The sequence below is a fragment of the Brooklawnia sp. genome, from assembly GCF_032229645.1.
GTDB lineage: Bacteria > Actinomycetota > Actinomycetes > Propionibacteriales > Propionibacteriaceae > Brooklawnia.
This window is the reverse complement of record NZ_JAVTWX010000040.1, coordinates 7,804-65,246: the sequence shown is the minus strand read 5'-3', so window position 1 is coordinate 65,246 and position 57,443 is coordinate 7,804. Positions and strand designations below refer to the sequence as shown.

Sequence of the window (57,443 nt, the reverse complement as noted above, 5' to 3'; positions counted from 1 at the left end):
CTTCTCACCGCGCATCAGCTCGGCCGGCATGCGGTAGCCGGCCACGTAGCGTGCCGGAATACCGGCCCAGTGCAGCGCCGTCATCGCCTCATGCACCAGCTTGTCGCCGCTACCGCCGACCAGCTCGCGATGGACGAGTTCCTGAACGAACTCGGCCGGTGAGATCGCCTCGGCCCGCCATTGCCGCCATTGCTCAGGTACTTCCAGGTCGTCGGGCAGCTGCAGGTGGTCGCACAACAAGTCGGTCACCGACCGATCCTGTAGGGCCTCCCAGCCGGCACCGCGTCCGCTGGGGGCCACGGGCGCCGAATAGTCGAGTTCGGTGATCGCGGTGACACGCATCCGCCGAGGCGCCTCCGCCACGTTGAACGTGACGACCGAGGTTCCCCAGTAGTCGAAGTACTCGTGCCGCCAAGCCGACGGGGTGATGGACACCACCGGGTGCAGCAGCGACTGATTCGGCAGATAACAAGGAGTCATCCGGGCTTCGCCGTGCCACGCGTGAGTCGGCCGATCCGCCTCGACCAGCACCGTGTGAACGAGTTTCAGTCGCATGCCATGACCTCCCAATGCCAGATCGATGCCTCGGTGCTCGCGAAGTAGCGCTGCGTGAGTTCGGCACTGACCTGGGCGCAGGCAATCTGCACCTGCTCCATCCGGGCGGTCAGCCCCTGAACCAACTCGGGGGTATCCAGGTACTCCATGCGGCTGCGCGTGCGCCCTACCAGCCGGGCCGTCGGATCCTGCCTGGCCTTGACGTTGATCGGGTCGAGTTCGCCGAGCGAATCCTGGACGGCCTGCAATCCGTAGACCAGCGAGTGCGGGAAACGCCGGTCCACGATCAGGAAGCGGGTCGCGTCCAGATAGTCGCCTTCTCCGAAATATGTCCTGGTGAACGCATGATAGCCGCCGACTGCCCGCAGCGCTCTGGTCCAGGCGACCAGATTATTGCCCTCCACCGCCACGGTGCTGATCAGCCGGGAGGTCATGTCAACGCGTTCCAGCGACTGACCGAGCGAGAAGAAGTGGTAGGCCTCGTCATGCACCATCGTCTGACTGGCGAGCCCGGCGATCTGGACGCATCGAAGCCGTACCAGCTGCAAGGACGCAATCGGGCGGATCGCGGTAAACGAGGACGAGAAGATCTCGTTGAAGGTGGTGTTGATCGCCTCCCAGAGCTCCGGTGAGATAGTCTCGCGGATCCGGCGGGCCGACTGCCGCATCGCCGCAATCATCGCACGCACCGAGCTATCGCTGTCCGGGTCGTACCACAGGTACCGCATCACGGCGCTGCCGTCGATGAGTTCGTCCGTGTGTTCGCCGAGTTCCAGCCCCATCGCGCCCAACAGGCTGGCCGAGGCGGCCTGCTCGTCCACCGTCGGATCTTCGGTGAACTGCTGCAGCTTCACTTCGAGGATGCGGCTGATGTTCTCGGCGCGTTCCAGGTAGCGCCCGATCCAGAACAGCGAACCGGCAATACGGCTGAGCATCAGGCCTCCTGAATCTGGGTAGCGAGGGTTGTGGCATCGGGTGTTTCCGGGTCGTCGCTCGGCTGGGACGAGCCCCAGAACTGTGCTCGAACAGGACCACCGGTCCCTTCGTCCATCAGCACCCAGGTGTCCTTCGAGCCGCCGCCCTGCGAGGAGTTGACGATCAGCTGGCCCTCACCCAACGCGACTCGGGTCAGCCCGCCAGGCAGCACCTTGACGCCTTCACCATCGTTGACCGCGAACGGACGCAGGTCGACGTGCCGGGGACTCAGTTCTCCTTTGATCACCGTCGGCACCGTCGACAGCTGGACGACCGGTTGTGCGATCCAGTTGCGGGGCTCGTCCAGGATCGCCGCACGCAGCCGGTCCAGTTCGGCCGGGCTCGCGGCAGGGCAGATCACCACGCCCTTGCCTCCCGAACCATCGACCGGTTTGACCACCATCTCTGCCAACCGGTCCAGCACCTCGACCCGGTCACCTGGATTCTCCAGCCGCCAGGTGTCGACTCCGGCCAGGACCGGTTCGGCGTTCAGATAGTAGCGGATGAGATCCGGCACATAGGTGCAGATCAGCTTGTCGTCGGCTACGCCGTTACCCACCGCGTTCGCGATGGTCACTCCCCCTGCCGCGGCGACCGCGAGGACTCCGGCGACACCAAGAACCGAGTCGGACCGGAAGTACAGCGGGTCGAGGAAGTCGTCGTCCACCCGGCGATAGATCACGTGCACCGGCTGCGCGCCGGTGGTGGTACGCGCCTTGACCTGGCCACCCTCGCAGAACAGATCGGGCCCTTCGACCAGTTCGACGCCCATCATGCGGGCCAGCAGAGCATGTTCAAAGTAGGCGGAGTTGTGGACGCCCGGCGTCAGGACAACCACGTTGGGCTCGCTGATGCCTTCAGGAGCCGCAGCTCGCAGTGCGTTCAGCAGCAGCTGCGGATAGCCGTGCACGGGCCGCACCTGATAGCGGCCCATCCACTCGGGAAAAGCGGCCGACATCGCGCGACGGTTCGTCATCACATAGCTGACGCCGCTCGGAATGCGGACATTGTCCTCGAGCACCCGGAAGACTCCGAAGGCGTCGCGCACCAGGTCGGTGCCCGAGACATGGATACGCACCCCGTTCGACGGCCGGATGCCGTGTGCGACTCGGTGATAGTGAGTCGAGGTCGCGACCAGGCGCCGGGGCACCACACCATCGGCGAAGACCTTGCCAGGACCGTAGACATCGGCCAGGAACGCTTCGAGTGCAGTGACCCGCTGCTGGACGCCGACCTCGATCTGGGTCCAATCGGCCGCCGTGATGATGCGCGGCACCACGTCCAGCGGGAACGGACGCTCGACACCGCCCACGTCGAAGGTGATGCCCTGATCCAGGTAGCTGCTGCGGACGTAATCGGCGCGCTCCACGAATTCGCTGTCAGGCATCTCGGCCAGCAGTTCGCGGGAGATCCGGTACGACGAGCGAACATCACCCTGACCGAACATCTCGTCATAGACGCCGTCCGGGGGATGATATCGGCCAACGAGACTCTCCATGCGGGCAGTTTAAAGACGCCATGTTTCCGCCATGTTGCAGTTGGTCGACAAGCGCGTTCGCCTTGCTGCGGACCAGCTGTGCCGGGGAATACTGACCGTGTGATCGGCGTTGGGTATCTTGATTGGTCGAACACATATAGGAGGCGGTGACGATGCTCGATCCTGCTGAACTCTTCAATCTGGAACCACATCTGGATGCTGACGAGTGCCCGGCGACCGACGGCGAGCGCCCGACCCTGCTGATCACGCTGGGCGGGTATGGGGATGCCGGTGAGGCTCAGGAGCTGATCGGCACCCAGCTGTCGGATCGGCTGGCCAACCACAAGGTGGGCACGTTTGATATCGATCAGCTCTATGACTACGCCGGCCATCGTCCGCCGATTATCTTCGACCGCGATCATTTCACCGACTATCAGATGCCGGAGATCGCCCTGCGCAAGGTGACCGACGATGCCGGGGCGGGGTTCTTCTGGCTATCCGGGCCCGAGCCAGCTCTGCAATGGGAGCGGATGATCACCTCGATCGAGCACGTGATGGACGGCTTCGAGATGGGACGCGTGCTGATTCTGCAGTCGGTTCCCGCGCCCACGCCGCACACTCGTCCGGTTCACATCTCCGGCTTTGCCTCCGATCCGCGGTTGCTCGGCGATCGCACCGGTCTGCCCGGTACCTTCCAAATGAGTTCGCCGTTCATCGGTCTCCTCACTTTGAGGCTGGGTGAGCACGGCAAGGACGTGATCGGCCTGGCCGCGCACGTGCCGTACTACGTCGCCGAGGCCGCCTATCCGGAAGCCGCTATCGCCCTGCTGCAGCAGGCCAGCTCGGTCAGTGGCCTGGCATTGCCCAGCGATGGCGCGCTCACTCAATCGTCCCAGGCCGTGCGCCAGACCATCGAGCAGCAGGTTGCGGCGTCCATCGAGGCGCAGCAGGTCGTCTCGAAGCTGGAGGGTCAGTACGAGGAATACATGAGTCACCGCGAGATCACCTCGAGGTCCAATGTGCCCAGTGCCGAAGAGATCGGAGCCGAGGTCGAAGAGTTCCTCAAGGGCCTGGACGACGGGCCCGATCAGGGCGCAGCAACCTGAGGAACGGCTACCGAGAACCACAGCAGCTACCGGCAATGCGCCAGCCGCTGCTATTTGCGGTAGCCACTGTCGGGCAGCGTGCGCATTTCCGCAGCACATGTCACTTACAGCGACCAGGCACGCACTCCCCCGGCGATGGCCGCCGCGTTGGGGACGATGACCACGTCGTCACCCAATAGGGCCAGCGCGCCCGGTGTAATGCAGCGGGAGTTGCCGCCGCCCAGATAGACACGGTCCCAGACGAAGACCGGACGAAGAGTGTCCACCACGCGGCGAACCCGGCGCGACCACATCGCGTTGCCGAGCCGACGGCGTTCCGGCTCACCGATGTACTCGTCGTAGGTCGACATGCGGATCGGCCCGCGCGAGAGCTCGAGATGGGGCGCCAGCCGCCCGCCATCGAACTGGGCCGACCCGAGGCCGGTGCCGAAGGTCAGCACCAACTCCACTCCTGCCCCCGTGATGACGCCCGCGCCATGCACTTCGGCGTCGTTGAGTACTTTCGCCGGTATGCCCAGCGCAAACGAGACCACCGACTGAAAGTCCAATCCGTCCCATTGGGCCACCAGTTGCGGCAGGACGCGAGTGCGAGGGCCGCGTTCGGTCACGTAGTGCGGGGTACTGATGACCACGCCGTGCCGCAGCATGCCCGGCATGCCGACGGTGATCCGTTGCGCGGGAGGCAGTTGCGCGGCCAAGTCCCGGAAACAGTCGATGAGGCGCTCGGGAGGCAGCGGATATGGCGTTGGCATACGAATGACGGGGGCTCTCATCGTCCCGGCCTCGTCCAGGACCGAGGCCTTGAGTCCTGATCCCCCGCAGTCGACGGTCAACGTATTGATCTGCACGGGCCAACTGTAGGCTTCCCCCGTGATCGGCCGTTCATCTGCTTCCCCCCGGCGTGCCCGCGTCGGGGTATCCCTGAACTTCATGACGAACGGCTTGATGCTGACCTTGACGCCTCGGTTGCCCGAGATCAAGCAGGCGTTCGAACTCAGTGACGGCTTCTACGGCATCGTCGTGGCAGCCATGGGGGCCGGAGCCCTGATCGTCGGCCCGGTGCCTGCCCGTTTCATTGCCCGCCTCGGCGCATTGAAGGTCTCGTTGGTAGCCACCATCGGGGCGGCGATCATGCTGGCCGTGGCCGCTGGCGCGACCCATCCGGCGGTCTTCGCCCTCGCCTTCTTTGTCATGGGCATGCTGGACGCCCATATCGACGCGGCTCAGAACACCCAGGGGGTGGCCGTCCAGGCGTGGGCCGGGCGCACCATCATGAATTCTCTGCACGCGACCTGGAGCATCGGCGCCACTGTGGCCACACTCGCGGGGTCGATTGCTGCCGGCCTGGGTGTGCCATTGGCGGCGCATGGAGCGGCGATTGCGGTGCTGATCGTCCTTCTGGCGCTGGTCTGCTACCGGATGGGAACCATCCCGGACGACGTGCAACTCGCCCAGCAGCACAGCAAGCAGCGAGCAGATCAGAAGGCGCCCGCCAATTGGCGGCGGCTGCTTCCGGTCGTTCCACTCGCCCTGCTGGGCGTGGTTGGAGTCATCCCCGAGGACGCCACCAGCAACTGGGCTGCGCTCTACCTGATCGATCGTTTCGATCTCGGCTTCTCCCTGGCCGGTGCGGCCGTCACGGTGATGCTGGTCGCTCAGGTCATCGGCCGGCTGCTCAGCGACCCACTGGCCGACCGCTTCACCCAGGAAACCGTGGCCGGTGTCGGTGGTGGCCTGGTAGCCGCAGGAGCGCTGCTGGTGATCATCACCCCGGTAGCGCCGTTGGTCTACCTCGGGCTGGTGCTGATGGGCATCGGATGCGCGCCTATCGTCCCGGCGGCCTTCAGCGCTGCCGGACGACTGCCCGGGCTCGCATCCGGCACCGGCATCACGCTGGTCGGCTTCGCGATGCGTCTCGCCCTGACCCTCAACTCTCCGCTGATGGGCGGCGTGGCGGAGGCGACCAGCGTCCGGACCGCTTTCAGCCTGGTCGTTGGTGCCGGCGTTGTCGCCTGCCTGATCGCCCGGCGGTACCGCGAACACCCCGGATCCGATCGACCCATCCGAACACATTGACCCGATACTGTGGCGTAAAGAGCATGAGCGTAACCATCGAGTGAAAGAGATGAGATGAAGGTTCTGGTACTGGGCGGCGATGGCTTCTGTGGGTGGCCCGCATCCTTGCACCTGTCGGCCCGCGGCGACGATGTGGTCATCGTGGACAATTTCTCCAGGCGGCGGATCGACGAAGAATTGGGCGTCGAGTCGCTCACCCCCATCCGGACGATGGTGGAGCGGCGCGCGGCGTGGAAGCAGATCAGCGGTCGCGATATCTCGGTCGTCGAACTCGATGTCGCTCAGGATTACCGGGGGCTGCTGGACCTGTTTCGCGACGAGCGTCCGGACGCCATCATCCACTACGCCGAACAGCGTGCCGCCCCCTATTCGATGAAATCGGGCAAACACAAGCGCTTTACCATCGATAACAATGTCAACGCCACCCACAATGTGCTCTGCGCGATCGTCGAATCCGGGCAGGATATTCACCTGGTGCATCTGGGGACGATGGGTGTCTACGGGTACGGCACGGCCGGCATGGCGATTCCGGAGGGCTACCTCGGTATCCAGGTGCCCGATGGCGACCGGGTCATCGAGACCGAGATCCTCTATCCCACCAACCCGGGGTCGATCTACCACATGACCAAGGTGCTCGACCAGACGATGTTCGCCTACTACGCGAAGAACGATGACCTGCGCATCACCGATCTGCACCAGGGCATCATCTGGGGCACCAACACGATCCAGACGAAGCTGGACGAACGGCTCATCAATCGCTTCGACTACGACGGCGACTACGGCACCGTGCTGAACCGTTTCCTAATGCAGGCCGCGATCGGCTATCCGCTCACCGTGCACGGCACCGGTGGTCAGACCCGCGCCTTCATCCACATTCAGGACATGGTGCGATGTATCGAGATCGCGCTCAACAACCCGCCCGCCGCCGGTGACCGGGTGAAGATCTTCAACCAGATGACCGAGACCCACCGGGTGCGCGATCTGGCGGCGCTGGTCGCCGAGCTGACCGGGGCCGAGGTCGAGACGGTTCCCGATCCGCGTAAGGAGGCCGCCGAGAACGAGTTGGTCGTTCGCAATGACGGCTTCCTCGCGCTCGGCCTGGATCCGATCACCCTCGACAAGGGATTGCTGATGGAGATCAATGAAACCGCGGGACGCTATGCCGACCGCGCCGATCTCAGCCGGATCCCCGCCACCTCGCTGTGGACCAAGAATCAGCAGGCCGGAGTGCCGGCCTCACGAGCTGACGGGCAGTAGGGGCACGCTCGCCGATGCGCATCGCGATGTTCACCGAGGTCTTCTTGCCGAAGATCGATGGTGTGGTCACCCGGGTCCTGCGCACCTTGGACGAGTTGTCGGCCATGGGTCATCAGGTTCTCGTCTTCGCTCCCGGGTCGCCGCCGCCGGTCTATGCCGGATTCGAGATCGTCAAGGTGCGCTCGGTCGGCTTCCGTCCGTGGTACCCCGAGGTCAAGATCGGACTGCCGACTCCGAAGATCGCCGAACAGATGATCGCCTTCCGCCCCGAAGTGGTGCATGCTGTCAGCCCTGCCTGGCTGGCCGCCTATGGCGTGCTGTCGGCCGAGCGACGCGATATCCCGCTGCTCGCGTCCTACCACACTCAGCTGGCCAGCTACACCAAGGACCTGCACCTGTCCTGGCTGACCAGCACGGCAGACCGCTGGACCACTGCCCTGCACAACCGTGCCGAGGTCAATCTGTGTACCTCGCCACAGATGGTGGCGGCAGCGACTGCGCACGGGGTCACTGACGTCAGGCTATGGCCGAAGGCTGTCGACACGGTGACCTATCACCCGGGTGCGCGCACCAAGCGGATGCGCCGCAGACTGACCGACAATCATCCGGACAAGCCACTGGCGATCTACGTGGGGCGCCTGTCGAACGAGAAGAACCTGGACGATCTGCTCCCGGTGGTACACCAGCTGCCCGATGTCAGGTTCGCACTCGTCGGTTCCGGTCCGGCCAGGGCTCAGCTGGAGAGCCGCTTCGCGGGGACCAACACCGTCTTCACCGGATACCTGCGTGGCCACGAACTGGCGGAGGCCTATGCCACTGCCGACGCCTTTCTCTTTCCGTCCACGACCGAGACACTCGGGTTCGCTGGTCTGGAGGCGATGGCATCCGGGGTACCGGTGATCGGCGCGAACGCCGGCGGTATCCCGCATCTCTTCGAGGATCAGGTGCAGGGGTTCTTGGTTACCCCGCACGGTTCGGATGAGATCGTGGAGCGGCTACGACTGTTGGTTGCCGATTCGCAGCTGCGTGCCCAGATGGGTCGCGCCGCCCGCACCGAGGCTGAGCGTTTCAGTTGGCGGGCCTCCACCGAAGCACTCGTGGGCTATTACGATCTGGCAATTGAACGGCATCGCAGGCCGCACAAGAAATCCTGAGTCCATCTCCCTGCCGAACACCTGATTACGCTGGCCACAAGCGCTTTGACGAGAATATTCTTCTTGATCAGTGGACTGGCCCGGAGTCAGGCGAGGACCGATTGACCGCGTTGACGATGCGCACGTCAGGACAAATGGAAACCACGGCAACAGGCTCGGCGAGATCCCGGGCAGCCATGCTACGTTTGGCCAAGCATCGGTTACCGGTGCCGACTACCTGTGACAGCGAGGTGACAATGACCGACACCGTGAGACCAGAGCAGTCGTCCGCAGATGATCATCTGTCGATTCTGCGAGACATGCGAGAAAAGGCACTGCAGGGGGGCGGGCAAAAGCGCATAGCAGCGCAACATGCCAAGGGCAAGATGACGGCGCGCGAGCGATTGTCAATTCTGCTCGATGAGGGCTCCTTTCAAGAACTGGGCGCCTTGGCCACTCATAATCTGAACGATTTCGGAATGGCCGACAAGCGTTATCCGGGCGACGGAGTCATTACCGGCTTTGGAAAGATCAACGGTCGTCGTGTTGCGGTCTATGCGCAGGACTTCACCGTATTGGGCGGATCTTTCAGCCAGGTGCAGGCGCAGAAGATCAACAAGATCCAAGATCTCGCGCTTGAGAGCGGGATCCCGATCGTCGGATTGAACGATTCGGGCGGCGCCCGCGTGCAGGAGGGCGTGCGTAGTCTCGCGGCCTACGGCGAGGTCTTCCAGCGAAACGTCGCGGCCTCGGGGGTGATTCCCCAGATCAGCCTGATCATGGGGCCGTGCGCCGGCGGTGCGGTCTACTCCCCCGCGCTGACCGACTTCACGATCATGGTCGATCAGACTTCGAATATGTTCCTCACCGGCCCCGAGATCGTGGCATCGGTGACCGGAGAGCAGGTCACTGCCGATGAGCTCGGCGGTGCCGCGGTTCATGCCGGACGAAGCGGCGTAGCCCAGTTCGAGGCCAAATCGGAGACCGAAGCGCTCGAGATGACCAAGCTGCTGCTCAGTTACCTTCCGGCCAACACCTCCGAGGATGCACCGATCCTGATCAGCGACGACAATCCCGATCGCATGGACGAATCGCTCAACACGATCGTCTCCGAGGACGAGCGCAAGGGCTATGACATGCGCACGGTGCTCGACCAGATCTTCGACACCGATTCGATCCTCGAAGTGCATGAGGCATTCGCGCCGAACGCGATTTGTGCCTTCGCTCGTCTGGATGGACGCCCGGTCGGCATCGTCGCCAATCAACCGCTGGTGATGTCAGGGGTGCTGGACATCGATTCGTCCGACAAAATCAGCAGGTTCATCCGGATCTGCGATGTCTACTCGATTCCGGTGATCACCTTCGTCGACTGCCCCGGGTATCTGCCGGGCGTCGAGCAGGAGTACAACGGCGTCATCCGGCATGGCGCGAAGATCATCTACGCCTACTGCCAGGCGACGGTCCCGAAGATCTCGATCGTCACCCGCAAAGCGATCGGCGGTTCGTACGTCGCGCTGAGCTCCAAGCAGATGGGTTCGGACGTGGCGTTCGCCTGGCCGACGGCCCAGATCGCCGTGATGGGACCCGAGGGTGCGGCCCGGCTGCTGCACGGCAGGCAGATCAAGGAATCCGAAGATCCCGCTGCCACCGAGGCCCAGTTCATCGCGGAGTACCGGGAGAGGTTCTTCAATCCTTACCGGGCTGCCGACCTCGGCCAGATCGATGAGGTCATCGAGCCCAAGGAAACCCGGCCGCGCCTGGTGCGTGCCCTCGAGGTTCTGCAAACCAAAGTCGCTCCGACCGTCGCCAAACGGCACGGTCTGTTCCCGGTGTAATCCGATGGCTGACCTTGGATGGGGCTTGACGATGATGCTGCTGGGCATGGGGTCGGTGTTCCTCATGCTCATCGTGCTCATGGCCGTGTTGATGCTTCTAGGCCGCTCGACTAAGCAACCGGCCCCGGCTGCCGTTGAAGAAGTATCTCCTGAACTCGAACCGACCTCGATGGAACCAGCCGACGAGAATCTTTGGATGACGATCGCAGATGACAGCGGTCTGACTCCCGAGCAGATCGCTGCCGTTTCGGTCGCGGTTGCCGTGCATGCGGACGTGCGCCGCAAGCAGGGCGCTCCTGCCAATCGCGTCTATGCTCCCGGTTCGCGCCTGTGGGCGAGCCGCTGGGTAGCCATGGGGCGCAGTTCCCAGATGACTAACCAGAGGAGATGACAGTGCGTCGCTATCAACTCACCGTCAACAACAATCAATACGACATCGATGTCGAGGAGAACTCGGCGACCGATTTCACCGTCTCCATTGACGGCCAGACGGTGAACGTGAGCCTCAACTCGCAGGCCGACCTGGCTGATGCCGCGATCACTCCGCAGATCGAGGCCCGCTCCGCGGCCATCGCCGCTGCCGCTCAGTCAGGAGTTCCGGTTGCACCCAAGGTGCCCGCGACGATGCGCGCTGCCAAGCCACGCACACCATCCCCGGCTGTGGCAGGTGGCGCAGATCTGGCCTACTCCATGAGTGCACCCATGCCGGGTGTCATCGTCGAGATCAATGTGGCTGCGGGCGCCACCGTCAACAAGGGCGATGTTGTCATGGTCCTTGAGGCCATGAAGATGAAGAACGATCTGCACGCCAGCCGGGACGGTGTCGTCGAGTCGGTGGATGTCGCGCAGACAGACCAGGTCAAGTACGGCCAGGTTCTGCTGCGGTTCGCAAAGGACTGATATGGACGCATCCACTATCCAGAGCCTGCTTACCGGGTTTTACAACCTGAGTTGGCAGGGCGTGGTGATGATTGCGGTCGGCATTCTGCTGATCTGGCTTGCCGTCGCCAAGGAATACGAACCGCTCTTGCTGCTACCGATCGGAGCCGGCTGCGTGCTGGCCAACATGCCGATCTCCATGATGCTCGGCACTGCTGAAGAGCCTGGCATGCTTCAGGTGCTCTACAACGTCGGTGTCGGCAACGAGTTGTTCCCGCTGCTGATCTTCATCGGCATCGGGGCGATGACCGACTTCGGCCCGCTGCTGGAGAACCCGAAGATGGTGCTGTTGGGTGCGGCCGGACAGTTCGGCATCTTTCTGACGCTCATCCTGGCCCTCGTGCTCGGCTTCACCCAACCGGAGGCCGCCTCGATCGGCATCATCGGCGCCATCGACGGCCCCACCTCGATCTACGTCTCCGCGCAGCTCGCTCCGCATCTGCTGGGCCCGATCACCGTCGCCGCATACAGCTATATGTCGCTGGTTCCGATTATCATGCCACCGGTCATGCGGCTGTTGACCACCAAGAAGGAACGCTCGATCCGGATGCCATACTCGGTCCGCGAGATCAGCCAGCGGACCCGCATCATGTTCCCCATCGTGGTGACGATCATCGTGGGCCTGCTGGTGCCGTTCGCCCTGCCGCTGATCGGCACCTTGATGCTGGGCAACCTGCTTCGCGAGTCGAAGGTCGTGGAACGTCTGTCGGGTGCTGCGCAGAACGAACTGAACAACATCGTGACCCTCTTCTTGGGCCTGGCGATCGGTTCGACCATGGTCGGCACGAACTTCATCAAGCCGCAGACACTGTTCATCCTGGTGCTCGGCCTGCTGGCCTTCTGCCTCGACACCGCGGCCGGCGTGCTCTTCGGCAAGCTGATGAACCTCTTCAGCGGCGGCAAGTTCAATCCGCTGATCGGTGCCGCAGGCATCTCGGCCTTCCCGATGGCCGCCCGTGTGGTGCAGAAGGAAGCCAGCCGCGAAGACGACAGCAACTTCGTTCTCATGCATGCCATGGGTGCGAACGCGGCCGGTCAGGTCGCGTCGGCGATGGCCGGTGGCGTGCTGCTGGCACTGATGGCGGGCGTCGTCTAGCAAGCAGAAACATCCCGGTCTGGTGGGGGCTATGCCGAGAAGGCGTGGCCCCCACAGCCGTTCCTTCCCCGGGATTCGCCCACCAAGGGTGCTCGGGATCTCCAGGGTCCTAAGCACATCTGCCCCGGCCGTGGCCAACCGTCCTAACGGCGCGGCACTCACCGGTTGTTGGGCGCGGCCGGGTTAGGCTTGTCCATATGCACTTGGGCATCGATTTTGGCACTACCCGCACCGTGGTCGCGTATACCGACCGTGGAAACTACCCAGTTGTGGCGTTCACGGACGACGATGGCGATGCCCACGAGTACCTTCCGTCCCTGATAGGGGTGGCCGACCAAGACCTCGTCTTCGGCTTCGAAGCCGCACGAGCACAGGCCGACGGACACCCGGTTCTCCGCTCTGTCAAGCGCGAGCTGGCCTCGGCCGCGGTCTCGACCTCGACCCGGATCACCATCGGCGACCTGCACCCGCTACTGCTGGACGTTTTGACCGGGTACCTCACTCAGCTGCGCAGCAAGCTGGAGACCTCGTCCACGATCGCTCAGATTCTGAAATCCGACCCGATCACCAGCGTGGTCGTCGCAGTACCGGCACACGCCAACAGCGCCCAGCGTTTCCTCACACTCGAAGCCTTCCGGCGCGCCGGCTTCGCGGTGACTGCGATGCTGAACGAGCCGTCGGCGGCGGGTTTCGAGTACACCCACCGGCTGGCCAACTCCCCCAGCGCCCGCCGCAGCCGGCTGGTCGTCTACGATCTGGGCGGTGGCACCTTCGACGCCTCCTTGGTCGCGATCCACGATCGCAGTCACGCGGTGCTCGGCTCCGTCGGCATCAACCGGCTCGGTGGCGACGATTTCGATGCCGTGCTGGCCGATCTCGCCTGCCAGCAAGCAGCTGTGAGCCCCGACGATCTCGGCGTTGAGGCCTACTTCTGGCTCCTGGGCGACGCTCAGGCTGCCAAGGAGCAACTCGCACCGCAGACTCGCCGCATCGTGCTCGACGTGCAGGACAAGACTGTCATCGTCCCGGTGGCCGACTATTACCAGGCCTGCGCGGCGCTTGTCGAGCAGTCCATCACCGCCATGGGGCCGCTCGTCGATGGCCTGGACGCCGGCGAGCCGGATCTGTCGACCATCGCCGGCCTCTACCTCGTCGGCGGCGCGAGCTCGCTGCCGTTGGTACCCCGATCGCTGCGCGAGCGCTTCGGACGCCGGGTCTACCGCTCGCCGTATCCGGCCGCATCCACCGCGATCGGACTGGCCATCGCCTCGGATCCCGATTCCGGGTACACGCTGTCTGACCGGCTGTCCCGCGGTTTCGGGGTCTTCCGGGAGGCCGACGGCGGTCAGCGCCTGCAGTTCGACTCCATCTTCGACCGCAATCAGACGATGGTCGCCGGCAGCGATCTCACGGTGCAGCGCCGCTATCGGGCGGCCCACAATCTCGGCTGGTACCGCTTCGTCGAATACGCGGGCCTCGCCGACGGCCAGCCAGCGGGCGACATCGTCCCTTACCCCGACGTCATCTTCCCATTCGATCCGGCTCTCCAGAACGAAGCCCCGGTCTCGAGCGAGGTCGAGGTCCGACGCACCGGCGAAGGCCACCTGATTGAGGAGTCCTATCGGCTCGATCAGCACGGTATTGTCTCGGTGACCATCACCGATCTGGATTCCGACTACCGGCAAACCCACCAGCTGGGGCTGGGCTGACACGCCAGCTAAGCTGGCCCGATGGCAGCAAACCAGCCTGAACCCGGCTCCGAGTGGCCCGACTTCGTTCCCCCAGATTTCGAACAGTCGATTCCACAGGCGCCCAAGGAGCCGACCGCTGGCGGCGCTGTCCCGCCGTTCAGCGGGCCGGTGCTGCCGCCGCAAAGCAACACTTACCGGCCCGACACCGGGCCGAGCGGGCGCCCCGGCCGCCAATCCGATGACCGCTGGTTCAGTCGTCCGGCCGGCAACGGGGGCGCCGCCTTCGGGCCGCGCGCGGCCGGCCGTACACCGGTCACCAATGCTCTGATCGGCATCTGCGTGGTCGTCTGGATGCTGCAGAATCTCTCGTACACGTTCAACGACCTGGTCATGCTCATCCCGTCGGTCGCGAACACCGAGCCGTGGCGTTTCCTCACCTCGGCCTTCGCGCACGCCCCGCGCTCGCTCACCCACATCGGCTTCAACATGCTGACGCTGTGGCTGATGGGACGCTATCTCGAGCCGATTCTGCGCGGACGACTCTTTCTGGCGGTCTACCTGATCTCGGCGCTCGGCGGCGGCACCCTGTTTGTCTTGTTGGCCTTCCCACCCGGGAGCGGGCCTGGTGGCACCGGATCGAACTGGAACAGCGCGGTCGTGGGGGCTTCAGGCGCGATCTTCGGGCTGTTCGGCGCCTACCTGGTGCTGGCGTGGACGATGAAACGCTCCGTGACGCCGATGCTGGTCTTGCTGGGTCTCAACCTGGTGATGATCGTGCTCTTCCCCGGCATCGCCTGGAGCGCGCATGTCGGCGGTTTCCTCACCGGCGCTGCGGCGAGCGCGGTTGTCTTCTGGAACAGGCGCCGATCTGCGGCCGCCGGCGGCTCGCAGCCGTGGTGGCGACTGGCGATGGTGGTCGGAATCCTCGTTGCGGCGCTGGTGATCAAGTATCTGACGATCTAGCCGAGATGGTCAGATACTTGAGCGGCCGACGCTGTGGCAAAAGTCTCGACTCTCAACCTGACCGACTTGGCAGGGACGGCCGCGTTACCGATATCGTCGAACGGTGCCTTCCACACGCGTCTACCACCTCTGGGCCGGCGCACGCTCCGATGTGGGACCGCGACGCAGCGACAACCAGGATTCCGGTTACGCCGACGACCGGATGCTGCTGGTCGCCGATGGCGTTGGCGGCGCCCCGGCCGGGCATCTCGCATCAGCCTTGACCGTGAGATCGCTGGCGGCCGCGCTCGAGGCGCTCGATCGTCCCGATGCCGCACAGGTTCGCGATGAGGTCATCCGGACAAACGCCGTGCTCGCCAGGACCGCGCGAGAGAATCCCGGCGTTCGCGGTATGGCGACCACCTTGACCGGCTTGGTGATCGCCGGCGATATCGGCTATCTCATTCATGTCGGCGATTCACGGGCCTACCGTTACCGCGACGGCGTCCTCGAGCAGATGACCGTCGATCAATCCTGGGTGCAGATGCTGATGGACGAAGGCATGCTCACTCCGGAGGAGGCGGCCATTCACCCGATGCGAAACACCTTGATACATTCGCTGTCCGGTGCGCTGCGCGATCCGGAGGCAGTGCGTGTCACCCCGATCGAGCTGCAACTCGGCGACCGCTGGCTGCTGGCCTCCGACGGGTTGACCAGCTATCTGCCGCTGGAGATCATCGCCTCGCAGGTCTCGTCGATCGCCGATACCCAGGACCTCGCGGAGGTGTTGGTCGACCTGTGCTGGCCTCGTAGTCTCGACAACATCTCGGTGGTCATCGGAGACATCACCGACCTACTACCCGAACGACCCGCTCAGTTCATCGGCGCAGCACAGCGACGCTCGTTTCCTCAGCCGCAGGCCGGTTAGGGCCTGCGTCGCGATCAGGGCAGGAAGAGCTCCGGATCGCCGCCGCCTTGGCGCAGGATCTGCGGTTCGTCACCGGTCAGGTCCACCACGGTGGTCGGTGTCAGCCCGGCATCGCCCGAATCAAAGACCGCATCAATCAGATTCCCGATCTCCTCGTTGATCTGCCAGCCATCTGTCATCGGATCCTCGGCGTCCGGCAGGATCAACGTGGACGAGAGCAGCGGCTCACCGACCCGGTCGAGCAGCGCGAGTGCCGCCCGGTGCTCGGGAACCCGGACCCCGATGGTCTTCTTCTTCGGATGCTGCATGGCGCGCGGCACCTCGCGGGTGGCCGGCAAGATGAACGTATAGGGGCCGGGTGTGGCGGCCTTGATCGCGCGAAAGACCCAGTTGTCCATCTGGACGTAGCGGCCCAGCTGACTGAACTCACTGACCACCACTGTCATGTGATGACGATCGTCCAGGTGACGGATCTCCCGGATGCGATCGGCACCGGAATGGTTGCCCAGCAGCGTACCGAGCGCGAAACCGGAATCTGTCGCATAGGCGATGACTCCGGAGTCCTCAAGAATCCTCGCGACCTGGTCGAGGGCGCGAGGTTGCGGGTTATCGGGATGCACGTCGAAATACCTGGCCATTGAACAAGTCTAGGCAGCTACGCCCCGAGGCTCAGCGCATCCGCAACTCGACCGCGGCGAAACCTCGTCCGGTCAGCCGGTCGATGCCGGCCAGCGAGAGGAAGATCGTCGGGACCGTGCTCGAGGTGGTGACCTCTAGCGTCATCGCGTCGCCGACGCTCACCGAGCCTTCGATGTCCGGGTGCGATGCGAGCACCTCCTGAGCACCGCTGATCGCGAGCTGGCTCGCCGTGGCAGGCGGCAGTCCCGAAACCAGGGCCGGGGCGGCGCCGTCCATCCCCGCCCGCGCAGCCTGTGCGGCGACCGCTTCGGCGCTGCGATCGGCTGCTGCCTTTGCCGCCCCATCCACCGCCAGTCCGATACAGACAAGCATGGTGGGGATGAGTAGGCAGACCAGCACAGAGACACTGAAGCCGCGTTGACCGCGGTCACGGGCTGCCGTGCACACGGCGAAATCCGCTGTGACGGGCCCGAATCCGGCTGGGATGGCAGCATTCATCTGAACTCCTGGGGTGAAATGGAGGATCTGGGGTAAGTCTGCCATGGATGGCATCGCCTCGGCGGGTCGTCACCACTAGGCTGGGGACAATCGCCTGGCCGAAGAAGAAAGGTTCTCCCACGATGGTCAACAAGGTTGGATTGCTTACTGCCGGTGGCTTCGCCCCGTGCCTGTCATCGGCGGTGGCCGGCCTCATCAAGCGCTACACCGAAATCGCCCCCGAAATCGAGATCATCGCCTACCGCCATGGCTACGAAGGCCTGCTCAAGGGTGATTCGATCGTGGTGACGCCCGAGGTGCGTGCGCATGCCGAGCGCCTCTACGCGTTCGGTGGCTCCCCCATCGGCAACTCACGCGTCAAACTCACCAACGCCGCCGATCTCGTCAAGCGGGGGCTGGTCGCCGAGGGACAGAATCCGCTCGAGGTCGCAGCCAACCAGTTGGTGGCCGATGGCGTCGATGTCTTGCACACCATCGGTGGTGACGACACCAACACCACCGCCGCCGACCTGGCCGCGTTCCTCGCCGCGAACGATTTCGGTCTCACCGTGGTCGGGCTGCCGAAGACCATCGACAACGACATCGTGCCGATCCGTCAGTCGCTGGGCGCCTGGACCGCCGCCGACCAGGCCGCCGACTATGCCAAGAACATCATTGCCGAGCACAATGCCGCGCCCCGCGAGCTGATCATCCACGAGATCATGGGCCGCAACTGCGGATACCTGGCCGCGGAGACCACCAAGCGCTACCAGGCCTGGCTCGACGAGCAGGAGTGGCTGCCCGAGATCGGCCTGTCGAAGCAGGCGTGGGCCGTCCATGCGGTTTATCTTCCCGAGGCGGCCGTCGATCTGGACGCCGAGGCCGAGCGTCTGTCGAAGATCATGGACGAGGTGGGCAACGTCAACATCTTCTTGTCAGAGGGTGCCGGTGTCGCCGAGATCGTCGAGCAGATGGAGAAGAACGGCGAACAGGTGCCCAAGGATGCATTCGGCCACGTCCAGATCGACAAGATCAATCCGGGCGCCTGGTTCGGCAAGCAGTTCAGCAAGCGGATCGGCGCCCAGAAGACCATGGTGCAAAAGTCCGGGTACTTCAGCCGTTCGGCCGCGTCGAACGACGAGGACCTCGAGCTGATCGGGCGCACCTGCCTGATGGCGGTGGACGCGGCTTTGGCCGGTACGCCCGGTGTGGTCGGCCTGGACGAGGAGCACGGCGACCAACTCTCGGTCATCGATTTCCCACGCATCGCCGGCCACAAGCCATTCGACATCACTCAGCCATGGTTCGTCGAACTCTGCGAGAAGATCGGGATGCCTGCACCGCGCGCCGAGTGATCGACCGCTGATCGCAACGCTTCACCGCTGATCGTCACGACGCCCCACCGGGCTGGCTCCGCGCCGAACGCGGGCCACGGTGGGGCGTCGCTTGTTCAGATGCGGCAGGCGCACGCCAGGGTGGGATGCGGAGCGATCGGCTTCGAGCTGGGCCTCGACCTGGGCGTCTGCAACCCTCCAGTGGTCGGTCACCGTTTGGACGTTCTCCCGGTTGCGCAGGATCTCGTCACCCGGAGAATGCCGCCTGGCGACGGCCGGCTGATTCGAGGTGGCGATCCACGCGGCCCAGAACAAGATCAGATTCGCGAAGAAGTTGATGAACAGCATCGCGACGATCACAGGCCCGAAAAGCTGGGTCGCGCGTCCCAGGCTGAGTAGTCCGGTGATCCAACTGGCGGCCGTCTGCAGCACGACGAAACAGACGGCGGCGCCCACCGATCCGCGTCGCAGGGCAACCGAGGGCGGTCGCTCGTCGGGCAGGAAACGGTACATCAGCCAGAAGAGCAGCGTGGCTCCGGCCAGCGAGAAGGACAACGAGATCAAGCGCAGCATGCCGCTCGAGATGTCCACCTCGAGGCTGCTCACGTGCAGCCAGCCGACGATCGTACCGGCCAGCTGGGTGCCGACCACGGTCGCCGCGAATGTCGTCGCCACCAGCACCAAGATGACCAGCAGCAGTCCCATATTGATCAGGGGCTCCTGCCACGGTCTGCGGACTTGCATCATGTCGAAACTGGGCCGGCCCATTCCCCGGATGACGCCTTTGAGGTTCGCCACCCAACTGGTACCGACCACCAACGCGACAACGGTCGCCAGAATGCTGACCCTGCGCCAGTTGAGCAGGTACTGACCCAGCAGAATCAGGATCTGATCTTGCACCGGGCCTGCGGAGAGATTGTCGACGATGAAGATCTGTACCGCGCCGAGCAGATCCGGGCGCAGCACTGTCAGAGTGAATCCCACTGCGGCGAAGGCGAACATCAGCACCGGCACCAGGGCGAGAACTGTGAAGAACGCCATAGCCGCCGAAAGTTGGTTGCCCAGCCGGTTCAGGTACCGGAAGAAGCTGCGCAGCAGGTGCGATCCTACCGGACTGGCCTGCAGCCACTCCACCAGTGAACGCACGAACGACATGGCCCTATCATCTCAGGTCCTCAGTCGGCGTAGTCAGCGACCGGCGGGCAGCTGCAGATCAGGTGACGGTCACCGAAGGCGTTGTCGATGCGCGCCGAAGCCGGCCAGTACTTCTCCGAGTCGCTCGCGCCCAACTGCCCGGCGATGCGTCCGGCCGGGTAGCCGGCGAGCTGACGCGAGTACGGATGCGTCCACTCGTCGGCGGTGCAGCGCGCCAGCGTGTGCGGGGCATTGACCAGCGGATTGTCGTCGTGCGGCCATTCGCCGGCAATCAGCCGATCGATCTCGGCACGGATGGCGATCATCGCGTCGCAGAAACGATCGAGTTCGCGCAGATCCTCGCTCTCGGTCGGCTCGATCATCAGGGTGCCGGGCACCGGGAAACTCATGGTCGGTGCGTGGAAACCGAAGTCGACCAGCCGCTTTGCGATGTCGTCGATGCTCAGTCCGGCCTGTTTGCAGATCACGCGGGGGTCGATGATGCACTCGTGGGCCACCAGACCGTCATGGCCGGCGTAGAGCACCGGAAAGGCGTCCTGCAGCCGCTTGGCGACATAGTTCGCGTTCAGCAGCGCAACCTGGCTGGCCTCGCGCAGACCATCGGTACCCATCATCGCGATATACGCGTAGGTGATGGGGAGCACGCCTGCCGATCCGAACGGCGCGCCGGCCACCGGATACTGCTCGTCCGGGAGGAAACCGGCAAGGTGGGAGCGAACCGCGACCGGCCCAACTCCCGGACCGCCACCACCATGCGGGATCGCGAAGGTCTTGTGCAGATTCAGGTGACTGACATCGGCGCCGAACTTGCCGGGCCTGGCCAGGCCGACCAGCGCGTTCATATTCGCGCCATCCACGTAGACCTGGCCGCCGGCACCGTGGACGAGCTCACAGGCCGTGCTGATGGTGTCCTCGAAGACGCCGTGAGTGGAGGGATAGGTGATCATGACCGCGGCCAGCCGGTCGGCGTTGGCGGCCACCTTGGCGCGCAGGTCCTCCAGGTCGATCGAGCCGTCCTCGCACGCCTTGACCACGACCACCTTCAATCCCGCCATCGCAGCGGACGCCGCGTTCGTGCCGTGCGCGGACGACGGGATCAAGCAGATCGTGCGCTGATGGTCGCCGCGAGCCTGATAGTAACGACGGATCGCCAGCAGCCCCGCGAATTCGCCTTGCGCGCCCGAGTTCGGCTGCAGCGAAACCTTGTCATAGCCACTGATCTCGGCCAGCCAGCCGCTGAGTTCGTCGATGAGTTCGCGCATACCTTCGGCGTCCGCAGCCGGTACGAACGGATGCAGGCCGGCGAAACCCGGGTAGCTGATCGGCTCCAGCTCAGCAGCAGAGTTCAGCTTCATTGTGCAACTGCCCAGCGGGATCATGCCTCGATCGAGCGCGAAATCCCGGTCGGCCAGCGCCCGCAGGTAGCGCATCATGCTGGTCTCGCAGTGATGGCTGGTGAAGACCGGATGAGTCAGGAACTCACTGATGCGGGCATCGGCTCCGAGCGACCCGAGGCGCTGGTCTCCGGGTTCGGCGGCGCTGAAAACCATCGCGGCCATTCGAAGATCCCTGGCCGTGGCGTCCTCCCCCACCGAAATACCGATGTGGGTGTCGTCCACCAGCCGAAGGTGCACACCCACCGCCCGCGCGTGCTCCACAACGCGCCGGGCGGCCGGCGTGCGCACCAGCAAGGTGTCGAAGAAACTGTGATGGACGACCTCGGCGCTGCCGGTGGCATCAATGACTGCCGCGAGTCTCCTGGTGTTGTCATGGATCGTCGCCGCGATCTCCCGCAACCCGTCGGGCCCGTGGTAGATCGCGTAGGCGGCCGCAGTGATGGCGAGCAGCACCTGGGCCGTACAGATATTCGAGGTCGCCTTTTCGCGCCGGATGTGCTGCTCGCGGGTCTGCAAGGCCAGCCGCAACGCGGGCGCCCCGTCCGCATCGGTCGAGACGCCGACCAGTCTGCCGGGGAGGCGTCGCTCGGCGCCCGATCGGACTGCGATATAACCGGCATGCGGGCCGCCATAGAACAGCGGGACGCCGAATCTCTGCGTGCTGCCGACGGCGATATCTGCGCCCCATTCCCCCGGTGGCGTCACCTGAGTCAATGCCAATAGATCGGCGGCAGCGACCACCTGGGCACCGACACCGTGAGCCGCATCGGCCACTGCCCGCAACTCGGCGGTGGACTGCAGCCGTCCGTCCGCGGTGGGTGTCTGCACTACCACGCAGAACGCGCGGGAGAGATTCTCGTCGGTCGCCAGATCGTCCCCGCCCACGATGACATCGATGCCCAGCGAACTCATCCGGGTCCGCAGCACCGCCAGCGAAGCCGGTAACAGCCCAGAATCGACCAGTACCACTTGTCCGGCGCGGACTGCACGGCGGGCCATCGCCACCGCTTCGGCCACCGCGGTTGCTTCATCCAGCAGGCTGGCACCGGCCAGCGGCAACCCGGTCAGGTCGGCGACCATCGTCTGGAAATTCAGCAGCATCTCGAGGCGGCCCTGGCTGATCTCGGGCTGGTACGGCGTGTAGGCGGTGTACCAGGCCGGGTTCTCCAAGATGTTACGGCGAATGACCGCCGGAGTGATCGTCCCGTAGTAGCCGAGGCCGATCATTGCCCGGCCGGGGTTGTTACGGGCCGCCAGCGATCGCAGCCGCTCCAGCGCGGCCGCCTCGTCGAGTCCGGGTGGCAGTTCGAATTCACTGTCTGCTCTGATCGCCGCAGGCATCGCCCGATCGACCAGTTCGTCGAGGCTGGAGATGCCCAGATAGTTCAAGATCTGGTTCTGCTGGGCGGGGCCCGGACCGATATGACGGTGGACGAACGAAGACATGATGGCCTCCTGGCTGACGATGCACCCTCAGAGTATCGATCTGGCGCGCGTCGGTTCTGCCGGGGCCTGAATTCCGAGCAGCTCAGGGCTTGACGACGAGCGTCCTCAGTTCGCCAACCGCTGCTGACGGCGGCGGGAGAGTTCGTCGTCCATCGATGCCGGCTGGTCCACAGCGGTGCGTTCGCCCGGCAGTGCCAGCAGCGTGCCCTCGATATCGCGCCAGACACCGCCCAGCGCGATGGCGAACATGCCCTGACCACCCCGCAGCAGGTCGATCACTTCGCTGTCGGTCGTGCATTCGTACACCGAGATGCCATCGCTCATCAATGTGACCTGGGAGAGGTCCTGGACACCGCGTTCCAGCAGATGACCGATGGCGGTGCGGATCTGTTGAAGCGAGATGCCTGCGTCCAGCAGTCGCTTGACGACCTTGAGCATCAAGATGTCGCGGAAAGAATAGAGCCGTTGGGTGCCCGAGCCGCCCGCGTCGCGGATTTCGGGAGTGACCAGACCGGTGCGGGCCCAGTAATCGAGCTGACGGTAGCTGATGCCCGCAACATTGCAGGCGACCGGTCCGCGAAACGCGAGATCGTCGGGCAGCGGACCGAAATCGCCGTCGAACAACGCCTCCTGCGCCACGGAGACGATCAGGCTGTTCTGGGGACTGCTCACGGTAGTTCTCCTCATGTGCCCTCAAACCTGAACTCTTCGCTACCGACTCGCAGCGCTGGGCTCTGGTCGCTACGTTTCAAACGGTAGGCGTCAGCGATGCCGGGAGCAATCACCTCAGCCTCAACGCGTGTCGGCGTGTCCCGCTGTCGTTGACCACCCGACAGCCTCTCAAACACGCTATGACTTGCTATTTCAGTTCTCGAAATCGTCCGGGGTGATCTGATCGAGAAACTCCCGGAACTTTTCCACCTCGTCCTCGGCGGGCTCGAAAAGCTCAACCCCTACTTGATCGAGCAACTCGGCGGGGCAGCTGATCGTGAACCCCGAGCGCAGCGCCAAAGCGACCACATCGGATGGCCGGGCGCTGATCGCGTGGCCATCGACCCATAGCTCGGCATAGAAGCTGCCGTCGACCACTGTCGTGATGCGCCCCTGAAGATCGACATGCCCCAGCTGTGAGAGCAGATCTGCCATCAGGTCGTGGGTCATCGGGCGAGGGGGCACGATTCCTTCGAGGGCGTTGACGATCGCCGAGGCTTCGGCCGCACCGATCCAGATGGGCAGATACCGCACGCCACCGGACTCTTTGAGCAGCAGCATCGGCGCATTGGAGGGGACTTCAACGCGCACTCCCATGATGTCGAGCTGTATCACGAAGTCGAGTCTATCGGCGTGGGTCAATCAGCCTTCCAACAGGGTGTAGATCATCGCCGCATGCGCGTGCACCACCAGCTGGCTGACATCGTGCAATGTCTTGGCCGGTTTGGGACTGGTCGTCAGATAGGGACGCACCGCCTGCTCGATCAGGCCCGCCTCGCGTTCGGCGGCCTGCTTGATCGCGCGCATGTGTCGGCTGTCCATGCCGAATTCCTGCAACCTGCGGGCGACCACACAAACGGTGAGGGCCTCACGTCCGTAGTAGATCGACCCGCGCCGGGGCACCACCATCTGCTGACGCTCCAACTCGATCAGCGTTGCCTCCGACAGGCCGCTCACCTGCAGCAGTTCGCGACGAGTCAACTTCATCGACCGCTCGGGCTTCGGCCGCGAGGCGGCGATCGGGTCGGGCAGAATCGGGTCGACGGCTGCCGGCGTTGCGGCGGACCCATTGGGAGCATCGGCGCTCGGCGGCTCGATGCCGCGGTCCATCATTTCAAGGTTCTGACGGATGACCTTCAGGGGAAGGTAGAGGTCGCGCTGCATCCTCAGGATGTAGCGCAAACGCTCGATATCGGCATCGGCATAGCGACGGTATCCTGACGGCGCACGCTCCGGAGAGACCAAACCCTCGCTCTCCAGGAATCGGATCTTCGAGATCGAGATATCCGGAAACTCGTTCTTGAGCAGCGGAAGGACCTGGCCGATGCTTCGCTTGGCCGCCGGCGGCATCAGCGCAGTCCGTGCTCGCTAACGAAGAACAGCATCCGGAACTTGCCGATCTGCACCTCGTCTCCCGGACGCAGCACGGCCTCTTGGTCGACCAGCGTCCGATTGACGTAGGTGCCGTTGAGACTGCCCTTATCCACCAGACTGACCTGCTCGTCGCGCATGACGAATTCGGCGTGATCGCGTGAGACTGTGATGTCGTCGAGGAAGATATCGGAATTCGGACTGCGCCCGGCGGTCACGACATCCTTGTCGAGCAGGTATCGTGCTCCGACATCCGGGCCGCGGGTGACGATCAGCAACGCGTTGCCGGCGGGCAGGGTGCTGAGTGCATCGGCGTCCTCGGCACTGATCTCAAGAGTGCGGGGGTCCTCTTCGGGCACCGCGATCACGCGCGTCGTCTCGGACAATGAAGCAGCCGGCGTCAAAGCGTTGCCGCACTTGGAGCAGAAATTGCTCCCGGCCGGATTCGAGTGACCGCACTTACTGCAATCGATCATTATCGGAGGCTTTCTTGTCTACGTGCCATCGGAGCCGATGGATGGTTGGTGACAGTTTAGACGAGCAAACTGAGACTGCGGGGGCAAACTTCTACTCGCCGATCTGTTCAGCGTATGCGTCTGCATCGAGCAGGTCACCCAACTCGTCCTGGTTGGCCAGTTCGATGTCGAAAAGCCAGCCCTCGCCGTAGGGGTCCTGACCGACCAGTTCCGGTTCCTCGGCGACTGCCTCATTGATGCTGACCACCACGCCGGAGACCGGAGCGAAGATATCGGAGACAGACTTCGTCGATTCCAGCTCCCCACAGCTGTCCCCCGCCACCACCGACGTACCGACGGTCGGCAGCGACGCGTAAACGATATCGCCCAGCTCGCCCGCCGCGTAGGCGGTAATGCCGATGCGCGCGGACGTCGAATCGTCGACACGCACCCACTCGTGCTCCGTGCTGAACAGCAGGTCCTCGGGCAACTCGGTCATGGGTTCCTCCTCAAGGTCATTGTCTTGCCGAGGCTCACGCTATCGTCCCCGTCGAAAGACACACTATGCGGGCTCAGCGAATTCGGGCGCCGGCGGATCGACCAGGCTGGTCACTTCCACGTCATCGAGCTCTTCGATCGCCACCGAACCGCCGATTCGGCTGCTCTCAACCTGACTGACCAAGCCACCGCGGAATCGGGCACCCTCCGCCAATGCATGCGGGTCACCGATCGCATCGATCACGATCGGAAGGCTGATCTGGCGACCATCGCTCACCAGCCCCTGTCCGGTCTCCCCCACCCAACTCTGAGCCACCAACCGGATACTGTCGTTGATTTCCATCGCCTCGGCACCGGCATCCCGCAGCTCCTGGATGGCCTCCAGCATGACATCTGTGGTGAGGGCACCGGGCGGCGCCGAAATGGTGATTCGTACCCCGGGCCCGGTCGCGGCCACGGTGCCGGCAAGGATGCCTAGGGTGTCGGCGCGCCGCTGAGCCTCGGCAGCGGCCACCTCCTGGGCATCGGCGCCAGACCGCAGGGCATCGCGGGTGCGTTCGAGTTCGGCGACCTCGGCCGTCAGCTGGTCGGTCTCGGTCGTCAACCCGTCGAGCAACTGGACCAGATCGTCGCGCCGCAGCCCGGCATAGCGATCACCCTCGTTGGACGAACGCACCTGGACGACAATGGCTGCCGCGACCACGCACAACGCCATGGCCCAGACCAGCTGCTTGCGGCTCGGCCGCAACCAGGTGAGCACGGCGCCGCGCACCCCATCACCCTGCGCCTGCGGGGCGGCAACACCGGCATCGGACGACCGTTGGGACGACGCGTCAGGCATGCAGCACCCGCCTGCGGATCACGGCCGAGTTCGTGAAGATGCGGATCCCCAAGACCACCAAGACGGCGGTCGACAGCTGCGAGCCGACTCCGATCAGATCACCGATCCACACGATCAACGCTGCGATCGCCACGTTCGAGATGAATGAGACGGCGAAGACCTTGTCCGAGAAGGTGTGCTCGAGCCCGGCGCGAGCGGCACCCACCAGCGCGTCCAAGGCCGCGACGATCATGATGGGCAGATAGGGCTGCAACCAGGTCGGCATGTCCGGGCGCCACACGATTGCCAGCACCACTCCGGCGATCAATCCGATGATGGCAAGCATCATTGCCTCCTTCTCTTCGCTGTCTTGCCCTGAGCGGGGCTGTGGCCGATCCCGAATCCGTCACCCGCGAGTGTTTTGCCGGTCACCGTACACCAGCCTTGTCGACGTCAAGCCCGGCGTCGGCGGCCAGGGTGAGCTCGCGGCGTGATTCCGTCGTCCAGTCCACGCCATGGTTGCGCTTGAGGAAGTTCAGCCAGACGGCTCCGGGACCGGAGCCAAACCTGCTGGTCAGTGCGTCCGGATCACCGACGGCTTCGATGCGGTAGGGCGCAGTCAACGAGCGGTAGTCGACGGTGATGGCGCTGCCTGCCTGTCGGATCGCCGTGCGTGCACTGAGCCGGTATCCGTTGACCGAGATTGCCTCGGCTCCTGCGAGCCACAGCCCGTTCACCACCTGACGGATGTCCTGGTCGACCACGATGCCGCTTTCGTCGCGCGGGTTGTCGGTGATCGTCAGCACTATTCCCGGACCTTTCACCGCCTTGATACCCGACCAGATCACAGCGGATTGGTCGAGTGGAACCTGGCGTCCGAGTTGCGCGGTCTCCAGTTGTTGCACCTCGGCGGCGAGGTCGTCGGCCTGAGCGCGCAACTCCGCATTGTGTTGTTCGGCCTGCTTGGCCTGAGCGATCAGATCAGCGCGTTCGCTGGCGATGTCGTCATTGCCGTGCCCACCGCCCATGGACGAAACCGCGAACATCAGACCGGCCAGGAAACCGATCGCCAGCACCAGCCATCCCGAACGCGAACGGCTGGGCTTGCGTTCGGCGTAGTGCGCGCCGTACTCGGGTTCGATGGTGTCGCGTTGAATGGCGGTGAGCAGCTCCATCGAGGCGTCCGGAGGCCGCCGCTTGGGTGGGGGCTGCTTGCTGCTCATGACTCAGCCGGCCCGCTTGCTCACCGGCGGCAGGGTCTTGACGACCTGACGAGTCTGTCCGACATACATCAGGCCGGCCCACCAATACAGGAAAGCTCCCCAGATCGCGAATGCCCAACCGACGATCTGGGCGGCGGGCGAGATAATCCAGGGTCCGGCTCCCAGCAGGATCAGCGGCAGCGCATAGAGCAGGCAGAAGGTTGCAGCCTTGCCGATGAAGTTGACCGGCAGGCTGGTGAATCCGCGGGCCCGCAGGGCAGGCAGCAGCGCCGCCATCATCAGATCGCGGCAGACCAGCACCGCCAGCAGCCACCACGGGATGATGCCCCGCACGGTCAGACCGAGCACGGTCGCGAAGATGTAGAGCCGGTCAGCGGCCGGGTCGAGCATCTCCCCGAGTTTGGACATCTGGTTGAAGCGCCGGGCGATCCGCCCGTCCAGCAGGTCGGTGAGGCTGGCCACCGCCAGCAGTACGACCGCGGCGACATCGTGACGCAGCAGGATCAGCGCGAGGAAGAACGGCACGCCGATCAGGCGAGCGAAGCTGAGCACATTCGGGATCGTCCAGATGCGGTCGCTCGGCACCGGCCTGGCAGCCGTAACCGAAACCTCATCCGAGTTCGAGCCGTTCAATGGCACAACTCCAATCTATGCGATGCGGCGGCGCGCGCGTCCCTTGCCCTCGTCGACGGCCAAGTATCGGTTCTCGATGGCAACCTCGTACATTGCTACCACCTGGGGTCCGATCACCGACCAGTCAAAACTAGCGGCTTGCTCGCGCCCGCGCTGTAACCGCAAGTCGCGTGGCTCGGTCAAGCTGACGATGATGGCCTCGGCCAGGGCGTGCGAATTGCCCACCTTGAAGGTGTGACCGATCACGCCATCGCGATCGGAGAGCACCTCGACGAATGCCCCGAGGTTTGATGCGACGACCGGCGCTCCGCAGGCCATCGCCTCGATCAACACGATGCCGAAGCTCTCGCGTCCGGTCTGAGGCGCCACATAGACGTCACTGGCTCCCAGCCAGCGGTTACGCTCAGCGTCGCAGACACCGCCGACGAACGTCACACCTTCGATCGACATCTCGGGACCGTGCCCGATGACGATCACCTCGAGATCGGGAAAATGCTCGCGGACCAGCGGAAGACAAGCCGTGAGCACATTGAATCCCTTGCGCGGCTCGCTGTAGCGACCCAGGAAGGTGATCCGGGGATGGTCGCCACCACGCCAGCGCCCACCGACCGGTTCGATCTCGTAATCGTCAATCGCCAACCCGTTGCCGATCACCACCGGCACCACCCCGGTGTGTCCTTTCGCCACCCTTGCGGCCACCGATGAGACCGCGATGGTGGCGTCCAGCCGCCGCACCGCGCCCGGCAGCATCTCATTGATACGCTTCCAGCTCTTGAAGATCGGCGAGTTGCTGTGAAAAGTCGCCGTCACCGCACGGTCGGTCAGCCACAGCGTGAGCAGACAGAGATTCGGTGCGATCGGCTCATGCAGATGGACGACATCGAAATCTCCGGCGTCCAGCCAGGCTTTCGCCTTGCGGGCCGGCCCGAAGCCGAAGTTGATGCGCGCCACCGATTCGTTGACCTTCAGCGGCAGCGCCTTGCCTCCGGTGGTGAATTCCGCCCCGGCCAGGCCGTAATCGGCCAGCATGCCGTGCGGCGGATAGCCCGGCGCCAGCACCGAAACCTGGTGCCCCTTGGATTTCAGCCACCCGGCCAAACCCAGTACATGGTTTTGCACACCACCGGGTCGATTGAACGAATACGGGCAAACCAGTCCGACCTTCATGCCATCTCTCCTGGGAAGAACCGCTGCATCATGTGCCAGTCGGTCACATGATCGGCGATCTGGGTTGCGAAGAAGTCAACCATCTGCTGAGCCATTTCGCCAGCACCTTGGACGCCGCGCCGTGCCGGGATCGGTTCCCCGAAGGTGATGCGCAGGAGTCCGGCGTCGGACCAGACCCCTGCCGGTATCAGATCGGCTCCGGTCTGTTGAGCAATCAGTGCCGGCCCCGGCGGGACGCTGAGTTCGCGTCCGCCGTCGGGAGTGGGCCAGATCACCGTCAGCCCGTGGCGGCTGAAGTCGCGATCGGCGACCAGGCAGACCGCGCGCCCACGACGTACGTCATCGGCCAGGAGTGTGACCAGACCGAGCTGATCATAGGGATAGATCTCAAAGCCGAGCTTCGCCCGCAAGGCGCTGAAGTACTCGTACTGGCCTGCCGGCAGCCGCTCCGCGACCGAGGTGACCGGCAGCCCCGCCAGGCAACCGAATGCTCCCGCCTGATCCCAGCTGCCCATGTGCGGGAGCGCGATGACCACACCGCGTTCGGCGTGTGAGGCCAGCACCGCGTCGAGTTCGCCCTGGTCGACCACTACGGTGCGACGGATCCGTTCGGGGCTGAAGCGTCCGAGCTGCAGCGAGCCGACGGTGTTGCGGAACCACGACAGCTGGGCGCGGTAGCGGTCGCCGAAGCCGGGTTCGCCGCCGGTGACCACGCGGGCGTTGATCGCCCATTGCCGTAGCGGCTTGGGCGGACGAGCCGCCAACAGCAGACTCGCCAGTCCTGCTGCGGGCAACCAGATCGCCTTCGGTATGTGCGCTGCGGCCCGCAAGGCCACCAGTTGGGCTCGTCCGCCCGACTGATCGCTCATGCGTGTTCTTCCGCAGCCCGCTGCTCGGCGACAATCGCCTTGCGTACGATCCACATCCGCTGGCCGACGGTGAACGCCCCGGCCAGGCACAGGTAGCTCAGCGCGACCGGGAGCGCCCAGACGACCCCCAGGCCGGTCAGCAGCGTGCCCAACAGGCCGAGCAGCAGCCGGTCGGCGCGTCCAGCGAGCCCGGCATGCACTTCGATACCCACCGATTCGCCGCGAGCCTTGCTGTACGAGGTGACCTCGGCGAAAACCAAGGCCCCGATCGCTATGGCGCACCACAGCAACGAATCGGGCTGGGCGGCATAGTAGAGCGCCAGCCCACCGAAGATCGCACCATCGGCCAGCCGGTCGAGGGTGGAGTCCAGGAAGGCCCCCCACTTGGAGCTACGACCCGATTCTCGGGCCATGGTGCCGTCCAGCGAATCGGAAAATATGAACAACACCATCACGAGCGTGCCCTGCCACAGCCAACCCTGCGGGAAGCAGACCAGCGCGATGACGATCGTCGCGATGGTGCCGGCCCAGGTGACCATGTCGGGAGTGATGCCCAGCTTCAGCAGGCCCAGTGCCAGTGGACGAATGATCTTCGTCCACTGGGCTCGGATCTTCTCAAGCATGGTTTCCTTCCGGAGTGGGTTGAGCACCGAAGAGGTCGGTCCAGCCGTCCGCGAAGAGCTGACGGGTGTCGGCGAGGAACTGCGGCAGCGCCTTGGTACGTCCGATCACCGGCAGGAAGTTCGCATCGCCCTGCCAGCGCGGCACGATGTGCTGGTGCAGATGAGCGGCGATCCCTGCCCCGGCGATCTCCCCCTGATTCATGCCAATGTTGAAACCGGCCGGTGCCGAGACGTGCTGAATCACCCGGATGGCCTGCTGAGTCAGCTCGGCCACCTCCTGGGTCTCCTGCCGGTCGAGGTCGACATACGAGGAAACATGCCGATAGGTGCAGACCAGCACGTGACCGGGGTTGTACGGATAGAGGTTGCAGATCACGAAGGCACTGCGCCCACGATGCACGATCAGCGATTCGGAATCCGAACGCTGCGGCGCCCGGCAGAAAGGACACTGGCCCGCACCGTCGTCGGCCGGCTTGGACTCCCCTTGGATGTAGACCATCCGGTAGGGAGTCCAGAGCCGCTGCAGTGCATCCGGTTCGCCGGGCAGCTCGCCCGGTTCGATGACCTCGCAGGGCTGCTCGCTATTCACCGTCCGCCTCGGACTTCGGATCGTCATTGCGACGCGATTCGGCCCAATTCCGAATGAAGGCCACAGCCTCGGCGATCGGCACGCCGTTACGCTGCGAACCATTGCGGAAGCGGAAGGAAACCGAACCTGCCTCAGCGTCGGTCTCGCCGGCGATCAGCATGAACGGGATCTTCTGCTTCTGCGCGTTGCGAATCTTCTTCTGCATCCGATCATCGGAGGCATCCAGTTCGGTGCGGATACCGACCGCCGCCAGCGTGTCCAGCACCTCGGCGAGATAGTCGTTGAAGCTGGACGCGACCGGGATACCGACGACCTGGACCGGCGCCAGCCAGACCGGGAAGGCACCCGCGTAGTGCTCGATCAGTACGCCCATGAACCGCTCGATCGAGCCGAACTTGGCGGAGTGGATCATCACGGGCTGCTGGTGGCTGCCGTCGGGGGCGACAAATTCCAGGCCGAAGCGCTCCGGCTGGTTGAAGTCGTATTGAATGGTAGACATCTGCCAGATGCGTCCGATGGCGTCCTTCGCCTGGATCGAAATCTTCGGCCCGTAGTATGCGGCGCCGCCCGGATCGTCCACCACGTTGAGCCCGGATTCGTAGGCGATCTCGGCCAGGATCTTGGTCGCCTTCTCCCACTGCTCGTCCGAGCCGATGAACTTGTCCTTCTTCTTGCCGACCTCGTCGCGGGTCGACAATTCGAGCGCAAGATCGGTCATCCCGAAATCGGAGAGAAGGCTGAGGATGAACCTCAGCAGATGACGCACCTCGTCGGGTGCCTGCTCGGGCATGCAGTAGGAGTGCGAGTCGTCCTGAGTGATGGAGCGGACGCGGGTGAGGCCCTGCACCACGCCGGACTTCTCGTTGCGGTAGACGGTGCCGAACTCGAAGAAGCGCAGCGGCAGCTCACGGTAGGAACGGCCGCGCGAGGCAAAGATGAGGTTGTGCATCGGGCAGTTCATCGCCTTGAGGCGGTAGGCCTGGCCATCGTCGTCCAACGGCGGGAACATGCCTTCGGCGTAGTACGGCAGATGCCCAGAGGTGTAGAAGAGGTCTTCCTTCGCGATATGCGGGGTTCCGACGTACTGGAAGCCTTCGTCGATGTGGCGAGTGCGGACGTAGTCCTCCATCACGCGCTTGATCACGCCGCCCTTGGGGTGGAAAAGCGGCAGCCCGGAGCCGACCTGCTCGTGGAAGCTGAAGAGATCGAGTTCGGCGCCCAGTTTGCGGTGGTCGCGCTTGGCGGCCTCCTCCATGCGGTGCTGGTAGGCCTTCAGATCGTCGCGGGTTGCCCATGCGGTGCCGTAGACCCGCTGCAGCTGCTGATTGCGCTGGTCACCGCGCCAATAGGCCGACGAGGTCTTGGTCAGCGCGACCGCGTTGATGTAGCCGGTGTGCGGCACATGCGGGCCGCGGCACAGGTCCTTCCAGGCCACCTCGCCGCCTCGGCGCACGTTGTCGTAGATCGTCAGCTCACCGCCACCGACCTCGACCGAACTCCCATCATCGGACGAAGCGCTGCCCTTGTCGTGAATCAGTTCAAGCTTGAACGGCTCGTTGGCCTCCTCGTCCAAGGCCTCTTGGTCGCTGACCACCCGGCGGACGAAACGCTGGCGCTCCTTGATGATCGCCTGCATCTTCTTCTCAATGATCTTCAGGTCATCTGGGCTGAGGGGTTCGGTCTGGAAGTCGTAGTAGAACCCGTCGATGATTGGCGGACCGATACCGAGCTTGGCCTCCGGGAAGATCTCCTGCAGGGCCTGCGCGGTGACGTGCGCGGCCGAGTGCCGGACGATGGCCAGACCTTCGTCCGAGGTCATCAGGATCGGCGTGATCTCGTCGCCGTCGTGAAGCGGAGTTGCCAGATCGACCGTGATTGCGTTGACTGCCATCGCAACGATGCTGCGATCGTTGCCGAACAGGTCGAGACCGGTAGTGCCTTGCTCCACCACCTGCGCTTCGGGGTCCTGGTCACGGGTGATGCTGATATTGACCGACACTGCAGTTTCCTTTCGGCGGCATACCTGGCCGCCCGATTTTCGTGTGGCGCGCACGATGCGTACCGGTTCTATTCTGCCCGAACCGTCGGCGGCGAGGAATCGCAGGTCATCTGGGATAGCCCACGGCTCGGCGCCCCGGAGCCACAGCGGCTCCCCAAATGACCGGCCCGATCACAGCAGATCCCGAAAACACACCGGCCGATCTGGCCTGGTCACAACCAGTGTCGCCGCTTGAAGGCGACGAAGAGCACGATCGTGATCGTCACGATCGAGCCCACCGATAGATACAGGCCGAAGGGCTGGTCATAGCCGAGATACGGAAGGTTCTGTCCGAACCAGCCGGTGATGGCAGTCGGCACCGCAATGATCGCTGCCCATGCTGCGAGCCTGCGCATCACGACGTTCAGTTGAGTGTCCTGCAGTGACATATTCGTCTCGAAGATCGTGGTTACCAGATCCCGTAGCGAATCGACCCAATCCGCCGCGCGCAGCGCATGATCGTAGAGATCGTCGAACCATGGGTCGAGCGCCGTATCCGCGGAGAGCTCCCGGCGATGCCGCATGACCGAGGCCACGACTTCTCGCATCGGTACCACGGCCCGCCGTAGGCGCACCAGCGATCGCCGCAGCTGGTAGATCCTGCGCTGCAGAGCTCGATTGCCGGTTGCCTGCGCGAGAACTTCGTCTTCAAGATCCTCGACGACATCGTCGAGAGCCTGGATCGCGTGAAAGTAGCCGTCGATGACATAGTCGAGCAGACCGTGCAGCAGCATCGACGAACCGTGCGTCGACACGTAGCCCTCCTCGTTCCAGCGAGCCATGATCTCGTCGAAGGTGAACTCGGGGTCGTACCAGATGGTCACCAGTCCGCGCGGGAAGACGAAGGCCGACAGTTTCGTCAGCGCAAGTTCCCCCAGCGTCCCGCCCGGATCGCCCTCGCCGGATCGCCCCGCCGCGTAGACGGTCACGAATGAGTAGCTCGGATACCGGACCGCCTTGGGACGCTCGACATGGTTGAGGGCATCCTCGATGGATTTCGCGTCGATGCCCAACTCATCGCCGAGCCGGATCAGGTCGTCCTCGCTCGGATTCTGCAACCCCACCCAGAAGACCCCGTCGGGATCCTTCAGTCTGTCCGAGATAGACGCGAAGTCGATGTCCGTCTCGGCGAGTTCGTCATCACGCCAGACGGTCGAATAGATCGCGCTCTGGTTGCTCACCGCACCCATTCTCCCCCTCGCGATCGGGCGCGTCACATTTCTGGTCACAGTTCTGCGCGAAGACTTCCCGGACGACCCGTTAATGTGATATCACTTTGATATCCAAATGTTGAGGAGAAGATCATGGTCGATGAGTCACCAGAAGTGATCGAGGAAGCCTCGGTGGGCGGCGAGGCCGCCGGCAAGCCGGTGGGCCACGAGGGCACCCGGGTGATGGTGGATGAGCGTGCGGCATGGACGATGTCCGGGGCGCTCGCGCTGTTGCTCGCTCTGGCACTGATCGCGGTCGCGACGTGGGGAATCATCCTGACCGCGATCAGCGACGATGCCGGGTCGGGTGTCAATGGTCTGCTGGTCCTCGGATGCATCGTCGGCTATCTGTTGGCGTTGTTGGTGTTCACCTCGCTGACCATTGTCGCCCCCGGTGACACCAAGGTTGTTCAGTTCTTTGGACGCTACGTCGGCTCGATTCGCAAGCAGGGGCTGCTGTTGACCATCCCGCTCTCGAGCAAGAAGCGGGTCTCGGTGAAGGTCCGCAACTTCGAGACCAATGAACTGAAGGTCAACGACGCCGACGGCAACCCCATCAACATCGCAGCCATCGTTGTCTGGCAGGTCGCCGATACCGCGAAGTCGGTCTTCGCCGTCGAGGCGTACGAGGATTTCGTCAAGGTACAGGCCGAGTCCGCGCTGCGTCACATCGCGACCTCGCATCCCTACGACTTCGGCGAACCGGGCGAGGAGAGCCTGCGCGGCTCGACAGATCTGGTCTCCGGCGAACTCGCCGAGGAAGTCGCCGCCCGTATCGCGATCGCCGGTCTGGAGGTAGTCGAGACCCGCATTTCGTCCCTGGCTTACGCCGCCGAGATCGCGCAGGCCATGCTGCAACGCCAGCAGGCATCTGCGGTATTGGCTGCCCGGAGCAAGATCGTCGAAGGCGCGGTGGGGATGGTCGAGCAGGCGCTCGACCGGCTGGAGACCGACGAGATCGTCACCCTCGACGACGAGCGCAAGGCGGCCATGGTGTCGAACCTGCTCGTCGTCCTCTGCTCGGACTCGCGTTCGACGCCGGTCATCAACACCGGGACCCTCTACGGATGACCGGCGGCAAGGATGAGGTGATGCGCGACGACGGGTCGCGCATCACCCAACCTGCGCCCGCGCCAGCCAAGTCCGCCCGCAAGTCGATCCTGCTGCGGCTGGATCCGGCCGTTCACGACGCGCTCGCCAAGTGGGCGGCCGACGACTTGCGTAGCGTCAACAGCCTGATCGAGATGCTGCTGCGCGACGATCTGAAACGGGCTGGACGTGCGGTCACGGCCAAGCCCATGCGCGGGCCCGGACGTCCGCGCAATGAGTCGGCGGACGCCTGATCAGATCTGGTCAGGCACGGTGAAAGCGCGGGAGTCGTGGCCGAGATCCTATTCGGCCTCGGCCAGCGCCTTCTTACCGGCCTCCAGCACCTTGAGAATGGCGTCCACATCGTAGACGCAGCCGCCCCAGGTGCCGCCGGAGACGTCTTGCAGTGCGGCCCACAGCCGCGTGTCGTCGGGCAGGTCGCGATCGGGTGCCAGGCCCGGGTAGAGCTCCCGGGACGCCAGCACCGCTGCCCCGGCCTCCGGCGTCAACGGTTGATCGGCGGTGCCGATGAAGTCCAGCGAGCCGGTCAGACCGACTGTGTCGACGATGATCTCAATGGTGTCGCCATCGCGCAGCTTGCCGATTGGACCGCCGGCAAGTGCCTCCGGACCGACATGACCGAAGCAGGCACCGGTGGAGACCCCGGAGAACCGGGCATCGGTGATCAACGAGACATGCTTGCCGTATGGCACCTTCTTGAGCGCGGAGGTCAGCTGGTAGGTCTCCTCCATCCCGGTGCCGAGCGGGCCGGCGCCAAGCACGACCATGATGTCACCCGCGGCGATCTTCGATTGCTTGATGGCCTTGATCGCGGCCTTCTCGCTCGTAAAGACCTTCGCCGGACCGGTGTGCCGGAAGACCCCGTCATCGTCGATCACGCTTGGATCGATCGCAGCCGACTTCACCACCGAGCCTTCGGGAGCGATACTACCCAGCGGGAAGGTGACGGTAGAGGCCATTCCCTTGGCTTTCGCTGCCTGCGGCGACAAGATGACATCGTCGGGATCGACACGGTCGACATCGCGCAACCGCTGCCGCAGCGCGCGGCGGCGCTCAGAGTTCTCCCACCAGTCGAGGTTGGCGTCCAACGTCTCGCCGGTGACGGTCAGCACATCGGTGTGCAGCAGCCCCAGCCTGCGCAGGTGCAGCATCGCCTCGGGTACACCACCAGCGAGATAGACCATCGGCGTCGGGTAGTCAACCGGGCCGACGGGCAGCACACTCACCAGCCTGGGCACCGACGAGTTGATGCGCGCCCAATCGTCCACGCTCGGCACGTGCAGCCCTGCCGCGAACGCGATCGCCGGCAGGTGCAGCAACAAATTGGTGGATCCACCGAAGGCGGCATGCAGGATCATCGCGTTCTCGACGGCGTGATCGGTGACGATGTCGCGCGTGAAGATCTTGCGGTGCTTCAGATCGAGTAGCGCATCTGCAGACGCCCGAGCCAGATCAAGCCAGATCGGCTCGCCGGAGGGGGCGAGCGCCGAATGAGTGAGCGCGAGTCCAAGCGCTTCCCCGATCACCTGGCTGGTGCCTGCGGTGCCGAGGAACTGGCAACCACCACCTGGGGATGCACAGGCCCGGCAGCCCGCATCGGCCGCGTCCTCGAAACTCATCTCACCAGCCGCATAGCGCACGCCGATGGTCTGAACTGCGCCGTTGTCCTCGCCATCGCTGGCGCGCAGTGTGGTGCCGCCCGGCACCAGGATGGTCGGGTCGTTGTGCATGGACGCCAGCGCGATCATCATCGCGGGCAGCCCCTTATCGCAGGATGCGATGCCCATCACCGCACGGCGGGTGGGCAACGAGCGGATCAGCCGGCGCATGACGATCGCCGCGTCGTTGCGATAGGGCAATGAGTCGAACATGCCGACGGTGCCCTGGGAGCGTCCGTCGCAGGGATCGGAGACATAGGTGGCGTATGGCAGTGCCCCTTGGGCGGCCACCTCGCGCGCGGCTTCGTTGACCAGCCCGGCCAACTGAAAGTGGCCGGTGTGCAGGCCGAGCGCGATCGGGTTGCCATCGGCATCTGTGGCACCACCGGCGGTGCTGACGATCATGACGGCGTCACGGTTGACATCGTTCGGATTCCAGCCCATGCCGACATTCATGGTCATGCCGAACAGATCGCCGCTGGGTGCCTCGCGCAGCAGTTCGGGCGTCAGCGGAAGGTTGCCCTTGGGGCCCGGTGCTTGCGTCCGTACCTCGTAGAGGCTCGGGTCGGCGGCGTTGAACAGGTCGCGCAGTGCCATGAAGACTCCCTCGGCGGCGAAGGCTTGCTGGTGGACGACCACCAACCTTACCCATATCCTGCACGATCCCCCAGCTCTGTTGCCCGAGAGCCCCGGCTGTGATTATCGAGTTCAGTTGTGTCGCTATACCCGACCAAAGTGAACTCGATAATCGGGTCACGCAGATTCGACGACCTGTAGCCAGGCCGAAACGACCCCGGGAGCCAGGCGCGCCAGCTGCGGACCTACGATCCCGGCGTCAGAACGGAGCCGCCGCGGATCGACGTCGGCCGCTGCGAGTTCGTTCGCGTGCCCGATCAGCCAGCGCTCGATGCGGGTGTGATCGGCTTCGAGGTGGAATTGCAGCCCCAGCGCATGGGTGCCGAGCGCGAAGGCCTGATGGGGAAAGCCCGGGGTCTCGGCCAATCGGTCGGCACCGGTAGGGATGGCGAACTCATCGCCATGCCAGTGCAGAACTGGGACACCGTCCAGCGCCGCGAGCACCGAGCTTCGTCCCGTATCGGTCAACTGCAGGGGTGCATAGCCGATCTCCTTGCGACCGGTTGGGGTGACCGCTGCGCCCAGCGCGGCGGCCATCAACTGTGCGCCGAGGCAGATCCCCAAGGTCGCGCGCTCCGCCTGCAACCTGGCCGCGATTCCCTCGCGCTCGGCAACCAGGAACGGATATGCCTCAGTCTCGTATACCCCTATCGGGCCGCCAAGCACCACCAGCAGATCGGGCTCGAGCAGCGCATCGGTCGTGATCGGATCGATGCCGACATCGAGATAGCTCAGCTGGTAGCCACGCCCGATGAGCAACGGTGCCAGCAGCCCCAGGTCTTCGAAGGCCAGATGCCTGACCGCCAGCGCTGTGTGCGTCTGATTCATGGACGAACCTCTCTCCTGCGCGGGCGCATCGGCTGCGGCTATTGAGCGGACTCCTCCACGCCCCGCTGAGTACCCATTGTCTTCCCCTCCACCCAGTAGGCCTGCATATACAGATCGGTCTTGCCGAAACCGAACTCGTTGCGCAGCCGCGGACGCAGTGCCTTGAGGGAACCGGCCTCCGGCGCGACCCAGGCGTACCAGCCGGTGAAGTCGCGGGCTTCGATAGCGGCGGCCAGCGAGCCCGGGCCGCGCCGCGGCACCCAGTGGATGGTGGTGCCGGGGTGGTCCGGCATCGGAATCTCGTGATCGGCGGCGTCGTGTTCCTCAAGGTAACACTCGACGCTGGCCTCGGCAGGCAGGGCCTCCAGGATGCTCGCGATCGCGGGCATCGACGCGGAATCGCCGATCAGCAAATATCCGGCGGCCAACTCGTCCGGCACCTCGAACTTGGTCGAGCCGTAGATCATCGCCTGCACGGTGTCGCCGGGCTGAACGGTTGCCGCCCAGGCAGAAGCGGGACCAGCAGGGGTATGCAGCACGAAGTTCACACTGAACTCGCCGGTGGCGGAGTCGGCATCGGTGACGGTATAGCCGCGTTGATACTCCCGAGCGCCGTCTGCGGTATCGGGGAACCAGAACCGCAGCCACGCGGTCGGAGCCAAATCGAGGTTGCCGAACAGGGTCGGCGAACTCATCCGGATCCGGACGAAGTGCGGCGCCAACGTCTGCCTGTCGAGCACGGTCAGGTTGTGATCCTTCGCACGCAGCCCGCGCATGATGACGCCTGAAACTCCGCGTTTGGCCATTCCGCTCCCCTTCGTGCAGCACTCACTCGAAAACTATGGTTAGGCTACACTAACCCAGATTGGCGAGGCGGGGTGTTCGCGCCGGCGAGCAGCGAGACAGCTGCAGCCTGTAGGTTCAGCCTTCGAGGCTGACTCCGCGGCGCTTGGCCAGCCGGGCCAGTTTCTCGTCCTCTTCGATCGGCACCGCGACATAGGCGCGCAGTGCACCGTCGTCGTCGCGACGCAGCAGGTAGATATAGGAGATCGCGGTGAGAATCGCGCCGCTTTGGTCGTGAAAGACCCAACGCACCCGGACGCGGGCCAAGCGCTCGGTCAGCGGGTTCAATTCAACGAGCTCGTTGCCGACCGAGGCGAGCCCGAGTTTCTGGTATCGCGGATAGGACTGTCCGAGCCTGTTCACCAGCTCGTCCTGAGTCGCCATGATGCTGGTGGATTCATCGGTCAGGATCGTCGCTGGGGTTCCCCACAGCGCGGCAGCCCGCTCCGCGTCGGATGATTCCAGCGCAGCAGCGTATTCACTCAGGAAGCCATAGATTTCCGCGTTTTCGAAGGCCATGCCCTAACGCTAGTCGTCACCGCGCTAGTCGGCACCTAAAGCGGGATGACATGTGGCCGGCGATGGCTCGGGTCCACGTCACGGCGCAGCAGCGGACCTGCTTCTGCCCAGGCCTGCTAGATACTCCGCCACGCGCCGGTTCCGTTGCTTTGTCGTCCTTGCTAAGGTGACGGCATGTTCTTGTGAGTTCGTGTCTCCTGCGTCTGCGGTGTCAGCATCCGGCAGGCCCGAAACTCATCTTCCAAGGACCTCCCATGAATTTGTTCTCCCTTCCTGCGGTACCCTCCGGCACTCACGTGCGCGTCGACGGTATCGGGCTCTCGTTCATCGATCGTCGTGTGCTCAGCGACATCTCGTTCGTCGTTTCGGCCGGCGAGCGTGTCGGCATCATCGGTGAGAACGGCTCTGGAAAGTCGACACTGTTGCGGATCATCGCCGGACTGCTTCGTCCGGATTCGGGTTCGGTGACCATCAACGCCATTGGCGGGTTGCCCCCGAGAGTTGGTTTGCTTCACCAGGTGGCTCCTTTCGCGCCAGGCGACACGATTGCGCAAGCACTGGAGTCTGCGGTTGCGCCGGCCCGCGACGTTTTGTCAGCGATCGACAGTTCCGCCGCACAGCTGGGCGAATCTCCTGGCGACGCGGACGCGGCCGACCGCTATACGCAAGCCTTGGACGATGCCGAACGCCTGGATGCGTGGAATACCGACGCCCGGATCGCAGCCATGCTCGCCGGCCTGGGATTGGACCATCTGCCCGGCGACAGTCCGACGGCCCAGATCTCCGGTGGCCAGCGAGCCCGGTTGTCGCTGGCGTGGCTCTTGTTGAGCGCTCCCGATCTGCTGCTGCTCGACGAGCCGACGAATCACCTGGACGATCACGCCACCGCCTATCTGCGCAACGTCTTGTTGGCGTGGCGTGGACCGGTGCTGATCGCCAGCCACGATCGTGCCTTCTTGGACGAGACCGTCACCTCGCTGCTCGACCTCGACCCGGCGCCGGTTCCGCATGCGGTCGCAGGGCCGCTCTCCGCCGATGGACCTGGGTCGGGCATCGGAGTGACCAGATTCACCGGAACCTACAGCGACTATTTGGAGGCCCGCAGGCTGGCGAGGCAGCGTTGGGAGTCCCAATATCGCGACGAGCAGGCCGAGCTCAAGCGGCTGCGATCGGCGGCGCGCGATAGTCACACAGTGGGTCACGAGAACTGGAAGCCGCGCACCGAGGTACGCGGCGCGGCGAAATTCTATTCGGATCGCAATGCCACCGTGGTTTCGCGGCGTGTGAACGACATCCGATCCCGGCTCGACGGACTGGAAGAACGTCAGATTCGCCGGCCGCCTGCCGAGCTGCAATTCGGTGGCCTGACCGCGAGCTCGGCGCCGGCCGAGCAACGAGCGCTCAGCGGACCGGTGCTCGTTGCTTCGAATGTTGCGGTACCCGGACGCCTGGAATCGGTCTCGTTGGCTATCAGCGCCGCCGACAAGTGGCTGGTGACCGGGCCGAACGGATCGGGAAAGTCCACGCTACTGAAGGTGCTCGCCGGCCGACTGGCACCGAGCGTGGGCAGCGTGAATGCTCCGGCAGGGCTACGGATCGGCATGCTCAGCCAAGATGTCGATCTTCCCGATCGGTTCAACCGCGGCGAGCGGCGCACCGTGCGCCAGGCCTACCAGGACCTGCTAGGTCCAGAACTGGCCGAGCGGATACCTCTGTCGAAACTCGGGTTGATCGCCGGACGCGACGAGAACCGTCCGCTCGCGGCATTGAGCCTGGGTCAACAGCGACGTCTCGCGCTCGCCGTCCTGCTGGCCGACCCACCGGACGTCCTACTCCTGGACGAGCCGACGAATCATCTCTCTTTGTTGTTGGTGACTGAACTCGAGGCCGCCATCCCCGGCTATCCGGGCGCGATCGTGGTCGCCTCGCATGACCGCTGGCTGCGGCGGAATTGGGATGGTCTCCACCTCGAAATCGACGATCGGGCGCCACATACTGCCGCGTCCTGATCCAGGTCCGCTCAACGAAAGTCACGTGAGTGATGCGCGACATCGATCGCCAGCGGCTCCAACCGGTCGGCGAGCAGGTTGACGATCCCCTCCGGGGAGCGCTCCAATTTTCCGCGCACGATCAGCGCCGCCGACGATCGAGCCACCCGCCGGTACCGCTGCCATAGCCCTGCCGAGCAGACCACATTGATGAGTCCGAATTCGTCCTCCAGATTCACGAAGGTGATTCCCGAGGCAGTCGATGGCCGCTGCCGGTGGGTCACAAGCCCGGCAGCCTCCACCCTGCGTCCGGCCTCGAAGGTACGCAGCTCGGCCGAGGTCAGCACACCGCGCTCGGTCAGGCGTCCACGAATGTGGGCGATGACATGATCGTCGACCGACACCCCGGTCGAAGCCAGATCGTCTGCCAGTCTCTCCAGCCCGGTTTGCTCGGCGAATAGCGGCGGCTGCAACGCGGCGATGGTGCCGGGCAGCGTCTCGGCCTGATCGAGCACCGCGGTACCGGCTCGCCACAATGCCTGGCGCCGAGTCAGTCCCAGGCAGTCGAATGCGCCGGCCGTGGCCAATGCTGTTAGTTGCGCTTCGGTCACACCGGTACGACGGACGAGATCCTCCATTGAGCGAAACTCGCCACCCGCGTCGCGTTCAGCGACGATCTGATCGGCCACGTCCTTCCCGATGCCGTGTACAGCGGCCAACCCCAACCGCACCGCGAACCGGCCATCCCTACGATGCTTCGCCCCCTCGCCGGGCAGGGCCGGATTGGGCTCAGCGGGATCGAACTCCCCCACCGGCGGCTGACGCCGCTCGCAGCACAAATCCAGGCCGGTCGGCCCATCCGCTCCGCCGGCCAGTGCCTCAAGACCCGCGTCGGCACCCGAGCGATGCAGATCGGGACGATGCACCTCGACCCCGTGCCTGCGGGCGTCGGCCGTCAGCGTCTCGGCCGAGTAGAAACCCATCGGCTGGGCCCGCAACAGTCCGGCCAGGAGGGCAGCCGGATAGTGCAGCTTGATCCACGAGCTCGCATAGACCAGCAATGCGAAGCTGAGCGAGTGCGACTCGGCGAAACCGAAATTGGCGAAAGCCTGAATCTGCCGGTAGATGATGTCGGCCTCATCCTCCACCAGCCCGTTGCGTTTCATACCCGCATAGAGCCTGTCGCGCACCGATTCGATCCGCTCCAGGCCACGCTTCGAACCCATCGCCCGACGCAGCAGATCGGCATCCTCACCCGAGCAGTCCCCGACGGCCATCGCCATCTGCATCAGCTGCTCCTGAAAGACCGGAACCCCCAGGGTGCGAGCCAACACGGGCTCCAGCTTCGGATGCAGATAGCTCACCGGTTCTTGCCCCAGCTTGCGACGGACGAACGGGTGCACCGCCCCGCCTTGAATCGGGCCGGGCCTGATCAGTGCGATCTGAACCGCCAGATCGTAGAACCGGCGCGGCTGCAGTCTCGGCAGCAACCCCATCTGGGCACGGGACTCGACCTGAAAGACCCCGATCGAATCGGCCCGGCACAGCATGTCGTAGACCGCCTTCTCCTCCTTCGGCAAGGTGGCGAGCTCCCACTGCTCACCGGTCGCCTCCCGGATCAGGTTGAAGCAATGCTGCAGCGCCGCAAGCATGCCCAGCCCCAGCAGGTCGAACTTCACCAGCCCCATCCAGGCGGCATCGTCCTTGTCCCACTGGATCACCGTGCGGTCGGGCATCCGGGCGTGCTCGATCGGCACCACCTGCCCCACCGGACGCTCGGTCAGCACCATTCCGCCGGAGTGGATGCCGAGATGTCGTGGTGCCTTCAGCAGCTGATTCGCGAGGTCGATCACCTGCGGCGGGATGCTATTGCTGCCATCGGCAGCCAGCGGACCACCCCACCGCTCGATATCGCGAGAGAAAGCATCCTGCTGACCCGACGAGTAGCCGAGAGCCTTGGCGATATCGCGCACGGCATTCTTCGGCCGGTATTGAATGACGTTGCAGACCTGGGCGGCACGCTCGCGTCCGTACTTGTCGAAAACCCATTGGATGATCTCCTCTCGGCGGTCTGAATCGAAGTCGACATCGATATCGGGTTCCTCTTCGCGCAGCGACGACAGGAACCGTTCGAATGGCAGGTTGTAGAAGATGGCGTCGACCGCGGTGATGTCGAGCAGATAGCAGACCGCCGAGTTGGCCGCCGACCCACGTCCCTGGCATAGGATCCCCCGGCGCCTGGCTTCGGCGACGATGTCATGCACGATCAGGAAGTAGCCCGGGAAGTCCTTGGCCTCGATGACATCCAACTCATGGTCGATGCGGGTGCGCCCGGCGTCGTCCAGATCGGGATATTTGCGCGGCACCGCCTGCCGGACCAGCCGGCGCAGCCATGACATCGGCGTGTGCCCATCCGGCACCTCCTGGGTGGGCAGCGCTGGTTTCAGCCTGCGCAGCGGGAATCCCAACTCATCGGCCAGTTCGACGGTGCGCTCGACAGCTCCGGGATAGCGCGCGAAGATCGTCCGCATCTCTGCACCCGAGCGCAGAAACGCGGTACCGGCGGCGGGCAGCCAGCCGTCGAGTTCGTCGAGGCTGCGGTTCGCCCGCACTGCGGCCACCGCCTGGGCGAGCCGATGGGCACCGGGGTTCGCATAGTGCACATTGCCGGTCGCCACCACCGGTAGCCCGGCCTGTTCGGCGATCGCAGCCAGCGCGTCGTTGTGCACGCCATCCAGCGGGCTACCATGATCGGTCAGCTCGACGTAGACCTGGTCCCGGCCGAAACGGTCCACCAGTTCGGTCAGTTCCCTGGAGGCCTCCCGGACACTACCGGAGCGCAGTGCCTGCCTCACCGCCCCTTTGCGGCAGCCGGTCAGGATGACCCAGCTGCCATCGGCACGTTCGGCCAGGTCATCGAGATCAAAGACCGGACGACCCTTCTCGCGTCCGGCCAGCTGCGCCGCCGTGATAGCCCCGGACAACCGGTGATATCCCTGCTCGCCGCGAGCCAGCACCAGCAGATGGCGGCCTACCGGATCGGGAACGCCCTTCTGCGGTGCCGGTAACTCCAGCGAAAGCTCCGCCCCGAAGACCGTCTTCACGCTCGTCGGCTCGGCTGCCTCCGCAAACCGGACGATGCCGTAGAGCCCGTCGTGATCGGTCAGCGCCAACCCGTACAGTCCCAGACGCTCGGCCTCTTCGACCAGTTCGGCCGGACCTGAGGCCCCGTCCAGAAACGAGAAGGACGAATGAGCATGCAACTCGGCATAGGGCACCGGATGCTCGGGACGCGCGATCGGCGGCGCCTGATAAGGCGCACGCTTCCAAGAAAATGGTGCATCCGAATCGCTGCGCGGCTTGCGGCCGGTCAGGGTTCCTTCCAGTTGACGCCACGTGACAGGCGGATTGTGATACCCCATCAGTCGTACCGTCCTTCCAGCCACCAGCCACCGTGTTCATCGAGCATCAGCAGCCAGGCTCCGCCAGTGGCATCGGCCATCTGGAAACGGCATCCCCTGGCCGCATGAGTGCTATCCCAGCCCCGCTCATCGACCGGCCACGGACCAGCCCAGCTTGCCAGCTGCAGGCTTACCGTCCCCACGCTCAACTGGGCCGGGATACCGGTCAGCAGCAGCCGCTCGTTGACACCGACCCGTACACCGTCGGCATCGGTCACCTCGACCCGGCGATGCTGCGGGAAGACGGTGGCCGGCAGCGGATCTGGCAGACGTCCTGGCCAGGGACGATCGGCCGGACGATTCAGCACCGTACGATCTCCCCAGGGCACGAACTGCTGGCGTTCGGCCAGTCCTCGTCCACCACTAATGACAGGGATCACCACCGATTCGTGACCCAGCATCGCCTGCACTCTGGACAGCACGTGATGCACCTTCTCATCGGTGCCGGAACCGAACAGGCCCGGTGCGTGATGGGCGATCGCATCGGTCGCAACCGGTTCGAGGCGCACCCGCACAAGCCCGCTGCCGATCGCGTTGCCGGCCGCCGCCTGCAGCTGCCAGCGCACCCGATCAACCACCCCCGCAGCGTCAAAGCAGCCCGGATGCAACCAGACACACTCGACATGTTCGCCCTGCTCAGCCCGCAGAATGACCCGCAGTTCCGTGCAGACCAACTGCCTGGCCGCCAGACCGGCAACGAACTTCTCGGCGGTCAGCTGTGTACTGAAGGCGACCTGCTCGGCAAGCGCGAGCGGAGGATCGAAATCGATCTGCTGAGCGAACTCGGGTGGTATGGTGCGCGGCACGATTTCGCGCGGATCCCGGCCGCAGGCCAGCTCGTGCAACCGGACACCACGGGACCCGAACCGATCGCGCACATCGCCGGTGGTCATCGCCGCGAAATCGCCCAGCAGATGCATTCCCAGCCTGGGCAGCAGTTCGCTCAGTTCCGGGTCGCCCAGCCGGTTCACCGGTAGCGGCGCCAGATAGCCGGCCGAACCATCCGGTGGCACCACCCGGATCGGGTCCGCGTCCCGAGCGGCCTGCTCGGCGGTGAAGATGTCATCGGCTATCCCGACCCTGCCACCGGCTATCCCCAGCCCTTCGATTCCGGCGAGAACTTCCCTGGCAGCTTCGGGCTCGCCGCCGTAGTAGCGGGCCGGGCCACGCGCCCGCAGCGCCGCCAGTCCTGGACGCACGATCTGGACCTTCGGCACACTCTGTTCGATCGTCACCACCAGCGGCGTGAACATCTGCTCGTCGCGTTGCACATCGGCGGCCACCACCTGCAGCTGCGGGCAGCGGCCCTGCGCCTCGCGACGGCGCTGCCCCATCCGCACACCCTCGACGCGTGCGGATGGGGAGCATGCGACGATCCGGTTGGCTTCGATGACAGCTACCGGACCGCCCTGCGGCAGGCCTTCTGCCAGCCACCAGGCGATCACCGGCCAATCCTGAAACCATAAGACGAGGCACCTCGTCGGTGCGAGCACGGTAGACATCAGCCGACCGCCCGCAGCCGTGGCCGCCGGCCTGCTCCGGCAGTCACCAGTTCGCCCGCCGACAGACGGCCGCTGGCATCGGGCAGGATCAGCCGCGCGGTATGGGGCGTACCGGAATGCCGGTTGGTCGCGCTCACCACCACCTCGCGGCTGGTCAGATAGCCATGGCCCGCGCCCAGGCCCGACCACTTCGCCTGCTCGATACGAAGTTCTGCATTGACCCGCGGCCACTCGCCGCAGACCAGCAGCACCGAGGAACGTTCCCTCATCCGGGCAGCCAGCCGCGCAGCATCGGCATCCCGCGCCCGGGCGGGCGGCCGGACGGCCACCACCGGCAGCGCCTCGGCCAGCGCGGCCACCACCGACAGCCATCGCTCCCCCGGCTGCGGTACAAGAACGAGTCTGTCCAACACGACACCGGCACTGCGGGCGGCCTCGGCACCCAGCTCGGGCATGCCAACCACTCCGCACCACAGCCCAGTGCTGGATGGCTCGGCAAGCAACGCCAGCAGCAGTGACCCGGCACTCACCGAGTAGGCGGCTCCCGGTTGCAGGCCACCATCCAGCAGACCCGCCAACGCCGGATGCACTGCCACCTGCTGGCGCACCCGGGCGCCGGCATCGGCCTGACTACGCAGGCGCTGCAGCAAGTCCCCATGAGGGGTCGCTGCAGCTGTGGTGGCGTTGACTAACACCCTTAAACTATCGAACATTAATTCGAATCAGTCAAGACCCCTGCGGCCATCAATCGAAGAAATGAGCTATCGCCGGCGGCGTGCGAAGCAGCGCCGATTTGGCGAACCACATACCCCCTGGGGTATCATCATGCTCATGACGTTTGAGAACACCACGAATCCAGCGGCACGAGCCGCCCGGATTGTTGTCGTCGGCGGAGTCGCCGGAGGCATGAGTTGCGCCGCCCGCGCCCGGCGCTTGGACGAATCCGCCGAGATCATCGTCTTGGAAAGGGGCGAACACGTCTCTTTCGCGAACTGCGGGCTGCCCTACTACGTAGGCGGTGAGATCGCCGACCGCAGCGCCCTGCTCGTGCAGACCCCGCAGAGCCTGAAGGCAGCGCTGAATCTCGATGTGCGCACCCGCCACGATGTGATCGGCCTGGACGCGGCAGCACGCCAGGTCACCGTCGCGACGCCCGAGGGAGTACAGCAGATCGGCTATGACGCCTTGGTGCTCTCCCCCGGCGCCACCGCATTCCGGCCGCCGATCGACGGCATCGATTCACCCCGAGTGCAGACGCTGCGCACCGTCGATGACGCGATCACCCTGCGCGATGGTGTCGATGCCGGCGCCAAACGCGCTGTGGTGCTGGGTGCCGGCTTCATCGGCCTGGAAGCGGCCGAAGCGCTGGCCCACCAAGGCCTGGAGACCTCCCTGGTCGAACTCGCCGATCATGTGCTGCCGCCGCTCGACACCGAGCAGGCGTGGCTGGTCACAGAAGAACTGCGCAGGCTTGGCATCACGGTGCGCACCGGTGTCGCCGCCGCCCGGATTGTCCAAGGCACCGATGCCGATACCGTCATGCTGGCCGACGGCTCGGGCATCGAAGCCGACCTCATCGTGCTCTCGGTCGGCGTGCGGCCCGACACCGCCGCCTTCGAGGCCGCCGGCGTTGCCTGCGAGCGAGGCGCCATCATCACCGATGCGCACGGCCGCACCTCACTGGACGGGGTCTGGGCCGTCGGAGACGCGACGATCAGCACCGATGCCGTCACCGGGGCCAGACGTCCGGTCGCGCTGGCGGGCCCGGCCAACCGTGCTGGCCGTCTGGTCGCGGACGCGATCGTCCGGCCGGGTGTGGCCCGACCATTGCCGAAGCCGTTGGGCACCGCGATCGTGCGAGTCGGACGATTGACCGCCGCGATGACCGGGGCCAACCGAGCATCGCTGGAGGCCACGGGCATCGGCTATGACACCCTGCACCTGCATCCCAACCAGCATGCCGGCTACTTCCCGGGGGCTGCGCAGATCCACCTCAGCGTGCATCTGCGTTCCTCGGACGGGCTGATCCTCGGCGCGCAGGCGGTCGGCACCGAGGGTGTCGATAAGCGCATCGACGTGCTCGCGACCGCGATCCGGGCGGGCATGGGCGTGACCGAGTTGATCGACCTCGACCTGTCGTATTCGCCGCCTTACGGCCAGGCGAAAGACGCGATCAACCTGGCGGGCATGGTCGGCGAGAACGTGCTCAACGGCACCCTGCGATTGTGGTACGCCTCCGACCTGGACCAGGTCGCTGCCGAAGCGCTGCTGCTCGATGTGCGCAGCGCCCAGGAATACGCCGGCGGGCATCTTGCCGGAACGCTGAACATTCCTCACACGCAGCTGCGCGAGCATCTCGACGAGGTCCGTCTGGCTGCGGCCGGACGCCCGGTCCGGGTGCTCTGTCAGTCCGGCGTACGCTCGGCGATCGCCCACCGGATACTCAGTCAGGCGGGGTTCGATTCGGCATCGCTATCGGGGGGCATGCTCACTGCGCGAGCTGTCTTCGGGGACGACGCCGCGTCTGTCATCATCACAAATTGAGTTCCAATCTCGTCAGGAGGCGATCATGACCACGAGTGACACAGAAGCCCAGCGCAAGATCCTCAATCGGTTGCGCCGCGCCCGCGGCCAGTTGGACGGGGTCATCAACGCCGTCGAGAACGGCGGTTCATGCCGCGATGTGGTGACCCAGCTGGCCGCTGTCTCCAGTGCGCTCGACCGGGCCGGTTTCGCCATCATCTCGTCGGCCATGAAGGACTGCCTCATCGATCCCGACACGGAACGCCCCGACGGGATCACCGCCGAAGAACTCGAGAAGCTCTTCCTCACCTTGGCCTGATGTCCGCCACCGAACCGACACCAACAGATTCCAGAAGAAGGAGAAAGATCATGTGCCAGAGAGTCACCTGCCAGATCTGCGGCAAGCCCACCTGGGCCGGCTGCGGTGAGCATATCGAGGAAGCCTTGGCCGGCGTGCCGGTCTCGGAGCGCTGCCCCGGTCATCCGGCATCCTCGTCCAAATAGCCAAGATCAATCTGCCAGGTCCTTGGACGACCACCCCATCATTGACTCATGACTGACGAGCGTCCGGAGACCCAGCACGAGTGGGACGCCAGATACAGCCGGGCCGAACGGCTGTGGTCGGGCAAACCCAACCAGGCCGTGATCGATGGCGTGAGCCGCCTCCTGCCAGGCCACGCCATCGATCTGGGCTGCGGTGAGGGCGGCGATGCGATCTGGCTCGCGCAGCAGGGCTGGACGGTGACCGGAATCGACTTCGCGCCGAGCGCGATCACTCGCGCCCGGGCCGCAGCGCAGCGTTTGAGCCTGCCCCCGGACGCGACCCGATTCATCGCCACCGATCTTGCCTCGTGGCAGCCCGATGACGGCCCTTACGATCTGGTCACCACCAGCTTTCTGCACCTGCCCGACCTCTATGGGACGGACGGGATCATCCGCAGGACGATTCGACAGCTTCGTCCCGGCGGACACCTGTTGGCCGTCTCACACGCCGAGCGTCCACCATGGCTTGATGGCGATCACACCCACGATCATGCGCACGCCGAGCACACCTTATGTACCCCCGATGAGCAACTCGACGCTCTCGCTCTTGACCCCGCTCTCTGGCAGGTGCGGCTCGCCGAGGTGCGCTCCCGCCCAGCAACCGGTCCCGATGGCCAACCGGCCCAGCTCAAGGACTCGGTCTTGCTGGTCGAGCGCCGAAGCGTTTGACCAAGTCGGCCTATCAGCCACCAGCCGCGCAATTATCGCGCGAAGCCACAATGCCCCGCAATTTTCGTCGCGGACGAGAAACCATTGCAATTTCCCTTCTGATTCTTTGCCGAATGAACTAGTCTCGGTGATACCCACGGGAGGGAACAATGGAAGATCCGGAACAGGAAAGATGGAACTTGGACCGGATCCAGCGGGTGACTGCAGACTATTCTGAAGCGACGGGACTCGCCTCGGTAATCGTGCAGGCGCAAGGGGTGCCGGTAGCTCCGCCATGCGCTTTCACCGAGTTCTGCAAGATCATGCGCAAGGATCCAGTGCGCGGAAAGCTCTGTCAGAGTTGCGATGCTCACGGCGCACTCCAGTCTTTGATCGAACAATCGCCGCGCATCTACCGATGCCACGCCGGGCTGGTCGACTTCAGCGTGCCGATGGTCGACGGCGACAACTATCTGGGAGCGGTGGCTGCCGGCCAAGTGCGTCAGGCAGACGACACTGCCCAGCCTCAGTACCTGACGAACAGCAGTTCTTGGCGGAATAACCCGCATCTGGTCGAACTCTATGACCAGATTCCGGTCTATTCGCGCCGGCGCATCCAGGCCGCCTCCGAGATGCTGGTCGGATTGAGCACATCGGCGGGAGTGATCCGCAAGTGCCCGATCATCAGCCTGCCGACGAAGTCGGGTTCCCCCGCAGCCGCAGCCGCGCAGGCGGAGCGGGCACAGCCGCAGTTCCAACTGGTGACTCAGCCGGATTGGGCCGACCATGAACCGGTCCACGAACAGCTCACCGGACACCACGCTGTGCTGCGCGACGCACTCGCAGCGGAGAGCCTGGACGATGCATTCACCGAAGCCAGTATCATGTTGGACGAGACATTCAGCAGTCCAGGCGATCTGCGCGAGCAGCTGGCAACGATCGAAGAGACCATCGTCAAGGTCGCCGCTGATTGCGCGCCTCGCATCGTCCAGCACCTATCCGAGCTCGTCAAGTCGCAGCAGCATGCCCGCACTACAACAAGCAATCGCTTCCAATGCCAGGTCTACCTGGAACGGCTGCTGACCATCGTGCTGGACGAGATCTCGCGATCGCGTCCGCAGCGGCGGCCGGATCTACGCGACCTGCTCAACGAGATCGCGCGGCAGCCCAGTCACCCGTACACGCTCACCGAAGCGTCCGAAATGCTGCACTGGTCGCCGGGCCACTTCTCGAAGTTGTTCAAATCTGTCACGGGATGCACATTCGTGTCGTATATCGCTACCAGGAGGATCTCGCGCGCGCAGCTGATGCTAGCTTTCACGCAGACGCCAGTTCGGAAGATCGCGGCTGACTTGGGGTTTAACCAGGTCAACTACTTCTCGCGGGTGTTCCGGACCTACACCGGGATGACACCGAGCGAATACCGGCGTCAGTCTTCGTCGCGCAATGGAGGTCCCGCCGGTGCATCGTTTTCAGCTCAGAACGACTCTCTGCTACGGGCCTGAAGCTCTCGGAGAACTGTCCGGGCTATCCGGACGCAGGGTCCTCATCGTCACCGATGGCTTCATGGTCAGCACACCGCTGATGGCTCGCGTCCGCGATCAGCTGGGCGACGCCATCGTCGAGGTCTTCGACCAGGTGCAGCCCAATCCCGACATCAATGCTGTGACGGCAGGTCTGCGAGCGTACAACGCCTTCGATCCACAGGCCGTGCTGGCCATCGGCGGTGGGTCGGCCATCGACACTGCCAAGGTCGTCCGCAAACTGGCCATCGAGCAGGGACGCCATGCGGAGTCCGGCTTCTTCATCCTTCCGACTACGAGTGGCACCGGATCGGAGGTCTCCTCGTACGCGGTGGTCACCGATCACAAGAGCCACGCCAAGCTTCCGCTGGAATCGTCGGACATGGTGGCCGATGTGGCCATCCTCGATCCGGAGGCGGTTCGTACCGCGCCGCCGAGACTGACGGCGGACTCCGGCATGGATGCCATCAGCCATGCCGTCGAGGCGTACGTCGGCAAGGGTCACAATGACTTCTCCGATGCCCTCGCCGAGAAGTCGCTGCGCCTGGCCCATCAATATCTGGTGCGTTCCTTCCTCGATGGAGACGATATGGAGGCTCGAGAGCACCAGCACACCGCGGCCACGATGGCAGGCATCGCCTTCGAGAACTCTTCACTCGGCATCGTGCACGGGCTCTCACACTCGATCGGCGGCAGCTTCCGGGTCGCGCACGGGCGCCTCAACGGCATCCTGCTGCCGCATGTGATCGCGTTCAATGCCGGTGAGCTGGGCTTCGCACCGAGCGGGCTGACCCCCACTGCACGTCGCTATGCTGCACTGGCCGCCGCCCTTGGGCTGACCGCCGCCAGCCAGCGGAACCTCGTGCCGGCGTTGTGCGAATGGATCAAGAAGCTCCGCCGCGATCTTGAGATGCCTGCCAGCATCACCGAAGCGGGCGTGAACCGCTCGGAATATGTCGCGGCGATCCCCCGGATCGCTCAGCAGGCGGCCGGCGACTACTGCACCTCGGGCAATCCGGTACCCGCCGGCACCGAGCAACTGGCCGCTATCCTCACCGCGATCGCCTGACGCTATTGCGTACCGTTGCCGGTCACCCTCGTCGACCGCTCGCGCTGTCGCCGCTGCGATCCGCTTCGGCAAGCCCGACCGTCTGGCCGCGCAGGCCGGCCATCAAAGCGTCACGCCGCCGGCATGCGTCCTGGCAGTTGCACATATCTCATTTACTGACGCATTTCTGTTGCACTTTTTGGTCATAGCAAGTGCACAATTCAATTCTGATCTAGAAAATAACGTGCCTGAAACTGGTCAGACAATACCGTATTTCTGCCCGTATAACGGTCGTACTCTTCTCGGTGAGCGCCCAGGTGGTGAAAGTAGCTGGGTCCCATCCAACGGAGGAGTTCGGAATGCAAGAGGCTCTCGGAATGGTGGAGACGAAGGGTTTCGTCCCCGCCGTTGAAGCCGCCGACGCGATGGTCAAGTCGGCAAACGTTGTTCTTATCGGCAAGCAGCAGGTCGGGTCCGGTCTGGTCACCGTGCTCGTGCGCGGCGATGTCGGGGCTGTCAAGGCGGCCACCGACGCCGGTGCTGTAGCCGCACAGAAGGTGGGCGAGCTGGTCTCCGTCCACGTCATCCCTCGCCCTCACACCGACGTGGAGTCGATTCTCCCGTCGATCAACAAGTGAGGTCGTGACCACCCATGGCTAACGAGGAACTGGTCAATCAGATCATGTCGGCCGTTCTGCAGCGCGTGGACGCGCAGGCAACGAAGGCCCCTGCTGCTGCATCGGTCAGCAGCGCCGCAGTCGGTGCACCGAAAGGCGCGCTGCCCCCGATTCCAGGCAGGATGCCCGCGGTTACCGAATTCGTCGGCGCATCTGCCCTCGGCGACACCATCGGCCTGGTCATCCCCAACGTGGATCCCCAGATTCATGCCCTGATGGGTATCGATCCGAAGTTCCGTTCGATCGGCATCATCGGTGATCGCACCGGCGCCGGCCCGCAGATCTTCGCCGCCGATGAGGCCGTCAAGGCGACCAACACCGAGATCTTGAAGATCGAGTTGGCTCGCGACACCAAGGGTGGCGCCGGGCACGGCTCGCTGATCATTTTCGGTGCCGAGGACGTCTCGGACGCCCGTCGCGCGGTCGAGGTCACTCTCGCCGACGTCGAGCGCACCATGGGCGATGTCTACGGCAATGAGGCCGGCCACCTGGAGTTCCAGTACACGGCCCGTGCCAGCTATGCGCTGAACAAGGCGTTCGGTGCCCCGATCGGCAAGGCATTCGGCATCACCGTGGGTGCCCCCGCCGCCATCGGCGTGGTGCTCGCCGATACCGCAGCCAAGGCCGCAACGATCGACATCATCGGATACTCGAGCCCGGCGCAGGGTACGAGCTTCTCCAATGAGGTCATCGCAACGTTCGCCGGTGACTCAGGTGCCGTTCGCCAGGCAATCATCGCCGCCCGCGAGGTCGGGCGCGATCTGCTCGCCGCGCTCGGCGACTACCCCGAGTCGACCACCACGCCTTACATCTGATTCGAGGGATTCTAGTGAGAAGCAAGCGTTTCGAAGCACTGGACGCCCGCCCAGTCAACCAAGACGGGTACGTAACCGAGTGGCCTGAGGTCGGCCTGATCGCAGTTGATGCGCCGGCAGATCCCAAGCCCTCGATCACAATCGAGAACGGCCTGGTCGTCGAGATGGACGGCAAGAAGCGTGACCAGTTCGACATGCTCGACACCTTCATCGCCGACTACGGCGTCCGGCTCGACAATGCCGAAAAGGTCAACGCGACCGACTCGCTGGAACTTGCCCAGAAGATGGTCGACTTCCGCGTGCCGCGTGCCGAGGTCGTCAAGCTGACCACGGCCATGACTCCGGCAAAGATCACCGAGGTCGTCAATCAGATGACCGTCCTCGAAATGATGATGGCCGTCACCAAGATGCGCTCCCGCGCGTTCCCGGCGAACCAGGCGCACGTCACCAACGTGCGCGACAACCCCGTCCAGATCGCAGCGGACGCGGCTGAGGGCTCGTTGCGTGGTTTCGCCGAGGAAGAGACCACCGTCGGCATCGTCCGTTATGCACCGTTCAACGCGATCGCCATCATGGTCGGTTCGCAGGTCGGGCGTCCCGGTATCCTCACCCAGTGCTCGGTCGAGGAAGCCACCGAGCTGGCGCTCGGCATGCGCGGGTTCACCGCCTACGCCGAGACGGTTTCGGTCTACGGCACCGAGCAGGTCTTCATGGACGGCGACGACACTCCGTGGTCGAAGTCGTTCCTGGCATCGTGCTACGCGTCCCGCGGCCTGAAGATGCGGTTCACCTCCGGCACCGGTTCCGAAGTCCAGATGGGCTTCGCCGAAGGCAAGTCGATGCTCTACCTGGAGGCTCGCTGCCTCTACGTCGCCAAAGGCGCCGGCTCGCAGGGCATCCAAAACGGTTCGGTCTCCTGCGTGGGTGTTCCGGCGGCCGTCCCTGGTGGCATCCGCGCGATCCTGGCCGAGAACCTGATCGCCATGAGTCTCGACCTGGAGTGTGCGTCGTCCAACGACCAGTCGTTCACGCACTCGGATCTGCGTCGAGTCGCCCGCACCCTGATGCAGTTCGTGCCCGGCACCGACTTCATCTGCTCGGGTTACTCGTCGACGCCGAACTACGACAACATGTTCGCGGGTTCGAACTGGGATGCCGACGACTACGACGATTGGCTGATCATTCAGCGCGATCTGAAGATCGACGGCGGCCTGGTCCCGGTTCTCGAGGAGGACGTGGTACGGGTCCGCAATCACGCGGCGAAGGCGATTCAGGCGATCTTCCGTGAGCTCGGGCTGCCCGAGATCACCGACGAAGAGGTCGAGGCCGCTACCTATGCCCGTGGTTCGGAGGACATGCCCAAGCGCAACGTCGTCGAAGACCTGAAGGCAACCGACGATCTGATGAACCGTGGCATCACCGGCGTCGACCTGGTCAAGGCTCTTGACCGTGGCGGCTTCGAAGATGTCGCCACATCGGTCTACAACATGCTGAAGCAGCGCGTGTCGGGCGACTACCTGCACACCTCGGCGATTCTCGACGAGAACTTCCACGTGATGAGCGCGGTCAACTACCCGAACGACTACCGCGGGCCCAAGACCGGCTACCAGATCACCGACGAGAAGTGGGATCAGTTGAAGACCATCCGCCAGGCGATCAGCCCTGAGGAAATCTGAGGTGATGACAATGGACGAGAAGACACTGCGCGCCATTATTGAACAGGTCGTCAACGAGTTCGCCGCCAGCTCGGCAGGCACGGCAGTCGCAACTGCTGCGGCACCTTCGGTGAGCGACCAGGTCGGCGACAAGATCACGATCACCGAGGATGGTCCCGCCCAAAAGGGCGTCAGCCCCCGCGAGGTCGTCATCGCGCTGTCACCTGCTTTCGGCGGCAAGATGACCAAGACAATCGTCGGCATCCCGCATGCCAAGGTGCTCCGCGAAATCTGCGCGGGCATCGAGGAGGAGGGCCTGGCCTACCGGTTCGTCCGCTTCTACCGCACCGCTGATGTCGGCTTCATCGCGCACGATGCCGCCGAGTATTCCGGTTCAGGTATCGGTATCGGAATTCAGTCCCGTGGCACCACGGTCATCCATCAAGCTGATCTGCCGCCACTGTCGAACCTCGAGTTGTTCCCGCAGGCTCCGCTGATCGATCTGGAGACCTTCCGTGCCATCGGTCGCAACGCCGCGAAGTACGCGAAGGGTGAGTCTCCTGAGCCTGTTCCGGTGCGCAACGACCAGATGGCGCGTCCGACCTACCAGGCAATCGCCGCGGTCATGCACATCAAGGAAGTTCAGCTCACCGATCCGAACAAGAAGCCCACGGCCCTTCGGGTCGAGTACCGATAGGAGGTCAATCATGGAATCAGAAGATCTGATCCGCCAGGTGATGGCAGAGGTGATGGCCAAACTCGGCAACGACCAGGTGGCTCTTAACTCGACCGGCACCGCC

At 64.5% G+C, this 57,443-nt stretch carries 55 protein-coding genes (1 of these 55 running past the window's edge); 25 read left to right on the top strand and 30 right to left on the bottom strand.

All coding sequences use genetic code 11. From position 1 onward, the window contains the following. The 3 genes in view from AAFP05_RS02635 to AAFP05_RS02625 are tightly spaced (each overlapping or abutting the next) and all read right to left on the bottom strand, a layout consistent with a single transcriptional unit that may run on beyond the window. A protein-coding gene (locus tag AAFP05_RS02635) for a transglutaminase family protein (RefSeq protein ID WP_341728303.1) crosses the window boundary here: on the bottom strand, positions 1-555 show its 5' portion. It extends 207 nt beyond the left edge of the window; 555 of the gene's 762 nt are visible here — the first part of the coding sequence; it begins with the start codon at positions 553-555; its stop codon lies beyond the left edge, outside the window. After that, positions 546-1,490 carry an alpha-E domain-containing protein gene (locus tag AAFP05_RS02630; protein ID WP_341728302.1) on the bottom strand — a complete coding sequence of 315 codons (945 nt, stop codon included), beginning with the start codon at positions 1,488-1,490 and terminating at the stop codon, positions 546-548. The genes AAFP05_RS02635 and AAFP05_RS02630 overlap by 10 nt, the downstream gene beginning before the upstream one ends. Further along, entirely contained in the window at positions 1,490-3,028 is a 1,539-nt protein-coding gene (locus AAFP05_RS02625; protein ID WP_341728301.1) for a circularly permuted type 2 ATP-grasp protein, read from the bottom strand. Before AAFP05_RS02625 ends, AAFP05_RS02630 begins: the two co-directional genes overlap by 1 nt. A 152-nt stretch (positions 3,029-3,180) precedes the next feature. On the opposite strand from AAFP05_RS02625, the gene AAFP05_RS02620 reads away from it, so the two are divergent. Further along, positions 3,181-4,113 carry a PAC2 family protein gene (locus AAFP05_RS02620; protein WP_341728300.1) on the top strand — a complete coding sequence of 311 codons (933 nt, stop codon included), beginning with the start codon at positions 3,181-3,183 and terminating at the stop codon, positions 4,111-4,113. Positions 4,114-4,217: 104 nt separating this feature from the next. Here AAFP05_RS02620 and AAFP05_RS02615 read toward each other — a convergent pair whose 3' ends face one another. Further along, a complete protein-coding gene (locus tag AAFP05_RS02615) occupies positions 4,218-4,961 on the bottom strand; it encodes an ROK family protein (protein ID WP_341728299.1) in 744 nt (247 codons plus the stop codon). A gap of 22 nt (positions 4,962-4,983) precedes the next feature. Here AAFP05_RS02615 and AAFP05_RS02610 point away from each other — a divergent pair, with 22 nt between their 5' ends. From AAFP05_RS02610 to AAFP05_RS02565, 10 genes are all read left to right on the top strand, one after another. Further along, positions 4,984-6,189, top strand: a complete 1,206-nt coding sequence (locus AAFP05_RS02610) for an MFS transporter (protein ID WP_341728298.1) — start codon at positions 4,984-4,986, stop codon at positions 6,187-6,189. A gap of 54 nt (positions 6,190-6,243) precedes the next feature. Next, complete coding sequence (locus AAFP05_RS02605) at positions 6,244-7,446, top strand: NAD-dependent epimerase/dehydratase family protein (protein WP_341728297.1); 1,203 nt, start codon at positions 6,244-6,246, stop codon at positions 7,444-7,446. Between the two features lie 14 nt (positions 7,447-7,460). Further along, positions 7,461-8,600: a glycosyltransferase gene (locus AAFP05_RS02600; RefSeq protein WP_341728296.1), complete on the top strand. Its 1,140-nt coding sequence runs from the start codon at positions 7,461-7,463 to the stop codon at positions 8,598-8,600. Between the two features lie 236 nt (positions 8,601-8,836). After that, positions 8,837-10,414 carry an acyl-CoA carboxylase subunit beta gene (locus tag AAFP05_RS02595; RefSeq protein ID WP_341728295.1) on the top strand — a complete coding sequence of 526 codons (1,578 nt, stop codon included), beginning with the start codon at positions 8,837-8,839 and terminating at the stop codon, positions 10,412-10,414. 31 nt (positions 10,415-10,445) lie between these two features. Continuing rightward, positions 10,446-10,805 (top strand): OadG family protein, encoded by a 360-nt coding sequence (locus tag AAFP05_RS02590; RefSeq protein ID WP_341728315.1) that lies wholly within the window; start codon positions 10,446-10,448, stop codon positions 10,803-10,805. Positions 10,806-10,807: 2 nt separating this feature from the next. Then, positions 10,808-11,314 (top strand): biotin/lipoyl-containing protein, encoded by a 507-nt coding sequence (locus AAFP05_RS02585; protein WP_341728294.1) that lies wholly within the window; start codon positions 10,808-10,810, stop codon positions 11,312-11,314. Between the two features lies 1 nt (position 11,315). Further along, positions 11,316-12,449, top strand: a complete 1,134-nt coding sequence (locus tag AAFP05_RS02580; protein ID WP_341728293.1) for a sodium ion-translocating decarboxylase subunit beta — start codon at positions 11,316-11,318, stop codon at positions 12,447-12,449. A gap of 197 nt (positions 12,450-12,646) precedes the next feature. Then, positions 12,647-14,158, top strand: a complete 1,512-nt coding sequence (locus AAFP05_RS02575; protein WP_341728292.1) for an Hsp70 family protein — start codon at positions 12,647-12,649, stop codon at positions 14,156-14,158. A gap of 21 nt (positions 14,159-14,179) precedes the next feature. Continuing rightward, positions 14,180-15,103 (top strand): rhomboid family intramembrane serine protease, encoded by a 924-nt coding sequence (locus tag AAFP05_RS02570; protein WP_341728291.1) that lies wholly within the window; start codon positions 14,180-14,182, stop codon positions 15,101-15,103. A gap of 103 nt (positions 15,104-15,206) precedes the next feature. Next, the gene (locus AAFP05_RS02565) at positions 15,207-16,010 is read left to right on the top strand and encodes a protein phosphatase 2C domain-containing protein (RefSeq protein WP_341728290.1); all 804 of its coding nucleotides are present in this window, start codon (positions 15,207-15,209) and stop codon (positions 16,008-16,010) included. Positions 16,011-16,024: 14 nt separating this feature from the next. Here the strand turns inward: AAFP05_RS02565 and AAFP05_RS02560 are convergent, their stop codons facing one another. Together AAFP05_RS02560 and AAFP05_RS02555 are read right to left on the bottom strand one after the other, a co-directional pair. Next, on the bottom strand, positions 16,025-16,648 hold the full coding sequence (locus tag AAFP05_RS02560) for an L-threonylcarbamoyladenylate synthase (RefSeq protein ID WP_341728289.1): 624 nt from the start codon (positions 16,646-16,648) through the stop codon (positions 16,025-16,027). Positions 16,649-16,679: 31 nt separating this feature from the next. Beyond that, a complete protein-coding gene (locus AAFP05_RS02555; protein ID WP_341728288.1) occupies positions 16,680-17,147 on the bottom strand; it encodes a hypothetical protein in 468 nt (155 codons plus the stop codon). A gap of 122 nt (positions 17,148-17,269) precedes the next feature. On the opposite strand from AAFP05_RS02555, the gene AAFP05_RS02550 reads away from it, so the two are divergent. Next, entirely contained in the window at positions 17,270-18,481 is a 1,212-nt protein-coding gene (locus AAFP05_RS02550) for a pyrophosphate--fructose-6-phosphate 1-phosphotransferase (protein WP_341728287.1), read from the top strand. A gap of 21 nt (positions 18,482-18,502) precedes the next feature. Here the strand turns inward: AAFP05_RS02550 and AAFP05_RS02545 are convergent, their stop codons facing one another. From AAFP05_RS02545 to AAFP05_RS02465, 17 genes are all read right to left on the bottom strand, one after another. After that, positions 18,503-19,615 carry a YhjD/YihY/BrkB family envelope integrity protein gene (locus AAFP05_RS02545; RefSeq protein WP_341728286.1) on the bottom strand — a complete coding sequence of 371 codons (1,113 nt, stop codon included), beginning with the start codon at positions 19,613-19,615 and terminating at the stop codon, positions 18,503-18,505. 20 nt (positions 19,616-19,635) lie between these two features. Beyond that, positions 19,636-22,458, bottom strand: coding sequence for an aminomethyl-transferring glycine dehydrogenase (gene gcvP, locus AAFP05_RS02540; protein ID WP_341728285.1), 2,823 nt, complete (start codon positions 22,456-22,458; stop codon positions 19,636-19,638). A 105-nt stretch (positions 22,459-22,563) separates the two neighbouring features. Beyond that, positions 22,564-23,130, bottom strand: coding sequence for a MerR family transcriptional regulator (locus tag AAFP05_RS02535; protein WP_341728284.1), 567 nt, complete (start codon positions 23,128-23,130; stop codon positions 22,564-22,566). Between the two features lie 192 nt (positions 23,131-23,322). Continuing rightward, entirely contained in the window at positions 23,323-23,784 is a 462-nt protein-coding gene (locus AAFP05_RS02530; RefSeq protein WP_341728283.1) for a bifunctional nuclease family protein, read from the bottom strand. Between the two features lie 27 nt (positions 23,785-23,811). After that, positions 23,812-24,519, bottom strand: a complete 708-nt coding sequence (locus AAFP05_RS02525) for a MerR family transcriptional regulator (protein WP_341728282.1) — start codon at positions 24,517-24,519, stop codon at positions 23,812-23,814. After that, entirely contained in the window at positions 24,519-25,016 is a 498-nt protein-coding gene (locus tag AAFP05_RS02520; RefSeq protein WP_341728281.1) for an FHA domain-containing protein, read from the bottom strand. Before AAFP05_RS02520 ends, AAFP05_RS02525 begins: the two co-directional genes overlap by 1 nt. A 91-nt stretch (positions 25,017-25,107) precedes the next feature. After that, the gene (gene gcvH / locus AAFP05_RS02515) at positions 25,108-25,494 is read right to left on the bottom strand and encodes a glycine cleavage system protein GcvH (protein ID WP_341728280.1); all 387 of its coding nucleotides are present in this window, start codon (positions 25,492-25,494) and stop codon (positions 25,108-25,110) included. 63 nt (positions 25,495-25,557) lie between these two features. Next, positions 25,558-26,334 (bottom strand): DUF881 domain-containing protein, encoded by a 777-nt coding sequence (locus AAFP05_RS02510; RefSeq protein ID WP_341728279.1) that lies wholly within the window; start codon positions 26,332-26,334, stop codon positions 25,558-25,560. Continuing rightward, positions 26,327-26,659: a small basic family protein gene (locus AAFP05_RS02505; RefSeq protein WP_341728278.1), complete on the bottom strand. Its 333-nt coding sequence runs from the start codon at positions 26,657-26,659 to the stop codon at positions 26,327-26,329. The genes AAFP05_RS02510 and AAFP05_RS02505 overlap by 8 nt, the downstream gene beginning before the upstream one ends. Before the next feature lie 82 nt (positions 26,660-26,741). Continuing rightward, positions 26,742-27,536, bottom strand: coding sequence for a DUF881 domain-containing protein (locus tag AAFP05_RS02500; RefSeq protein WP_341728277.1), 795 nt, complete (start codon positions 27,534-27,536; stop codon positions 26,742-26,744). A 3-nt stretch (positions 27,537-27,539) separates the two neighbouring features. Then, positions 27,540-28,175, bottom strand: a complete 636-nt coding sequence (locus tag AAFP05_RS02495; protein ID WP_341728276.1) for a CDP-alcohol phosphatidyltransferase family protein — start codon at positions 28,173-28,175, stop codon at positions 27,540-27,542. Between the two features lie 9 nt (positions 28,176-28,184). Further along, positions 28,185-29,336 (bottom strand): glycosyltransferase family 4 protein, encoded by a 1,152-nt coding sequence (locus tag AAFP05_RS02490; protein ID WP_341728275.1) that lies wholly within the window; start codon positions 29,334-29,336, stop codon positions 28,185-28,187. Beyond that, complete coding sequence (locus tag AAFP05_RS02485) at positions 29,333-30,205, bottom strand: phosphatidylinositol mannoside acyltransferase (protein WP_341728274.1); 873 nt, start codon at positions 30,203-30,205, stop codon at positions 29,333-29,335. Before AAFP05_RS02485 ends, AAFP05_RS02490 begins: the two co-directional genes overlap by 4 nt. Beyond that, entirely contained in the window at positions 30,202-30,828 is a 627-nt protein-coding gene (locus tag AAFP05_RS02480; protein WP_341728273.1) for a CDP-alcohol phosphatidyltransferase family protein, read from the bottom strand. Before AAFP05_RS02480 ends, AAFP05_RS02485 begins: the two co-directional genes overlap by 4 nt. Beyond that, the gene (locus AAFP05_RS02475; protein WP_341728272.1) at positions 30,821-31,417 is read right to left on the bottom strand and encodes an HIT domain-containing protein; all 597 of its coding nucleotides are present in this window, start codon (positions 31,415-31,417) and stop codon (positions 30,821-30,823) included. Before AAFP05_RS02475 ends, AAFP05_RS02480 begins: the two co-directional genes overlap by 8 nt. Beyond that, a complete protein-coding gene (gene thrS / locus AAFP05_RS02470) occupies positions 31,410-33,416 on the bottom strand; it encodes a threonine--tRNA ligase (protein ID WP_341728271.1) in 2,007 nt (668 codons plus the stop codon). The genes AAFP05_RS02475 and thrS overlap by 8 nt, the downstream gene beginning before the upstream one ends. Before the next feature lie 212 nt (positions 33,417-33,628). Then, positions 33,629-34,636: a magnesium transporter CorA family protein gene (locus tag AAFP05_RS02465; RefSeq protein ID WP_341728270.1), complete on the bottom strand. Its 1,008-nt coding sequence runs from the start codon at positions 34,634-34,636 to the stop codon at positions 33,629-33,631. Between the two features lie 123 nt (positions 34,637-34,759). Here AAFP05_RS02465 and AAFP05_RS02460 point away from each other — a divergent pair, with 123 nt between their 5' ends. After that, complete coding sequence (locus AAFP05_RS02460) at positions 34,760-35,737, top strand: SPFH domain-containing protein (RefSeq protein WP_341728269.1); 978 nt, start codon at positions 34,760-34,762, stop codon at positions 35,735-35,737. Further along, positions 35,734-36,009 carry a toxin-antitoxin system HicB family antitoxin gene (locus AAFP05_RS02455; RefSeq protein WP_341728268.1) on the top strand — a complete coding sequence of 92 codons (276 nt, stop codon included), beginning with the start codon at positions 35,734-35,736 and terminating at the stop codon, positions 36,007-36,009. The genes AAFP05_RS02460 and AAFP05_RS02455 overlap by 4 nt, the downstream gene beginning before the upstream one ends. Positions 36,010-36,057: 48 nt before the next feature. On the opposite strand, the gene AAFP05_RS02450 is transcribed toward AAFP05_RS02455, so the two are convergent. From AAFP05_RS02450 to AAFP05_RS02435, 4 genes are all read right to left on the bottom strand, one after another. Continuing rightward, positions 36,058-38,031 (bottom strand): YjhG/YagF family D-xylonate dehydratase, encoded by a 1,974-nt coding sequence (locus AAFP05_RS02450; RefSeq protein WP_341728267.1) that lies wholly within the window; start codon positions 38,029-38,031, stop codon positions 36,058-36,060. Positions 38,032-38,187: 156 nt separating this feature from the next. After that, positions 38,188-38,898 carry a glutamine amidotransferase gene (locus AAFP05_RS02445; RefSeq protein ID WP_341728266.1) on the bottom strand — a complete coding sequence of 237 codons (711 nt, stop codon included), beginning with the start codon at positions 38,896-38,898 and terminating at the stop codon, positions 38,188-38,190. Between the two features lie 38 nt (positions 38,899-38,936). Further along, complete coding sequence (locus tag AAFP05_RS02440) at positions 38,937-39,704, bottom strand: siderophore-interacting protein (RefSeq protein WP_341728265.1); 768 nt, start codon at positions 39,702-39,704, stop codon at positions 38,937-38,939. Between the two features lie 115 nt (positions 39,705-39,819). Beyond that, positions 39,820-40,260 carry a hypothetical protein gene (locus AAFP05_RS02435; protein ID WP_341728264.1) on the bottom strand — a complete coding sequence of 147 codons (441 nt, stop codon included), beginning with the start codon at positions 40,258-40,260 and terminating at the stop codon, positions 39,820-39,822. Positions 40,261-40,514: 254 nt separating this feature from the next. On the opposite strand from AAFP05_RS02435, the gene AAFP05_RS02430 reads away from it, so the two are divergent. Beyond that, positions 40,515-42,269, top strand: coding sequence for an ABC-F family ATP-binding cassette domain-containing protein (locus tag AAFP05_RS02430; protein ID WP_341728263.1), 1,755 nt, complete (start codon positions 40,515-40,517; stop codon positions 42,267-42,269). Positions 42,270-42,280: 11 nt separating this feature from the next. On the opposite strand, the gene AAFP05_RS02425 is transcribed toward AAFP05_RS02430, so the two are convergent. From AAFP05_RS02425 to AAFP05_RS02415, 3 genes are read right to left on the bottom strand one after another with little or no spacing between them, the layout of a single operon-like run. Beyond that, positions 42,281-45,670 carry an error-prone DNA polymerase gene (locus AAFP05_RS02425; protein WP_341728262.1) on the bottom strand — a complete coding sequence of 1,130 codons (3,390 nt, stop codon included), beginning with the start codon at positions 45,668-45,670 and terminating at the stop codon, positions 42,281-42,283. Next, a complete protein-coding gene (locus tag AAFP05_RS02420; protein WP_341728261.1) occupies positions 45,670-47,154 on the bottom strand; it encodes a DNA polymerase Y family protein in 1,485 nt (494 codons plus the stop codon). The genes AAFP05_RS02425 and AAFP05_RS02420 overlap by 1 nt, the downstream gene beginning before the upstream one ends. Before the next feature lie 56 nt (positions 47,155-47,210). Next, entirely contained in the window at positions 47,211-47,906 is a 696-nt protein-coding gene (locus AAFP05_RS02415) for a hypothetical protein (protein WP_341728260.1), read from the bottom strand. A gap of 136 nt (positions 47,907-48,042) precedes the next feature. Between AAFP05_RS02415 and AAFP05_RS02410 the strand changes: the two genes are divergently transcribed. The 10 genes from AAFP05_RS02410 to AAFP05_RS02365 all read left to right on the top strand — a co-directional run bounded on the left by AAFP05_RS02410 (position 48,043) and on the right by AAFP05_RS02365 (position 57,340). After that, positions 48,043-49,755 carry an FAD-dependent oxidoreductase gene (locus AAFP05_RS02410; RefSeq protein WP_341728259.1) on the top strand — a complete coding sequence of 571 codons (1,713 nt, stop codon included), beginning with the start codon at positions 48,043-48,045 and terminating at the stop codon, positions 49,753-49,755. Between the two features lie 25 nt (positions 49,756-49,780). Further along, positions 49,781-50,053, top strand: coding sequence for a metal-sensitive transcriptional regulator (locus AAFP05_RS02405; protein WP_341728258.1), 273 nt, complete (start codon positions 49,781-49,783; stop codon positions 50,051-50,053). Positions 50,054-50,103: 50 nt separating this feature from the next. Then, positions 50,104-50,238: a hypothetical protein gene (locus AAFP05_RS02400; RefSeq protein WP_341728257.1), complete on the top strand. Its 135-nt coding sequence runs from the start codon at positions 50,104-50,106 to the stop codon at positions 50,236-50,238. Between the two features lie 48 nt (positions 50,239-50,286). Beyond that, the gene (locus tag AAFP05_RS02395) at positions 50,287-50,946 is read left to right on the top strand and encodes a class I SAM-dependent methyltransferase (protein WP_341728256.1); all 660 of its coding nucleotides are present in this window, start codon (positions 50,287-50,289) and stop codon (positions 50,944-50,946) included. A gap of 149 nt (positions 50,947-51,095) precedes the next feature. Continuing rightward, entirely contained in the window at positions 51,096-52,430 is a 1,335-nt protein-coding gene (locus AAFP05_RS02390) for a PocR ligand-binding domain-containing protein (RefSeq protein ID WP_341728255.1), read from the top strand. Then, complete coding sequence (locus AAFP05_RS02385) at positions 52,387-53,517, top strand: 1-propanol dehydrogenase PduQ (protein WP_341728254.1); 1,131 nt, start codon at positions 52,387-52,389, stop codon at positions 53,515-53,517. The genes AAFP05_RS02390 and AAFP05_RS02385 overlap by 44 nt, the downstream gene beginning before the upstream one ends. Positions 53,518-53,855: 338 nt before the next feature. Further along, on the top strand, positions 53,856-54,134 hold the full coding sequence (locus AAFP05_RS02380; RefSeq protein ID WP_341728253.1) for a BMC domain-containing protein: 279 nt from the start codon (positions 53,856-53,858) through the stop codon (positions 54,132-54,134). Positions 54,135-54,148: 14 nt separating this feature from the next. Continuing rightward, positions 54,149-54,988 (top strand): propanediol utilization microcompartment protein PduB, encoded by an 840-nt coding sequence (gene pduB, locus AAFP05_RS02375; RefSeq protein WP_341728252.1) that lies wholly within the window; start codon positions 54,149-54,151, stop codon positions 54,986-54,988. A 14-nt stretch (positions 54,989-55,002) separates the two neighbouring features. Next, positions 55,003-56,664 (top strand): propanediol/glycerol family dehydratase large subunit, encoded by a 1,662-nt coding sequence (locus AAFP05_RS02370; RefSeq protein WP_341728251.1) that lies wholly within the window; start codon positions 55,003-55,005, stop codon positions 56,662-56,664. Positions 56,665-56,674: 10 nt separating this feature from the next. After that, positions 56,675-57,340, top strand: a complete 666-nt coding sequence (locus tag AAFP05_RS02365; protein ID WP_341728250.1) for a propanediol/glycerol family dehydratase medium subunit — start codon at positions 56,675-56,677, stop codon at positions 57,338-57,340. Positions 57,341-57,443: the final 103 nt, after the last annotated feature.

Excerpts from the sequence above, each read along its gene's own strand:
- AAFP05_RS02455 (WP_341728268.1), top strand. The coding sequence starts at position 35,734 with ATGACCGGCGGCAAGGATGAGGTGATGCGCGACGACGGGTCGCGCATC.
- AAFP05_RS02605 (WP_341728297.1), top strand. The coding sequence starts at position 6,244 with ATGAAGGTTCTGGTACTGGGCGGCGATGGCTTCTGTGGGTGGCCCGCA.
- AAFP05_RS02500 (WP_341728277.1), bottom strand. The coding sequence starts at position 27,536 with ATGAGCAGCAAGCAGCCCCCACCCAAGCGGCGGCCTCCGGACGCCTCG.
- AAFP05_RS02365 (WP_341728250.1), top strand. The coding sequence starts at position 56,675 with ATGGACGAGAAGACACTGCGCGCCATTATTGAACAGGTCGTCAACGAG.
- AAFP05_RS02440 (WP_341728265.1), bottom strand. The coding sequence starts at position 39,704 with ATGGCCAAACGCGGAGTTTCAGGCGTCATCATGCGCGGGCTGCGTGCG.
- AAFP05_RS02525 (WP_341728282.1), bottom strand. The coding sequence starts at position 24,519 with ATGCCGCCGGCGGCCAAGCGAAGCATCGGCCAGGTCCTTCCGCTGCTC.
- AAFP05_RS02405 (WP_341728258.1), top strand. The coding sequence starts at position 49,781 with ATGACCACGAGTGACACAGAAGCCCAGCGCAAGATCCTCAATCGGTTG.
- AAFP05_RS02580 (WP_341728293.1), top strand. The coding sequence starts at position 11,316 with ATGGACGCATCCACTATCCAGAGCCTGCTTACCGGGTTTTACAACCTG.
- AAFP05_RS02505 (WP_341728278.1), bottom strand. The coding sequence starts at position 26,659 with ATGCTTGCCATCATCGGATTGATCGCCGGAGTGGTGCTGGCAATCGTG.
- AAFP05_RS02510 (WP_341728279.1), bottom strand. The coding sequence starts at position 26,334 with ATGCCTGACGCGTCGTCCCAACGGTCGTCCGATGCCGGTGTTGCCGCC.
- AAFP05_RS02380 (WP_341728253.1), top strand. The coding sequence starts at position 53,856 with ATGCAAGAGGCTCTCGGAATGGTGGAGACGAAGGGTTTCGTCCCCGCC.
- AAFP05_RS02560 (WP_341728289.1), bottom strand. The coding sequence starts at position 16,648 with ATGGCCAGGTATTTCGACGTGCATCCCGATAACCCGCAACCTCGCGCC.
- AAFP05_RS02545 (WP_341728286.1), bottom strand. The coding sequence starts at position 19,615 with ATGTCGTTCGTGCGTTCACTGGTGGAGTGGCTGCAGGCCAGTCCGGTA.
- AAFP05_RS02490 (WP_341728275.1), bottom strand. The coding sequence starts at position 29,336 with ATGAAGGTCGGACTGGTTTGCCCGTATTCGTTCAATCGACCCGGTGGT.
- AAFP05_RS02450 (WP_341728267.1), bottom strand. The coding sequence starts at position 38,031 with ATGGCACTGCGCGACCTGTTCAACGCCGCCGACCCGAGCCTCTACGAG.
- AAFP05_RS02430 (WP_341728263.1), top strand. The coding sequence starts at position 40,515 with ATGAATTTGTTCTCCCTTCCTGCGGTACCCTCCGGCACTCACGTGCGC.
- AAFP05_RS02575 (WP_341728292.1), top strand. The coding sequence starts at position 12,647 with ATGCACTTGGGCATCGATTTTGGCACTACCCGCACCGTGGTCGCGTAT.
- AAFP05_RS02625 (WP_341728301.1), bottom strand. The coding sequence starts at position 3,028 with ATGGAGAGTCTCGTTGGCCGATATCATCCCCCGGACGGCGTCTATGAC.
- gcvH (WP_341728280.1), bottom strand. The coding sequence starts at position 25,494 with ATGACCGAGTTGCCCGAGGACCTGCTGTTCAGCACGGAGCACGAGTGG.
- AAFP05_RS02390 (WP_341728255.1), top strand. The coding sequence starts at position 51,096 with ATGGAAGATCCGGAACAGGAAAGATGGAACTTGGACCGGATCCAGCGG.
- AAFP05_RS02550 (WP_341728287.1), top strand. The coding sequence starts at position 17,270 with ATGGTCAACAAGGTTGGATTGCTTACTGCCGGTGGCTTCGCCCCGTGC.
- AAFP05_RS02590 (WP_341728315.1), top strand. The coding sequence starts at position 10,446 with ATGATGCTGCTGGGCATGGGGTCGGTGTTCCTCATGCTCATCGTGCTC.
- AAFP05_RS02400 (WP_341728257.1), top strand. The coding sequence starts at position 50,104 with ATGTGCCAGAGAGTCACCTGCCAGATCTGCGGCAAGCCCACCTGGGCC.
- pduB (WP_341728252.1), top strand. The coding sequence starts at position 54,149 with ATGGCTAACGAGGAACTGGTCAATCAGATCATGTCGGCCGTTCTGCAG.
- gcvP (WP_341728285.1), bottom strand. The coding sequence starts at position 22,458 with ATGTCTTCGTTCGTCCACCGTCATATCGGTCCGGGCCCCGCCCAGCAG.
- AAFP05_RS02480 (WP_341728273.1), bottom strand. The coding sequence starts at position 30,828 with ATGCTTGAGAAGATCCGAGCCCAGTGGACGAAGATCATTCGTCCACTG.
- AAFP05_RS02595 (WP_341728295.1), top strand. The coding sequence starts at position 8,837 with ATGACCGACACCGTGAGACCAGAGCAGTCGTCCGCAGATGATCATCTG.
- AAFP05_RS02395 (WP_341728256.1), top strand. The coding sequence starts at position 50,287 with ATGACTGACGAGCGTCCGGAGACCCAGCACGAGTGGGACGCCAGATAC.
- AAFP05_RS02555 (WP_341728288.1), bottom strand. The coding sequence starts at position 17,147 with ATGAATGCTGCCATCCCAGCCGGATTCGGGCCCGTCACAGCGGATTTC.
- AAFP05_RS02410 (WP_341728259.1), top strand. The coding sequence starts at position 48,043 with ATGACGTTTGAGAACACCACGAATCCAGCGGCACGAGCCGCCCGGATT.
- AAFP05_RS02600 (WP_341728296.1), top strand. The coding sequence starts at position 7,461 with ATGCGCATCGCGATGTTCACCGAGGTCTTCTTGCCGAAGATCGATGGT.
- AAFP05_RS02520 (WP_341728281.1), bottom strand. The coding sequence starts at position 25,016 with ATGATCGATTGCAGTAAGTGCGGTCACTCGAATCCGGCCGGGAGCAAT.
- AAFP05_RS02425 (WP_341728262.1), bottom strand. The coding sequence starts at position 45,670 with ATGGGGTATCACAATCCGCCTGTCACGTGGCGTCAACTGGAAGGAACC.
- AAFP05_RS02485 (WP_341728274.1), bottom strand. The coding sequence starts at position 30,205 with ATGAGCGATCAGTCGGGCGGACGAGCCCAACTGGTGGCCTTGCGGGCC.
- AAFP05_RS02570 (WP_341728291.1), top strand. The coding sequence starts at position 14,180 with ATGGCAGCAAACCAGCCTGAACCCGGCTCCGAGTGGCCCGACTTCGTT.
- AAFP05_RS02445 (WP_341728266.1), bottom strand. The coding sequence starts at position 38,898 with ATGAATCAGACGCACACAGCGCTGGCGGTCAGGCATCTGGCCTTCGAA.
- AAFP05_RS02620 (WP_341728300.1), top strand. The coding sequence starts at position 3,181 with ATGCTCGATCCTGCTGAACTCTTCAATCTGGAACCACATCTGGATGCT.
- AAFP05_RS02460 (WP_341728269.1), top strand. The coding sequence starts at position 34,760 with ATGGTCGATGAGTCACCAGAAGTGATCGAGGAAGCCTCGGTGGGCGGC.
- AAFP05_RS02630 (WP_341728302.1), bottom strand. The coding sequence starts at position 1,490 with ATGCTCAGCCGTATTGCCGGTTCGCTGTTCTGGATCGGGCGCTACCTG.
- AAFP05_RS02435 (WP_341728264.1), bottom strand. The coding sequence starts at position 40,260 with ATGGCCTTCGAAAACGCGGAAATCTATGGCTTCCTGAGTGAATACGCT.